This is a genomic window from Paenibacillus sp. LHD-117 (genome assembly GCF_030929555.1).
Taxonomy (GTDB): Bacteria; Bacillota; Bacilli; order Paenibacillales; family Paenibacillaceae; genus Pristimantibacillus.
In genome coordinates this window covers 57,672-115,342 of record NZ_JAVFVT010000009.1, presented here as the reverse complement: position 1 = coordinate 115,342, position 57,671 = coordinate 57,672, and the positions used below count along the sequence as shown (strand labels likewise).

The following is a 57,671-nucleotide window of genomic DNA, read 5'->3' as shown; positions in this document are numbered from 1 at the left end:
GCCTTATACGTATGGAGACACAATCGTATATTCCGGATTTACGCAAGACGAGGCTTACGACAATAACAGCAAGGTTAATAAAAAATGGACGAACACCAATATTAAAGCATTGGTCGACAGCGGCAAGCTTAGCGGCAAAAACGAGGCATGGTTTAATGACAACGGCACGTTCAACAACAAAATGTATCCAAACGCGATCGACTCCACGATGTTCTACGACAAAAGCGGCAAGCTGTGGATGACATACGGCTCGTGGTCCGGAGGCATCTTCCTGCTCGAAATCGATAAAGCGACAGGCAAAGCGATCTATCCAGGTGCGGACGGTCAAACCTCGGACGGCAGAATAATCGACCGTTACTTCGGCGTTAAAATCGCCGGCGGCTACTATGAATCGGGCGAAGGCCCGTACATTGTGTACGACAAAAACACAAAGTACTACTATTTGTATGTTACCTACGGCTGGCTGGGCGCAGACGGTGGTTACAACATGCGCCAATTCCGTTCAAAAAATCCGGACGGTCCGTACGTAGACGCCAAGGGGCAAAATGCGGTATTGCCAGCCGATACAATCAACGCTTCGTATGGCAACAAGCTGATCGGCAACTACTTGTTCGACCGCAAGGTCGGCGACGAAGGAACGGGCATCGGCGTCGGTTATGTGTCCCCGGGCCATAACTCGGTGTATATCGATCCGGCAACCGGCAAGCAATTCCTCGTATTCCACTCGCGGTTCCCGCAAACGGGCGAGTACCATGAGGTGCGCGTGCATCAGATGTTTATGAACAAAGACGGATGGCCGGTCGTCGCGCCATACCGTTACACCGGTGAAACGTTAAGCAAAGTACACAATCCGGATGTGGTCGGCGATTACAAGCTGATCAACCATGGCAAGCTGAATTCGGCAGATATCGAAAACTCGAAGTTTGTTACGTTGAACAGCAACCATACGATTACCGGCGACGCGACGGGCAGCTGGAAGAGGACAGCCCATAACACAGCCGAAATTACGCTTGACGGAGCAACCTATAAAGGCGTATTTGTACGCGGATGGGATCCGGTCTCGGAGAGCTATGTGATGACGTTCACGGCGCTGTCGGGTGAAGGCGTCTCCATCTGGGGCAGCAGGCAGTCCGACAAAACCGCTCAGCAGAGCGTCGATGATGTCGTAAATGCTCTGGATCTCGGCGACACGGCGAATGTCATCGACAATCTGGTTCTGCCGACATCGGGAACGCGCAATACGCAAATCTCGTGGCAAACCTCGGATGCTTCGGTCGTAACGGATACCGGCGTCATCGTTCGTCCTGCGGCTGGCGCGAGCAGCGTATCGGCAGTGTTGACGGCGACCATATCCAAAGACGGCGTAACAGCGACGAAAGCTTTCAATATTACGGTGCTTCCGCTTCAAACGGCAGGGCTGGCTGCACACTTTGCTTTTGAAAATGATTTGAACGACGCTTCCGGCCAGTTTGCAGCGGGCACGGCAACGGGCAGCCGAATCGATCAGGACGGCGGGAATATAACGTATGAAGAGGGCAAGAACGGCAAGGCTGCGTCATTCGACGGCGCCTCCGGCGTCCGTCTGCCGAACGGACTCATTTCCGGCGATTCGTATTCCGTGGCGCTGTGGCTGAAGCCGAATCTGCTTACCCCATTCACGACGACCTTCTTCGGCGCCAAGGACAACAGCAACTGGGTAAGCCTGGTGCCAAGCGGTCCGGTAGGCAACAATACGATGGTGTGGTCCGGCAGCGGCAGATGGTATGACGCGGTGTCCGGCTTGACGATTCCGGCCGGCGAATGGACGCATTTGGCATATACGGTCGACGGCGGAGACATTAGACTTTATGTTAACGGCGTCGAGAAATATGAGGGCACGAACTTCCCGAACATTTTCAACGTTGCAAACGCGATGTTCGCGCTTGGCGTCAACTGGTGGGATACTCCGTATCAAGGTCTGATGGACGAGCTTCGCGTATACCAAGGAGCGCTGACAGAGGCGGAAGTCGCAGGCTTGAATGCGGAAGGGAAATAAAGGAGAGGAGCGCACGAAGCCAGCGGGCTTCGTGCGTTTTTTTGCAGATCTCGCTGTCTGGACAACATCGGTCAGTCCGTTACAAGGTAGCGCAAAATTTCCGCTTGTCAACTTCGTGTCGCTCCCCTTATAATAGGCATTAAGTGAATGAAAGTTAAAACGCTTTAACTTTTGGTGAATGGCGACACTATTTTCGACTAGAATGCTGAACGCGAGATTATTGCTGTAACCGCATGATTACTGTCATGAGTTTACGATAATTGCCACGCTGGTTTCGTTATTTTTTTGTCAATAAAGTTAAAGCGCTTTAACTTTTGGGTACAAGTCATTTAAACAAAAAAAGGGGGCCCTCGAATGAGGTCATCAAAGGAAAGCCGCCGTCAGGGAAGGATGTTCTACTTTTTTGTCTCCCCATGGCTGCTTGGATTCATCGTACTTGCGTTATTCCCGATTCTGGCTTCCCTTTATTACAGCTTCACGGAGTACGACATTATCAATACGCCAGTGTTCATCGGGGCGGACAATTACCGAGAGCTGTTCCAGGACGAACAGTTCTGGAATTCGATCGGCGTCACGCTGAAGTATACGTTCATCAGCGTACCGCTCACGCTGCTCCTGTCGCTCTTCTTCGCGATGCTGATCAATCAGAAGATTCCGTTTCGCGGATTCTTCCGGACGGCGATGTATTTCCCGAGCATGATCTCCGGCGTGTCGATGGCGCTTCTCTGGTTCTGGGTGTTCAATCCGCAGGCCGGCCTGTTCAACTACGTGCTGTCCTGGTTCGGCGTCGACCCGTCATCAAATTCGCACAGGATGCTCCCGCTTCTTAAAGATGGGGAGGAATGTGCGTCAGGCGCTAGCCTGAATGATTTTTCAAATGTTCTTGACCTCCAATATATGCTATCATAAGTATAGAAAGGAGGCGAACGTATGATCGCAACAGTTACGGCAAAAATCAAGATTAAGCCGACGGATAGTCAAATGGAGGCGCTGCATCAAACCATGATTGCTTATCGGCGAGGCTGCAATCTGGTCTCTGACTGTGTGTTCGACTCGAGCGAATTAAAGCAGCCTGCTTTGCACCGAATGACCTATCAATTCCTCCGCGGCACGATTGGTCTGCGCTCCCAAATGGCTCAGTCGGTGATGAAAACCGTCATTGCCAGATACAAGACGATTCGGAGCAGCGGCCACGATTGGACGCGCGTGCAGTTTAAGAAGCCGGAATATGATCTAGTCTGGAATAGGGATTATTCGCTGAACGCGCAGCTGTTCTCCGTGAATACACTTCAGGGCCGCATCAAAGTCCCCTTCGAATCCAAGGGAATGGAAGCTTATTTCGACGGCACTTGGACATTCGGCACAGCAAAGCTTATCTGGAAAAAAAGCAAATGGTTTCTGCATATTCCTGTATCTAAGGAAATAGCAGCTCCTGGGCTGCAGGACATTGAACAAGTTGCTGGGATCGATCTAGGCATCAACTTTATTGCCACGGCGTACGGCACCGATGGCAAGACCGTCTTCTATCGGGGCAGGGCGCTGAAACGAAAACGAGCAAACTACAAACGGTTGCGTTCGGAGCTGCAGCGCAAACAAACGTCGTCATCCCGTCGCAGACTGAAGCAAATCGGAGAACGAGAAAACCGTTGGATGACCGACGTGAACCATCAGGTCAGCAAGGCACTCGTTACCCGGTATGGAGCAAAAACGTTGTTCGTGCTGGAGGATTTGACAGGTGTTCGCCGCGCAACGGAAAAGACCAAGCTAAAGGATCGCTATGTGACGGTATCATGGGCGTTCCACCAGCTTCGCAACATGCTTGAGTACAAGGCGCAGCTTGCGGGATCGATCACGATTGCGGTTGATCCGAGGCACACGTCGCAAGCGTGTCCGGTATGCGGCCACATCGCAAAAGAAAATCGGGATAAAGGGAAGCATCGTTTCCATTGCCGGGATTGCGGATATGCAAGCAATGATGACCGCATAGGCGCTATGAATCTCTGTCTGAAGGGAAAACAGTACCTTCTTCAAGGTGCAGGCGTAGCATGACTAGGCTTGCAGGGCAGCTGTCAATCTGCCCATCGATAGGCGTATGCTTATCGTGGATGTAACACCACGTTCTTCTGAACGCAAAGAGATCGGAGTCGTAGAGACGTTACCACGATTGGGTAGTTACAAGCTCCCTCATCAAAAAATAGCTAAGTGGGAGTCATTGACGGAGTACTACAACAAGGATATGCTGATGGATCTGACGCCTTATCTGGGCGACTTCAAAGCATCGGACTACAGCATCCCGGAAGAAGTGATGGACATCTACAAGGTAGACGGAAAATCGTACGGCATTCCGCTCAACAGCTACGTCACCGTCATGCTCTACAACAAAGACCTGTTCGACAAAGCGGGCCTGCCGTATCCGCCGACGGACTATGAGGACAAGAGCTGGACCTTCGACAAAATGGTCGAATACGCGAAGAAGCTGACGGTCGATTCCGAGGACCTGAACGTCGCGCAATACGGCGTGGACTTCGGCTTCGGCGAGCGCAACCAGCGTCCGCAATATTTTGGAGGCAATGTCTATTCGGACGATGTTTGGACGAACGGCGGCAAGCCTTCCGAGATTAACCTGACCAAGCCGGAAGTGGTCGAAGCGTACAAAAAAGTATACGGCCTCATCTATGACGAGAAGGTATCCCCGACGCCGGCGTTCATGAAGTCCGTGTCCGGTCAGTTCGGAGATCCGTTCCTCTCGGGCAAAGTGGCGATGTCCGTCGTCGGCTCGTGGAGCCTCGCGGCATCCAGCGAGTTCAACTTCAACGTCGGCGTAGCCGCCGTACCGCAAGGGCCGAACCCGGACGTGCGCAGCGTGCTCTACATCGATCCGCTCTTCGTGCTGAAGGATTCCAAACATCCGGAGGAAGCGCTCGAATGGATCAAGTTCCTGGTGACGAAGGAAATTCAGGAGAAATCGATTGAGCTGAGCGGCGGCAACCCGCCGGTGAACCAAGACGCGGCCGAAGCGTACTACAGCAACTTCGAAGGCATCGCGCCGGAGCAGCTGAAGCAAGTATTCGACGGCGCGTACAAATACGGCTTCGAATCCTACAACCACCTAATCGCGAACTACTCGCAAATCAACGAGCTTTTCATTAACGAGCTGGCGAACGTTGAGAATGGCGAGCAGAAGGTCGAAGACGCGCTGCCGGTCATCGAAGAGAAGCTGAAGGCGCTGCTGGAGCGGGTGAACAAGTTGCTTTTCGCGATTGAACTTTCGGCGGAAGTATGGTATTCGTTAAGAAATACGTTTTTAACCGGGAGCCAATGCGATGAAAGTCAGTATCTTTGATGTAGCCAGAAAATCGGGATTGTCGGTCGTGACCGTGTCGCGGGTGCTGAACAATTCGTCTTCGGTCCGCCAGAAGAACAGAGATAAAGTGTTGCAGGCGATGAAGGAGCTCGATTACCACCCGAATGCCGCCGCCAGAAGTTTGGCGAGGGGGAAGACGGGGATCATCGGCCTCACTTTGACGACGCTGCACGACTCGTTCTTCGATGCCGTCGTACATGAGATCAACGGCAGGCTGGCCGACCACGGATATTATTTGGCCTTGTCGGTCTCGAAGAGCTACGCGGATACGATTCATCGGCCTTTGTTCGAGGAGGATCGCGTGGACGGCGTTATTCTGCTGTCGCTTCCCCCTGCGGACGAGGGCAAATTTATCAACGATTTGACCAAGAAAAACATTCCGTTCATCATGATCGATAATTCGAACCGGAATCCGGCGGTGACCTCCATCATCGTCGATAACTTCAGGGGCGGCTATGAGGCGACCAAACATTTAATCGATCTAGGGCATACGGAGATCGCCCATATCGCCGGTCCCGCGGATTACCTCAGCAGCAGGGAGCGGGAGCGGGGTTATCGGAAGGCGCTGGAAGACGCGGGGCTGCAGCCTTACGCGGTGGAGAGAGGACCGTTCGAGATTCCTTTCGGCTACCAAGTCACGATGAACTGGATTGCTGCCGGCAAGCTGCCGCCGGCGATCTTCGCGGCGGACGACTACATCGCGATCGGCGTCATGGACGCCTGTATGAACGAAGGCATCCGCATCCCGCGCGACGTCTCCATCGTCGGCTTCGACGATCAGGTGCTGGCGTCGGAGTTCCGCCCGATGCTGACGACGATGCGGCAGCCCGCGGACCGCATCGCCGCGATGGGCGTCGACCTGCTGCTCGCGGCCATCAACGACGCTGACGCACGCAGAGTCACGGTTCAAGTGGAGCCGGAGCTGATCGTGCGGGAGTCCACGGCGGCGCGGAGGTAGGTCCGCAAACAGTTTTAACACTTCGAGGTCCTGGTACGTTGCTGCTGGGACCTTCTTTTCCTTATTAAGTTAAAGCGCTTAAATAAAATGAGTTGAGAGGCAGTGATCATCGCATATTCCTTGCTGATGGCCGATAAACAATGGGGAAGCGATGGATCGATCGATTACAGCGGCGAGGCCGTGAAAGTAATCAACGCGATTATGGAGAGCGAGGTTCATCCGGAGCATTTTCACCTTCAGCTTGGCGACTGGGTGTCCATCTCCAACAGCGAACCGAGCTTTAAGCCTGCAACGCGGCTGTCGGATATTATCAAAATTAACGAGAATACCCTCACTTCAAGTTTGGCTAAGTGGGGGGGATGAATCGTTCTTTTTTTGAACCAAAATAAGAACATATGTACTATAATAGGTCTATCCACTACTTGAGAGGATGTTGTGCGGCATGTTGGTCCATAAGGCGTATAAATATCGCATCTACCCCACGGAAGAACAGCAAACGCTCATCCGACAGATGTTTGGTTGTTGCAGGTTTGTCTTTAACCATTTCTTGGCGAAATGGAACGACACGTATGAGGCAACGGGCAAGGGGTTATCTTATCACGCCTGTGCCACTGGGCTGCCAGCACTGAAAGCTGCCTTTGAATGGCTCAAGGCTGTCGATAGCATTGCTCTTCAATCAGCCGTGCGCCAGGTAGCGGACAGCTTCGACCGGTTTTTCAAGAAGCAAAATCAAGCTCCGCGTTTCAAGAACCGTAAACATTCTGTTCAAAGTTATACGACAAGATTTACAAACGGCAACATTGCGATGAGCGGCAATGGGGTCAAGCTTCCCAAGCTTGGTTGGATTCGTTGTGCAAATTCGAGAGTCTGCGAAGGCCGCATTCTGTCAGCAACGGTGCGGCGGAATGCGGCAGGCAAATACTTTGTCGCTCTCGTTTGCGAGGTGGAGCAACAACCATTGCCGCCAGCTGACAAGCATATCGGTGTGGATCTTGGGCTCAAAACGTTTGCCGTATGCTCGGATGGCAGTCGTTTCGCGAGTCCTAAGGCATACCGCACATACGAAAAGAAGTTAGCTTTCTGGCAACGCCGCATGAGCCGGCGCGCCAAAGGCGGATCAAACTGGCATAAAGCCAAGCAAAAGGTGGCTCGCATTCACGAGAAAATAGCAAACACCCGTCAGAACTTCTTGCACCAGCTCACGACAAAGCTGATTCGCGAAAACCAAACTATCAGCATCGAAAGCTTGCAAGTGGCGAATATGCTTCAAAATCATAAGCTTGCCAAATCGATCGCGGATGCGTCTTGGGGCGAGTTCGAGCGTTTGCTCCGCTATAAAGCCGAATGGTATGGACGCACCTTAAAAGTGGCGGATACGTTCGCGCCAACGAGCCAAACCTGCCATGTCTGCGGCTTTGTAAATCCGGAAGTCAAAAGACTAACGGTGAGGCAGTGGAGCTGTCCTTCGTGCAATACCCTGCATGATCGAGACGAGAATGCAGCTAAAAATATAAAGAGAGTAGCTGTTTAGCTACTCACTATAGCTGTGGGAACCACAGTTTCGCTTGGTGTACAGCTCATCGCTGCACAATTCGAACCGATAGGATCGATTACCCAAGAATCCCCCACTTCAAGCATAGCTAAGTGGTGGGAGCGTTCAAGCTCCAGCACATGAAAGAATTTTACAAAGCGACCGACGACAAACGCTGGTTGAAGGTGATCGATACTACCTATACGATTATAGGCGATCTGCATGAAGGGTTTAGCGCGGAGACGGGCTTGCTCCCCGGACTTCGTCTACAGGGATGCCGAGGATGGCAAATATAAACCGGTGTCCAGCCACTGTTGGCTGCTGCCATCGATCATCGCGCTTACAAATGCATTCCCGTACGACCCGTGCATTCCTTCCCGGCTCAGCTATCTTAGGGAGGTGACAAGGCGCTTGATATAGCTTTCACGCCGCCAAAATGATATAGTGTTCACGAAATGGAGGTCGTGATTTTGCATAAAAACAAACCGAAACAATCGAAAGCAAGCCGTCCGAATATCAGCCAGTATACCGTCAAAGAGCCGACGGAGCTGCTGCTTTTTTTATTGCATAAACAAGCCAAGCTCGGTCGGAACTCCGTTAAAGCCATACTGGCCCGCGGACAAGTATCGGTTAACGATAAAGTCGTGAAGGAGTACAATTACCCCCTTCAGCCTGGACAAACGGTCATCATTCGAAAGGATCGGGTGGTCGAAGAAGCGCCGCTCATCGGTCTGACGATTCTGCACGAGGACGAGGATATCATCGTCATTCAGAAGAATGCGGGTTTGCTGTCGATCGCTTCGGCTCAAGAAACCGAAATGACGGCTTACCGGCAGCTGATGAGCCATGTTCGCGCAAAAGATCCCGGAAGCAGGGTTTTTGTCGTGCATCGTCTGGATCGGGATACTTCCGGCATCATGATGTTCGCCAAAAGCGAGAAGGTTCAACAGCTGCTTCAGAACGACTGGCAGGACGCCGTCAAGGAGCGTACATACGTAGCACTGGTTGAAGGCAAGGTGAAAAAACCGGAAGGCACGATTTCGTCATGGCTGAGAGAAAGCAGCACGCTCAAAATGTACTCCAGCCAGCGACCAAACGACGGCCAGCACGCCGTGACGCATTACAAAACCATTCAATCTAGTAGCAGCTTCACATTATTGGAAGTCCAGCTCGAAACCGGGCGAAAAAATCAAATACGCGTCCACATGGAAGACATCGGACATCCCATCGTAGGGGACAAGAAGTACGGATCGAAGTCCAAGGCGCTTAATCGTCTGGGTCTCCACGCACGCGTGTTGGCTTTTGTCCATCCGTCCACAGGCCAGCCCATGCGGTTCGAAACGGAGATTCCGAAGGCGTTTCTTGCTTTGATTCGATAATTGGAAGACCGAACATTGCCAGGAGGATCAAAATTGAATCAACATTTATGGTTGAACAGCATCTCCCCCTTTGTTCGAACAGGAAGAATTATGAAGTCCTATTCCTTAACTGGTGAGTGGATGGATCATGATCATGTCTATACGTATATCGAGCAAGGAGAAGCGGAATTTATTCTCAGCGGCGTAAAGTATGAAGTAGGCGAAGGAGATGTGATAATCATGCATCCGTTGATGTCTCATCTGATTCGATCTACCTCCGATCTTCCCCTTATTCAATATATTTTTCATTTTGATTTGTTTTATGACGAAAACAGGAGTCGATTGAAGAACACAAGCGCAGTTCATTTTCGAAGGGATGATATTCTAGCAAAGGAAATGAGCTTGGCCGATATACATCCGGTTGCTCATTTGAAGCTTGCAGATCGAATGGAGTGCAAGAAGCGATTTTTGCAATTGCAGCAAGAAATAACGATCCCGGTTCAGAAAAATATACTTCTAATCAAATCACTTTGTCTGGAGCTGTTGCATTTATTTTTCAAAAACCAGTCTGAGCATAACCAAAGTAAAGGAAAAATGACTAAAGGCTGGCCGACGATTGAGAGAGCCATCGAGTGTATGAATAAGCGTTATCATGATCCTCTGCTCAAAAATGAGGATGTGAGCAACTATGCGGGCGTAACGCCTAATCACTTGTCGTATTTGTTTAAAAATCAGCTTGGAATATCCATCTATAATTATTTGAAGCATGTCAGGATCGAACAGGCAAAGCTCAAAATTTTATTAGGCAATAAGACGATTACAGAGATTGCAGAAGAGGTGGGCTTCTCTAGCATTCACTTATTTAGTCGCTCCTTCAAGGAGCATGTTGGAATAACGCCAAGCAAGTATGCCGCAACACAGTCAACAAATATTCAGATCACATAGTAGGCTAGCAATACAATATTAGGTGTCTGTATCTTCCTTAGATTGAGGGGAGTACAGGCGCCTTTTTGTATGTAATGAAGTCTTTTGCATGGCGAATGAGGCAGTGGAGAGTATAGAAAGCCTTGAGAGCGAGATGCAGATTTATAGATAAATCAAACACATACAAAGTAACGCAACAGTACCGTAGTATCAACTGTAGAGCAGTATATATAATTGCAGGGCTTATCGATTGAAAATGAATCGATCGTAGTCATAGACAAAAAATCATTTTTACAGGTAAAGACATTCTGCGTGTCAGGCTTTACATTAATAGGGAATTGATGATGAGGAGTGATCGCTAATGATAAATAGAAAAATTATGTTTGTAAGTCCTTGGCAGGTAGAAACGGTAGAGGAACCATTCGAAGCAAGAAAACCAGGGAATGGTGAAGCTCTTGTTCAATTAATTTATTCATTAATCAGCCCCGGTACAGAGCTTGCGATGTTATCTGGTAATGAAGGCTGGGCGCCACATCCTGTATGTCCTGGCTATGCTAGCGTTAGCCGTATTATGGAGGTAGGAGAGAATGTAGCTGATTTCCAGAAGGGAGATTTTGTGTTCCATTATGGAAGTCATCAAGAATACCAATATGTGGGGACTAAAGATGTGTTTATTAAAGTTCCTGAGGGCCTCGATTTAAGATGGGTTCCATTTACCCGTATGGCAACAGTAGCCATGACCTCCGTGCGAGTTTCTAATATTGAGCTTGGTGATTATATTAGCGTATCTGGATTAGGCCTTGTTGGTAATTTAGCTGCACAGCTAGCTCGCTTGCAAGGAGCAACGGTTATCGGTGTTGATCTTGCTAAGGAACGATTGAAAACAGCTAGCGTATGCGGATTAGATTATCCGCTAAATGGGTCAGAAGAAAATGCCAGAGATAGAATTATGGAAATTACCGGTGGCAAAGGCGTCTCCACGCATATTGAGGCTACTGGCGTACCAAAGGTTGCTGTAGATAGCTTGAGCTACATCGGTTCCTTAGGGGAAATCGTATTTCTAGGCAGTCCGCGAGGAGAGTACAACACGGATGTCACGCATGTGTTGAACCATTGCCATTTGTACAACCTCGGCTGTATTACGTTCAAGGGTGCTCATGAGTGGCGGTATCCGACTGGGCCGAATCCGTTTGTTAAGCATTCCCTAGTAAGAAATTCACGTATTGTCTTTGATCTAATGAAGCAGAATCGATTGAAAATCGAACCATTAATTAGTCATGTTATTAAACCGGATCAAGCGCCAGTTGCTTATGAGGGATTGAGAAATAATAAAGATCAGTACAATGGCGTGCTATTCGACTGGACATAAGGAGGAGGGAGAAGATATGCTCAGAGGCTTAACTCGTGCGGGTGTGGGATCGATTGGAGCGGACGAGGCTTACATTCGCAAGGCTGCAAAGTATGGCTTTCAGTCTGTAGATCTTAACCCATTAGATTTGATTAGAGTACATGGTCAAGAAGGCGCTATTCAATTACTAGAAAGCAATGGAGTAATCATTGGGTCCTTTGATCTTCATGTGGAATGGCGTTCATCTGAGGAGCAATTTGTTGAAGGACTGCCTTCATTAATGGAAGCGGCGGCGGCGGCAGCTTCATTGCGCTGTTATACCTGCTGCACATACATTTTGCCTGCAACCGATGAGCCGGCGGCATCCTTTATTATTGCGGCAACAAGGAGGCTGCGAATCGTATCCGAAATTTTAGGAGCTTACGGAATATCATTAGGATTAGAGTTTGTAGGCAGTCATCACTTACGCACGCAATGGTCGAATCCAACGATCTGGAGCATGAAGGATACGCTTAGCTGGATTGAAGCGATTGGGTCTCAAAATGTGGGGTTATTGCTCGATTCCTATCATTGGCACACGAATGGATTAACTACTGAAGATTTATTGCAATTAAAGCCGCAGCAGATCGTTCATGCTCATATTAATGATGCGAAAGACTTGCCTATCGAACAGTTAATCGACAACGATCGTTTATACCCAGGAGAAGGCGTGATTGATTTGGCAGGCTTTATCTCTAGCCTGCAAAGCATTGGCTATCGGGGAATCGTTGCACAGGAGGTCATATCTTCATCCATAGAGCAAAGTTCAGATGTTTTACTTGCTAGATCTCAGGCAGGATTTGATAAGGTGTTTGGTGCAGGAGGCGTAATTTAGGATAAGGAGATATGTACGCCAAATAATGATAGAATAAGAAACGGTACTAAACTTTCCATAGGAGTATAGGATAATCGATATCAAACGGAGGATTAGACAGAATGTCACGATCAGAGGGGATCAAGCTAAAGGAATTGCTGAATGGGACTTCAATGGAAACCCTCCCTTTTTTACATAAAGCAATAGCTCTGACGAAATTAGTTCAATCGGTTCATCGGCGAAATACGATGATTGGCGATTTGAATCCAGCAGGCGTTCGAATCCAATCCGAGATGAATCTAGCTGTTCTGGCAGACCATAGTGAGATAGATTACGCCTATATAGCTCCCGAACAAACAGGCAAAATCAATCGTACGCCCGACAGGCGCTGCGACTTGTATGCACTAGGCGTGATGTTTTACGAGATGCTGGCGGGGAGTTTGCCGTTCCAGGCGCACAGTAAGGAAGAGTGGGTTCATGCTCACCTTGCAATGACAACGAAGCCTCTACGCGAGCTGCGTCCAGAGACGGAGGGGTCACTCGAAAATATCATCATGAAGCTGTTGTCGAAGTCGCCTGAGGAGCGCTATCAGAGTGCTTACGGGTTGTTAGCCGATTTGAAAAAGTGTTTTTCGTCTCTGGAGCAAAATGGAGAAATCATTCCTTTTGAAATTGCCTATACGGATGAGGCCAGCCAATTTCGGCTTCCGCGGTCTCTTTTCGGCCGAGAGGCGGAAAGTGAAACGCTGCGCGAAGCTTATGAACAGACTCGTACGGGAGCATCTCCGTTCGTATTCGTTAGCGGCAAAGCCGGCAGCGGTAAAACCGCCCTGATTCGAGAGCTTCAGACATCGGTCATAAGGGACGGGGGCCAGTTTGTAACGGGCAAATGCGATCTGATGAATCGGGATATTCCTTTTGAACCGATCATTCAGGCGCTGGGCAAATTGATCCGGCAAATGTGGAGCGAATCGTCTGAACGAAAGGCGAAGCTGAAGGCTCGATTAACGGAATCATTAGGCACGGGAGCGGGTGTCATTGCACAGTTGCTGCCGGAGGCTGTAACGCTTCTTGGTATCTTTCCTGCTGTAGAACCGCTGCCTCCTGCCGAAGCGACGATCCGGTTGCAACGACTGCTGCCTATTTTTATGAAGTGCTTTGCGAGTAAGGCGCATCCGCTGGTGCTGTTTCTGGACGATCTTCAATGGGCTGATCCGGCAACGCTGGACGTCCTCCGTACGTTGGCGCATGACCAAACGCTGCAAGGTTTATTCATAATAGGCGCATCTCGGGAAGAGTCGCCTCCACTGGCTGATACCCCTCTACAGATGAGGCATATCGCCCTCGAAGCGCTATCCTACATCGAAGTAAGACAGTTTGTATCGCATATGTTACATGAAAATACGTCGCGAGTTCGATCGTTTGCCGAGTCGCTTTACCATCGTACAGGGGGCAATCCGTTATACGTACATCGACTGCTCGACAGTCTGTATCGCGATAACAAGCTTTATTTTGATGAAGAACAAGCGATATGGACTTGGGAAACCGATGCGATAGATCAACTAGCAGAAGATCCTGACATCCTTCATTTGATTGGGAATCGCATTCGGATGCTGCCGGAGGAAACGATTGAGCTGCTGGCGATAGCGGCAGCCATCGGGCACCGCTTCCGCCTTGCCACAATAGCGCTTGTAAGCGGGCGTTCCATATCTGAAACGCTCGAGCTGTTACAATCCGTAGTGGAAGAAGGCTTACTACGACGGGACAACGACACGGATGAAGTGGAGACGGGGGGCGGCCATTATACCTTTTTGCATGACCGTGTGCAACAGGCCGCGTATCAAGCTGTTCCTGAATTGGAGAAAGCGGCTTTTCATCTGAGGATCGGACGAGCGATGAGAAGCGATGAGCCGGGCGAGCTGGAAGAGCCGGAAGAGTCGATCTTCGATGTGGTCTACCATTTGAATCGGGGCTGCGATGAGATTACGGATGAAGCGGAGAAAGAAGCGCTTGCTGCCTACAATCTTCAGGCCGGCTTGAAATCGAAGGCCTCTACGGCGTTTGCGGCTGCGTTGCATTTTCTGGAAACCGGCTTGCGTTTGGCAACGGACGATAAGCAGGGAACAGGCTCTGTTGCCTACCGGATTATGCTAGAGCTGCCCGAGTGCGAATACATGTGCGGTCGCGTAGACCGTGCGGAAGAGTTGCTTGACCAGTTGATGACCCGTACGACGGATACACTAGAGCGTTCCCGCATTTACCTCATCCGGATCGCGATGAATGCTTATTCGAAAAAAGACGATGCAGCATTAAATATTGGGCTTCAGGCGCTAGCGGAGTTTGGTTGGAATTTGCCTGTGAAGCCATCGAAAGCTGCAATGGCAAAAGAAGTGGCGTTGACACAATTCGCCCTGTATCGGACACGTGCCGAATTGCCGTGTTTGCCGGTTAACCGTGAGCCAGTTTATAGAGCCCTATCGGATTTAGTCATGACAATGTCGGCTTCGGTGTTTGTGTCAAGCCCCGAGCTGGCTGCCGTGTTGTATCCCAGATTCATCCGTTACGGTCTGAAACATGGGAACAACGAAGCGTTTATTTTTATGCTAGGCGCATACGGCATGATGCTTGACCTTGGATTTCCACGTAACAATGCAGGCGCACGATTAACGAAGCTCGCTTACGAGCTTTCGACATCCTTTGAAAGCGCGGTGCTTAGAGGTCGTCTTCATTTTGTCATGGGTCTCAGCGGGCAATACCGCAGTTCGCATGAAGCGGTGAAGCATTTTGAGAAGTCGGTAGACTATGGGCTGCAAGCAGGCGATATGACATTCGCTGCCTATTCAACGGTGTTGCGCATTATTAATCATACCGGCGACCTGTATGTGTTGTCTGCATTCATGTCTGATTGTGAACAATCATACGAGAAAGTGCTGGATGAAGTAACGCTGAAGCTATTTCGTATTACACGAATGTATATGAGGGAGCTGCAGGGTGAATCCGGCACTCTTGATGAGATCGATGTTCCGGTGCGAGGGGAACATCTTAACGTGAACCAAAAAAATCAGGCATTCTATTACTGCACATGCAAAATGGAAACGGCCTATTTGGCAAAAGGTTACCGAATGGCTCTGAAATGGGGGGAACGTGCCAGATTTAACGAGACTCGGCAAAATCCGCTCCTAACCTGCAAACAGCTTCTATATCAGTCGTTGTCTCTGGCCGCTCTTTATTGGGAAGATCAGACGGAAGGGTCCAAAGGCATTCGTGCCGCGTTGCATAAGCAACTGCGCTCCATGAAGCAACAATCCTACTATTCTTCAGGATCAATGTTGTCGGCTTATATGCTAGTCACTGCTGAATTGCGGTGGATAGAAGGAAATCGGGCAGCCGCAGCAAAAGGATATGAGGACGCAATCCAGGCAGCGCGAAGCGAAGGATACGGATTGCTGGAAGCGATCGCTTGCGAACGAGCTTCTATGTATTACAGAGAAACGGGGATGACAACGGCTGCGGATGCGCTCATGGCCGATGCCTGTACTGCGTATTCAAGGTGGGGCGCCACTGTTAAAGTAAGCAAGCTGAGAGAGGCATACCCCGAGCTGCCATTGTTTATGGTACAAGTGCAAGAGGACGGTAGGGCGGTCACTGAAAAAGCGGGGCGAGATGAAGCTGCTCGCGAAGCAATGCCATTTATCGTGGACGAAAAAGCGCTCATCCGGCAAATTTCGGGAAGGTCGAGTTCGAGAGACAATGAGGATGTTATGGTTCGTTTCCTTGATTCGGCACTCCACTATTCAGGCGCGGTGAAGGGGTATGTGCTGAGTAGTCGCGAGGAACAATTTTCCGTATTGGCGCGAGCAGGAGGCAGAGAACAACTCGCTGAAGCTCCTTCGTACGCGGAAGCTATCGTTCGTTATGTCGTCAACAGCAGCGAACCGGTCGTACTTGCGGATGCCTCAGACAGCCCTTTTGCAGCTGATCGTTATATCCGTCGCTGCAAGCCGAAATCGGTACTTTGTATGCCTGTTGTTTGGCCAGAAGAGTCGTTGCCGTCAGTACTTTATTTGGAAAATAATTTGATCTCCGGCGTGTTTAACGAGATGAAGCTGGAAGCGCTGGAGCTGATGATTAGCCGAATGGTTTACTTGAAGTCATTAGCGGAATCTCGCGAACAGATTAGCGTGGCGAGCTCCGCACCTCATGCGCAGCCGCTTGTCGAACGGCTGACAGACCGTGAAACGGAAATTTTGTATGCCTTGTCGGACGGCTTATCCAATAAGGAAATTGCCTTCCGTTTCGGGTTGACGGAAGCCACGGTCAAAACGCATCTTTCCAATCTGTATGGAAAGCTCGGCGTCAAACGGCGATTGCAAGCGATCGCGCAGGCAAGGGAACTGAGGTTGCTTGAGTAGTTTCTACAATTCAAACAAACATCCGCAATCGGAGCCAACAGGCTCCGATTTTTCGATGTTTTTCGACATATTTCTGCTTATCTCATACTTTTGGATGATACGTTTCTCGCGAAAAGAGGCTATATTTTATTAACTTGTACACGATGAAGGTGATCAGTGCTCGACATACATGATCATTCACCTGGTAACAGCATATTTGAAGGAGGAACTGGAATGAGTAAACTATTAAACAAAGGAATATCCATCATGCTCGTATTTGCGATGGTGATGGGAGGCATGTTCGGACTAATTGTGCCTGGGGGAGGCAAAGCTTATGCGAGTGTCGACCTGGTATGGGGAAATGTAGGCAATGCGGGCTTTTCGACGGGTGCGGCACGGTTCACGTCTTTGTTTGTAGATCATAGAGATGACAAAGACATTCCGTACGTGGCGTACACCGATGGGAATGGCAAAAAAGCCACAGTAAAGAAATATGACGGAACGGATTGGGTGCTTGTTGGCAGTGGCGCAGTTTCTACGGGTATAGCAGAATACACGTCCATGTTTGTAGATAACACTGGCATTCCGTACGTGGCGTATATCGATAAAGCGAATGGATCCAAAGCCACGGTGATGAAATATGACGGAACCAATTGGGTACCTGTTGGCGGAAGTGCTGTTTCGACGGGTGGTGCAAATTACACATCCTTGTCTGTAGATCACGCTGGAACGCCATATGTGGCTTATATGGATGCAGCGAATGGCAATAAAGCCACGGTGATGCGTTATAATGGGGCCGCTTGGGTACTTGTTGGCGGAAGTGCTGTTTCAACGGGCAGTGGAGAATTCACGTCCTTGTATGTTGATACCACTGAAACGCCATATGTGGCTTATTTGGATGGAGCGAACGGCTATAAAGCCACGGTGATGAAGCTTGACAATGGAAGTTGGGTTACCGTTGGCGATCCTGCTTTTTCGACAGGTATAGCATATAACCCGTCCTTGTATGTTGATAACACCGGAACGCCATATTTGGCTTACTTGGATGGCTTGGATAAATCGAATGGAACCGAAGCCACAGTTATGAAGTATGACGGAGACGGTTGGGTGCCTGTTGGCAGTGGTGCTGTTTCGTCGGGCAGTGCATCTTTCCCATCTATGTTTGTAGATGACAATGGAATTCCGTATGTAGCTTACACGGATGACACGAATGGTTACAAAGCTACGGTGAAGAAATTTGATGGAACCGATTGGCAGCTAGTTGCTAATAGTGCTGCTTCGCCAAATTCCGGAGCATACACGTCCTTGTATGTAAATGATGGCATTCCATATGTGGCCTATTCCGATGGGTCGAAAGGTACTAAATTGACGGTAAGAAGTCTCTTAATGAATCCGTCTGCACTATCAGCGGATACAATTTATAACGACGATGCACACGAGATTGAGATTACTTTTGAGGATAATGCTGCATATAGCAATAATATCAGAGCAGTGATGGATGGAACGACCATCATTCCAGAAGAGAATTATGTCGTCGCGAACGGTAAGATTACGATTGATGCAGGCGTTCTGTCTGTGGGTTACCATGATATCACGGTATTGGCAAACGGTTATGCAGAAGCAATAGTTGAGCAATTCATTAAGGTTGCCTATTCCGGCGAAGGAACGGGTACACAAGATGATCCTTATGAAATTGCAACCGCAACGCAATTGAATGAGGTCAGGGATCATTTAACGGAAGCAGAAGTAGGCGCTTATTTCATTCTAACAGCGGATATTGATTTGAGCAGCTATACAGCCGGCGAGGGCTGGGTGCCGATTGGTCAAAATAATAGACAATTTACAGGGAATATAGATGGCAATGGGTTCAAAATTAGGAATCTAACCATTGATCGAGCAAGCGGTAGAGAGCAAGGATTATTCGGTTATACCGGTAATGCAAGTGTTATTATCAATATGCAACTGGAAAATGTAAATGTTAGCGGCAATAGAAATGTAGGTGCTCTTGTTGGTATGAACAACGGGGCAATCAGCAACAGCTACGCCAAAGGAACCGTGAATGGAGCATATTTTGATGAAAGATCGAGTTATGCTGTAGGCGGCTTGGTCGGCGAAAATAATGCAACCATCAGCGACAGCTACGCATCTGTAAATGTGAGCGGAGATCAATCCTCAAACTTAGGCGGCTTGGTCGGCGAAAATAATGCAACCATCAGCGATAGCTACGCAACAGGAAGTGTAACAGGAACAGGTAATAATTACGGCGGCTTAGTTGGCCTCAATTATGGGGACATTGACAGCAGCTACGCATTAGGAACTGTGAATGGAACAGGAACGAATATGGGCGGATTAGTCGGCTTAAATGATGAGGGAACTATTAGTGATGACAGCTACTATAGAATCGTTACAAGTGTAAGTGTAAGTCCGGAAACAGCGAATGTCGCTCAAGGAGCAACGAAGCAACTGACAGCTACGGTCACAGAGGTGGGCGGAGCGGCACAAACCGTCACATGGACAAGCAGCAACCCTAAAGTAACCGTTAGTGCGAGTGGATTAGTGACGGTAGCTGCAGACACAGCGATAGGCAGCTATATGATCACAGCAACATCAACGTTTGATACGACTAAATCGGGGACTGCGACGATTACAGTAACGGCTGCAACAGTCACACCTGCACCAACACCAACCCCATCACCGAGTGGTGATTCTACAACTCCAGTTACCTCCACAAACGGGTCAATAACGGTACCTGTAGGCAGCACTGGCGAGGTTAGCTTGGGTGATAAGATCACGGTCACTATTCCGGCAGGTGCTAGCAACCAAGAGTTGAAGATAACGATTGAAGAACTTACGAGCACTCAAAATCTTCTTACAGAAGAGGAAGTTCTAGCCAGCCCAGTTTATGAAATTCTGAAAAACTTCTCGGAAAACTTCATTAAGCCGATCACGCTGACGTTTACATTCGATTCGTCCAAATTGAGTGGCGATCAAACGGTAGCCGTATTCTATTTTGACGAAGTGAAGAAGGAATGGGTGGAAGTTCCGGGCGGCACAGTAAACGAGGATAAAATCACAATAACTGTAAACCATCTTACGAAGTACGCCGTATTCGCTGTAGGTAAAGGGACAACCGTACCAACACCGGACACGAAACCAACGATTAACCTCAGCGACATCGCAGGACACTGGGCTGAGGCTAACATCAAGCAAGCAGTAAGCAGCGGCATTGTCGGCGGGTATCCGAACGGTACGTTTAAGCCTCAGAAAAAGGTGACTCGTGCGGAATTTGCCGTCATGCTGATGAACGCGTTGAAGTTGCAAGGCGAAGGAGCGGCGCTGACTTTCACCGATACAGCGAGTATCGGAGTATGGGCGCAGAAATCGGTCGCGGAGGCTGTGCGAGGAGGCATTATACAAGGCTATAAGGATGGAACATTCCGTCCGAATGCCGAAATTACGCGCGCAGAGATGACTGCGATGATCGCCAGTGCGCTTAAACTGTCTATCCAAGAGAATGCCGCAACCGGGTTCGCGGATGACAAGAGCATTCCATTATGGGCAAAAGGGGCAGTCGCTGAGCTGAAGAACCTTGACATCGTCGGAGGCAAAGGCGAGAACACATTTGATCCAAGCGGTAATGCGACAAGAGCAGAAGCGGTTACGGTTCTGGTGAAGATGCTGGCGCAAATGAACAAATAAAGTAACAAAAAAGCGGGTTATCCTGCAGGCGGTTGAACCAACTGCTTGAGGATAACCCTTGTTTTTTTAGGTGCCCTGAAATTAGTATATATTTGTGTGTGGACTCTAACTACACCACATATGTGGAGCGCTGCGTGTCATTCACGAGGAATTAGGAGGCGGGCATGTCCTGGAGTAAATTGAAACAGCAACTGGAAAGCTTTCTGTACCCTGCGTTAGTAGGAACGGTCGAATATCGAGCGACGAGCTACCGTTATTTGCCGGGCAAAGCGGGACAGTGTTATCTTACGGTAGACAAAAAGAACATCCTCAACATGATGGATGCGACGACGTCGATCAGATGGTACGAGACGGAACAAGAAATCAAGAACGATCCAACCATCCAGGTTTTCATCAGCGAGGAAGAGATAGCGGCGATTAGACAAAGCGCGGCGGGAACCATTCCGGAGGAACGGCTGCAGGTGATCGCGAGAAGCCGGAAGTCATCGGAGCTCGCCAAGCGGCTGATGACGGCGCAGTCCGAGTTGAGCAAATCCGATTTTGTCGCCACGGCCACCCGGTTTCTTGCTTCATCCATCGATCAGAGCTTGGAGAGCGACGACATCTTATTGAACATCCTCGCGCTGGTGGATAGACGTGTGGGGAAGAAGCGGCTGTTGAACATGCGAGGGATCATGAAGCAGAAGCATCCGAGCGTGCAATATTTTTATGAGCTGCGGCTCGGCAAATAAAGGAGGGGCGTCCCTTCGTCATCGTTGACGATAAGGATGCCCCTTTGGTGCTTCATTGCATTAGCCGAATCGCCAGTCGACTTTTTGAACAGCCATTTTCACATTGAACTGCACGGTTTTATCGAACGCGATATTCTTAATCTCGCCTACGACGTCATCGATGAAATCGCCCGTATTCTCGTCGTAAAGCTCGAGGTAGTAGGTGCCGTCGAACTTGCCGCTGGCATTCAGCTCGCCGTCAATGATCATCGAGACCTCGCGAATCTTTCCGTTGACGCGGAAGAAACCCATATGCTGCGCTACGATACCGATGCGCTTCGCGTCCATCAGATTCGTCCATTTGGACGTCATGACCAGTTCTTCGCCATCTTGAACACTCCCGACACCTAAGAGGTGGGGGATTCTTGGGTTGATGCTCCTCTTGGAGCAAAGTTGTGTCGATATTTTCTTTTGAAAAATCGCACGCCAAGCGATCCCTGTGGTTCCCACAGTTCCTCATACTTCGTTACAACGCCATGGCCTTTATATTTTGTGCTGCATTCATGTCTCGGTCATGTACCGTTTGACAGAATGAACACTTCCATATACGAATGCTCAAATCTTTCACTTCTGCATGCTTGTTTCCGCAGACGTGACAGGTTTGGCTCGTAGGGGCAAAAGCCGGTGTCTCTTTTATCGTTCGGCCATACCACTTGGCTTTGTAATGCAGTTGTCGACTCATTTCACCCCAGGAAGCATCCGCAATATGTTTGGCGAGGTGTCGGTTCTTCATCATGTTGGCAATGCGCAAGTCCTCGATACTGATCGTTTGGTTTTCACGTATCCATCTCGTAGTCTGCTTATGCATCGTATCCAAGCGGCTATTTCCAATCCTCTCATGGATTTGGGCTACTTTTCTTCTCGCTTTGTTCCAGTTGCCCCCTCCTCGCTGCCTTCTCGCCAGGATGCGTTGCCACTTCGCAAGCAAGCGTTCATACCGCAGCGTATATCTTGGATTATGTATGGCAAGACCTTCCGATGTCACTGCAAGCTGCTTAATGCCCACGTCAATGCCGAGAATACCTTCTGTTAAGGGAAGGGGCTGGATGTCGACCTCACTTATCACCGATACAAACCATTTTCCGCTTGGGGCAAGGCGCACCGTTGCCGATAGAATCCGGCCTTCAACTTCTCTTGACGTGGCATAGCGCACCCACCCTAACTTGGGAAGCTGCAAACGGTCTCCCTTCAAGGTAATGTTCCCATTCGTATACCGGGTCGTGTAGCTTTGTACGGGATGCTTGCGACTTTTGAAGCAAGGTGGATCATTCTGCCTCTTAAAGAAACGCTGAAATCCGTCAGCCAAGTTGCGCACAGCCGACTGTAGGGCAATGCTGTCCACCTCTTTCAGCCAAGGCCACTTACGCTTCATAGCTGGAAGCTGCGATGCACAGGTGTTATAGGATAAGCCCTTGCCTGTCTCCTGATAGACCTGATTCCATTTCTCGAGAAGATGGTTAAACACAAATCGGCTGCAACCCAATGTTTTGCGCAACTGCACGATTTGTTCATGATTTGGATAGATACGAAATTTGAATGCTTTATGATGGAGCATCGTTTGATTCATCACCTCGCTGCAAGAGGGATAGATGTAAAATCAACTTCATATTAGCACATATGTTCGTATTTATCCACTAACAAAATTCCTGATTCATTCACTGCTTACACTCTCACTTCGTGAGCAAGGTAGCTTAGAGGCAGGAGTATTCTAGGTGTTTCTGATAAATCGCGTTAAGTTTGGCATCGAATTGTGCTTCAGTGAAACATTGTCATTGATCTGGCTGTAGGTCGTTCCGTTTGCCATTCAATACGTGACGTCGACCTCCTGGCTTTCGTTGTTCCAGTCGACTTGGGCGCCTAGCGATTGGGTCAGGAACCGCAGTGGCACCATGATGCGGCCGCCTACGATTTTGGCGGGAACATCCAGCTTCACGCTTTTGTTGTCGACGGTTGCCGTCTTGCCGTTGACCGGAATGACGACCGTCTTTTTCTTAAAAGCGCTCTTGTATTGCGCGGTAACCCGCTTGGACTTTTGATCCCAAGTGACGCTGATTTCCATGCTCTCGGCGATTTGGCGGAACGGAACAAGCACTCTGCCATTCGTGAAGATTGGCGTTTGGTCGAACTCGACCTCCAAGCCTTGCACGTACACTTTGACGGGCTTTTGCGCCGCCGCGGACGTCAGCTGCGGGAACATGGACGCGACAAGCAGCATGATTACAATAATGGTTAGACTTTTCATTTTCATTCTCATTTGAATTCACCCCAGAAACATTCTACAGGGTGGCGAAAAAAGTTCATTATGAAAAGGATGGTATGTCTCTCGACGATTGAATGCATAGCACAATAAAGATATTATATGGTTAATAAATGACTGCTACTAAGGGATATGCCTTAGAACGGCGAAGGGGGTTCGTACTTATGGACAATAAAGCATTCTTCCAGCGGGAGAAGATGCTGGAGCTGCGAACTGGATATGTATTTGGAGGGTATTATCAATGAGGGGGGGCGGCGTAAATGATTCGGCAAAATTGTCCATGTTGCGGATATCCCACGTTATTTGAAAGACGGGCGTGGGAAATTTGTAGTTTATGTAATTGGGAAGATGATGGACAAGACGATCCCCATGCAGATAAAGTTTGGGGCGGTCCAAATCGAGACTATTCCCTTACAGAGGCGCGGGAGAACTTCAATAAACATTACATTATGTATAGAGATGGACTAGAACAAACGGACAAAGAAATTCAAACTAAGAAAAGTTTAATTCTTGCTTTTGAACAACTTAAAACGGCCAATGATGAATCGGTTCAACGATTATGGCAGGAAATCGACTCTCTTGAAGAGATATTAGATGAAATTGTTCGGGAACAAGTGGAGCAGTTTAGCAAGAACGCAGAAAATCAAAATGGATGATACCGATACGGTAAGTCTCATGAATTCGGAACTAAGAACTTGGTTTATGCAGAAACGTGGTAAGACTCATGTCATCGCTATTAGGAAGTCTAATTACTTTTTCATTGTATAACTGTAAACGGGATTCGAACTCATCTCGGTTCTTCTCAAATTCTCTTGTCCATCTATACATCATTTTTAACATATTAAGATCAGGTTTATAGCTGCATTTTTCAATTCCAAGGTTTTGTTTGAGGAATCGAGTAAGTATTCTTAAACGTCGCTTCCTCAAAGGTGTATCTAGAAAAATGATCGTGTCCGACATTTCAAATAAACAACGATAGGATGGCCGGTCTGTACCTTCAAAAATCCATGCTCCATTCAGATCTATATTCTTAATAACTTCAATCTGTTCTTCCTCAGTACGTTTAAACCTTCCAGTTTCGGTTTGATGATGTACAATATTATCCAACTCATAGCAAGGAATATTTAGAATTTCAGAAAGTCTTCTGGCTATTGTTGTTTTGCCGCTAGCTACGATTCCGACGATAAAAATCTTTTTCAAACAATCTCCCCTAATCTGGAATTGGACAATAAGTTGAAATAGAATAAGTAAGCATACAGAAAAAAACGACAATCTAGGAGGCATAGAATGGCCCCCGAATTTTTATGGAAGTCTTTAATGAAAAACGGATCGATCGTTCTGTTTTGGAGTCAAAGCCGATTGGAGAAAAACGTCGAACGGATTAAGGAAGAAAAATTCGACGTGTATCTCTTTGATTGCGCGTCATGGGATAGTGAAAAATGCCTCTTAGAAGTGGGCGAGACATTGAATTTCCCCGATTATTACGGCAAAAACCTGGATGCGCTTCATGACTGTCTTTCTGATATCGTACCTCAAAATGAAGGCTTTGTCCTCGTATTCAAGAACTTCGACAGTTTCTATAAGATAGACAAAGAAACCGCGTATCACCTCTTAGATATAATTCAGATTAACGCCTGGCGGCTTCTACTCGAAGAACAAAAGAAGCTGATGGCTTTCGTGCAATCTAACGATCCCGACTTGCACATAAAAGACGTCGGGGCTTTCTCTGTGGATTGGAACTCGGAAGAATGGTTAAAGAGCAGCAGAAGGTAAGCCGAATTACTCCCCCATCCGCCTCCGAGTCGCTTCCAAGATACTCTCCTTCAGTTCCCCAATCTCCGCTGCCAACACAGCGAGCCGATCCGCATACCGCTCCCGCAGCGCCTCATCCTTCAACGCTTCCAAGTTGATCTCGATGGTGAGCAAGGCCGATTGCGCGGACGCCTCGAACAAAATAGCTCCGATGCCCAAATCGGAGATGACGTTCTTGTTGGCCGATGCCGCGATGCTTTGCGTGCACGCGAGACCTGCCTTGACTGTTTCCTTATTTTAAGTCAATAATTCCGACCAGATAAGGAGGGATTACATGCTCGATGTCGAACTATTCAAAGGAATAATACGAATACGACTACAAGGCACAAGGATGAAGACGATCATGCTCAAAGAGAAAATCTTGAATCGCCAAGCCGGAATCATCACTTACGGAATGACGCCGCCCAAGTCGAGCCATCCGGCCGAGAAGCTGGCGGAAATTACGGAGAAGCAATACGAACGGTTGAAGGATCTGGACCTTGACGGCCTGATCTTGTACGACGTGCAGGACGAAGCCGAGCGGACGGACGAGGAACGGCCATTTCCCTATTTGAAGGCGCTTGATCCAACCTTGTACAGCAAGAGCTATTTGGATCATTGGAAGGTACCGAAAATCATTTACCGGGTCATCGGCAATCATACGAAGCAAGAATTAGGCGATTGGCTGCGGCTGGACGCGGCAGATGACAGGTTCTCCGTTTTTGTCGGCACGTCCTCCAGCCAGCAGCAGATCACGATGAGGCTGCCGGAAGCCTACGAACTTAGCGGGAAGCTGAACGACCGGTTAATGCTGGGCGGCGTGGTGATTCCGGAGCGGCACATGAAGAAGAATGACGAGCATCTTCGGATCAAGGAGAAGGTGGACGGGGGCTGCAAATTTTTTGTATCGCAGGCGACGTTCAACGTGGAAGCGTCCAAGAACATGCTCTCCGACTACTACTATCACTGTCGGGAGAATGGCATCGAGACGGTTCCGATTCTGTTCAACCTGGCTCCTTGCGGCTCGCAAAAAACGCTGGCGTTTATGAAGTGGCTCGGCATCAGCGTGCCGAAATGGCTGGAGAACGACCTGCTTCATTCCGCTGATATATTGGACAAGTCCGTTACGTTGTCGCTGAAAATCTTCGAAGAGCTGTTTGCGTTCGGGCTGGAGAAGGGCATTCCGATCGGCTGCAGCATCGAGAGCGTATCGACGCGTAAGGTGGAGATCGAAGCTTCCGTACAGCTGGTGAAGGATATCCAAAGTTTGATCGACCGCAAGCTGAACGTTCATGTAACCGTGTAGCCCTGCAATCGCCAGCCAGGGCAAACGCCCTCATAGCCGCCGTTCCCGCCGGAGCTTGCAAGACCGCGCGCGAACGGCGCTTTTTCGCATCCCGCAAAACGCATGACAACTTAACATTGTAGGGGTAAGAACTTTAATTCGTTCAATGCTATGTACGCGCTTTCATACTATAATTTTCCTTGGAAAGGAGGAAGGCCCAAGACGCAAAGCGGTAAAACGGCACGAAAGCAAAAAAGCAAGCGACGACATCCAGAACCTACCGACGACTGGAAACCGAATGACATTAGGAAGTAGACACACCATCTATTCAAATTGCTGAGGAGGCAGATCATGTTCAAGAAAAAAATGATGACGGCAATTCTCGCAGCTTCCATGACTTTCAGTGTGTTCGCGGTGACGGCAAGCGCAAATACGTATTGGCAGAACTGGACGGACGGCGGGGGCACGGTCAACGCCACGAACGGCTCCGGCGGCAATTACAGCGTGAATTGGTCGAATACGGGCAATTTCGTCGTCGGCAAAGGATGGGGAACTGGAACGGCCAACCGGACGATCAACTACAACGCGGGAGTCTGGTCGCCGTCCGGCAACGCGTATTTGACGCTTTACGGATGGACAAGAAATTCGCTTATCGAATATTACGTCGTGGACAGCTGGGGCACGTACAGGCCGACGGGCACGCACAAAGGCACCGTGTCCAGCGACGGCGGCACGTACGACATCTATACGACGATGCGCTACAACGCGCCTTCCATCGATGGCACGCAGACGTTCCAGCAGTTCTGGAGCGTCAGGCAGTCGAAGCGGCCGACCGGAAGCAACGTCGCGATTACGTTCGGCAACCATGTCAACGCGTGGCAGAGCAAAGGCATGAATCTCGGAACCAACTGGTCTTACCAGGTACTGGCGACGGAAGGCTACCAAAGCAGCGGAAGCTCCAACGTGACGGTCTGGTAACGCGCTCGACAAAGGAAGGGCTGCCGGCTTCAACTCCGGCGGCCTTGCCTCATTCCATGTCCGATCCATGCAAAGGAGAACTCTCATGAGAAAGCCGCTGCGCTTCCTTGCCATCGCCCTCTTGCTTGTCGCCGGCGCCTGTTCGCAAGATCAATCCTTGCCCCGGGAGCGCGCAAAAGCGCCAGAGGCGTCCGAAGCGCCGAAGGCGACGCAAGCGATTGCCGTGCCCGAAGCGAACGATGCTCTCGTCTTCGTCGAAGGCGGAACGATGAGGAACGAAAAGTCCAATTACGATGGGAAAGCCGTCACGATCCCCGATTTTTATATCGGCAAATACGAGGTCACGCAGCAAGAATGGACGGCGATCATGGGCGGCAATCCGTCGGCCTTCCCAGGCGACCGGCTGCCGGTCGAGATGGTCAGCTGGTACGACGCCGTGGAGTACTGCAACCAACGAAGTCTAAAGGAAGGCCTGGAGCCTTATTACCATATATATAAGACCAAAATCGACAAAGCCAACACGAGCGAATTCGATCCCGTCAAATGGACCGTCGAAATGAACGAAGGAGCGAACGGCTACCGGCTGCCGACCGAAGCGGAGTGGGAATACGCGGCTGGCGGGGGGCGGATGAGCGAAAGCTATACGTTCAGCGGGAGCAACGAAGCGGACGAGGTGGCTTGGTACTGGAGAAACGCGGGCAACGAATATTTGTCGGGCGACTGGACCTGGGCCAGCATCGAGTCGAACAAGAATACGACGAAGCAAGTCGGACTGCGGAAGCCGAACGAGCTGGGGCTGTACGATATGTCAGGCAACGTGAGGGAATGGTGCTGGGACCGGTACGGCGAAGGAGACTTGAGTCTCGTCCACGAAGGGGCTTACCGGGTCGTCAAAGGCGGGGGCTGGATTGGCGATGTCGGCAATAGCCATATTTCGTTTCGCGGCAAATTCGAGGCGAGCGGTTATGGTCCCGACCAGGGCTTCCGCGTCGTTCGCCAAGGGTAAACAAGAGGGGCAAGGCGGGGCAACCGTTTTGCCCCTCCTCTTTGCGTTTACCCCTGCGATCGCTTCACTTGAATGCCGACGTTGCTCTCCTGTCCCTTCGCGCGCGCCTTTGACTTCCCCGCCATGTTCGTGCCGATTACTCCCGCGACGATAAGGACGGTACCGGCGAAATGATAGACGGTCAACGTCTCGCCAAGCCAGAACGCGCCGGCCGCGATGGAGATGACGGTGGACAGGTTGGTGAAGACACTGATCTTGGAAGCCTCGAGCTTGGAGAGCGCGTAGATGGACGAGAAGGCGGACACGATCGATGCGAGAATGCCGAGATATACCATCGACCAGACAAATTCCGCATGCGCCAGCGGAGCGAACAGCCGGTTCAAGGTTCCGTCGGCCGCGTGGCTCCAGAGCGACGCGAGCCAGAAGGCGACGAAGCCGATCGACATCATGGAGATGGTCACTTCGGAGGGCGTGAACGTACGCAGTAGATAACGCGACAGCACGGCATAACCCGCGGAGGCGAGGCAGGACAGGAAGAGCAGCAGGATGCCCGACAAGCTCGACACTTCGATGCCAGTGCCCTGCATGGCGAAGATCATGACCACGCCGGATACGGACAGCAGGATGGAGAGCTTTTGCCGAAGCGACGTGGACTCCTTCAGGAACAGGCTCGCAAGGAACGACGTTAGGATCGGGGTCGTGGCGAAAATAATGCCGCCTTCGGCGGACGACGCATGCTGCAGCCCGAACGCTTGCAAGGTGAAGAACCCGAGCGGATAGAAGAGGGCGAGCAGCAGCAGCCTCGGCCAAGGCTTGCCCTTAAGCGATAATTTGAATACGCCCGTGGCAACCAATACGACGATCGCCGCGAACGAGAAGGCGAACCGGAACGCAAGCGTATCGAGCGGGCTCACGTAGGCGAGAGCGACTTTCGTGTACATAAACGACAATCCGATGACGGACGCGTAGACCAGAACAGCGATATAAGCAAGGGTGCGTTCGCGTTTCGAAGGGGATGGCATGATGGAATCTCTCCTCTTTTTTTGTCTCGTGCGGTGAAGCTCGTAAGGCAATGGTAAGACTTTCTTGATCGAGCAACAACGCGAAAAAAGCACAACTGTTCCGGTACAGTTTAGGAGAGAAGGAATGGTGGCAGGGGACGTCTTCCGGTTGACCATCAGGGAAGGACCGGCGGTGGTTCGCCGAATCTAGCCATAGGTTTTGATTATTGCCGCGGTCCATGACACAATGGAAGAAGCGCATGCAGCGAAAATAATCGTGAAGGATGTGTGAGACCTTGGAATTCGAAAACGTGATGCAGGAGCTCGAGACGCTCGGCAAGGAACGGTTGAAGAAGATGTATATGACGAACGGGGCGCTTGAACCGGTCTACGGCGTGGCGACGGGCGAGATGAAGCCCATGGCCCGCAAAATCAAGAAGGATCAAGCGCTCGCCGAGGAGCTCTTCGCGACGGGCAATTACGACGCGATGTATTTCGCCGGCGTCATCGCGGATCCGGCCGCCATGTCGGAAGCGGATTTCGACCGGTGGATGGACGGTGCGTATTTCTATATGCTGTCGGACTTCGTGGTGTCGGTGACGCTCGCGGAGGCGGCCATCGCGCAGGAAGTCGCGGACAAGTGGATTGCCAGCCGGGATGAGCTGCGCATGTCGGCGGGCTGGAGCTGTTACTGCTGGCTGCTCGGCAACCGGCCGGATAGCGAATTCTCGAAGGACAAGCTGGCGGGCATGCTGAAGCAGGCGGTGGAGACGATCCACGATGCGCCCAAACGCGCCAAATTGTCGATAGGCAATTTCATTTATACGCTGGCCGTCTCGTACGTACCGCTACATGATGAGGCAGTCGAAGCCGCGAACGCGATGGGGCAGGTGGAGATCGGCATGGACAAGGGCAAGCCGAAGTATCTTTCGACGGTGGGCAACATCCAGAAGGCGATCGATAAGGGGCAGATCGGCTTTAAGCGCAAGCATGTAAGATGCTGATTGCAGCGGGCGGTCCGGGCATGGAGCGGTAGAGGCGATATGGCGTGCAGCGAGGCAATCATGCGGATAGAAGAAACGGCTCGGGATGAATCCTGTGCCGTTTATTTTTTTTTTACCCCGAACCGAATTCGGGCGCTCGCTGCGAATCTTATGAGAGAGTTTAATTTGGATACACGATAGGCGCGGAAAGGAATGAGCTAGGATGGACAAATCGGATCGCCACTATATATCGGAAGAAGAAATGATCCTCGAAATGGAGGAATTCGCGCGCGTATTTCCGATCCTTATGCACGAGATCGATTATATAGAAAGCTTGCGAGGCAAACTGAACGATTTTCAATTGATGCTCGCGGTGTCCCGGGCGAAGGATTCCATGTCGATCGTGGGCTGGGAGAGACGGCAGACCATCAACGCGATACTAGAGAAATATGCGTACTTGTACCGGGAGTATAGCAGGGAAGACGCGAACGAGTGGGTGAGTGACACGTTCGGTTTCGTGTGGGAACGGAATTACGCGTGGGTGCCTTCGCCCGGAGAAGAACCGGATTCGGAGGCCGTTACGGCGCAAGCGTTGGAGGAAGGGGCGAAGACGCAAGCGGAGGTTGCTTCGGCGTCTCTGGCGACCGACGCGGAGGACGAGGCGGCACGAGAGGCTGCGGCAATGGAGGTAGCCGAGCGAGCGGCGGCCGAGCGTGCCAACCGCCGCATGCATGAGCTATCTAGCCTGATTACGGTGAAGGAGTCCGAGTTGCTGCAGCTGTACCGGGAATTGTATCGATTGTCGGGGCTGCAGGTGAAGTCGGACTTGTAGCGGGCGGGTGCGCCCTGTGACCCATCTGCTTGACGGGCATCCTAGAACGCCCAATTGCCCTTGCGGAACACCGGCTCTATTTGGCCGTCCTTCGTGATGCCGTCGATATCCATGTCTGCCGAGCCGATCATGAAGTCGACATGGTGCTTCCGTTCTCTAGTTGTTCACAAGCGAATATGCGATATTGCAGGCGATCACTTCCTTGACTTTAAGCAGCCAAATGCTGTAGCTGAGCTTGCCGAACGGGTCCATTGAGGTCAACAGCTTTGTACTCCCGCTGTTTTGTCCCAAGCATATGAAGAACTCGGATGAGTTTTCCATATAAGGTGATGAGCGACTGTTTTTTCTTAAGTGGATTGTGACTGCGTGTCGTGAAATACCGATGTAGCGCTTGAAACTCTTTGTTCGCAGCTATCATGGGCATGATTGCTCGGAACAACAGCGCACATAAGCGTGATCGTCCTCACTTTTTTTTGCCCGTCTGGCCTTTGCGTATTCCGGAGCTGTTTTCTATAAGGTTCAGCCTGGTCAGACGAGACGGTTGTTTATATATTTTATAGGCTCATTCTTATATACAGTGCTGGTCTGGGGAAAAAAATAAATAAAAATTAACACATTTTAATAGAAAGGTTCTATATCTATACCAATATAATATCCATTAACAACATCTAAATTGTACTTTCTAGACTTTCCTTCTAGAATAATTTCTTTACTCGTTTCGTCACTCGCTTTTCCGATAGTTAGCCTAATGACATTGTTGGACTCTGTTTTATAATTAAGCTGTATAAAAGGTGAACTAAAAGGAGATATTCCTTGATACCAGCTATACCCCTTATCGGATGTAGTTACACTTGCTAGACCAATAGCGTCTGCATCATTTAACTTATAAAGAAATAGTGTTTCCTCGTCTACTGAAAGTCTCCGTATTTCAAAAGCTCCCATATCTAGTAAGCCATGATGAATAGCATCATCAACAGTATCATACCAAATTCTATCAGGTTCATTAGTGCAACTGGATAAATTAAATGAAATAAAAAACGCTATCAGTACAAGAAGAATTTTTTTCATTCCAATCACTCCATTTGTTGAAAAATTTGTAAATCTAAACTACTATGTATTCGGGGATGGAAAAAAATATGATAGGAGAGTGTAATGTGAAAAAAATCGGAACACTGTTGTTTACAATTTTACTCATGTTTACTTTGAGCAGTGTAGTCAATGCAGCTGGACCTATTTCTTTTAAGGAGGATAGCTATCGCGATCCATTAACGGGAGAAGTAGTTTTAGCAGTATATGAACTTGGTCTTAATGGAGAGCTAGTAGAAGTCCCTATTGAAGTTTACAAGGCTGAAATGGAACGATCCGCAATAGAGAAATCTAAGTTGGATAAGGTGATTAAACAAGAAGAGTCTCTTAATAAGATATTTGACCATTCAAATCCCTTATCACTTACCAACATTACAACTTCCCCAGAAGCAACTGCAGGTGTAATTAATCATAAATATTACAAGTTTGTAAGTCAACATTCTTTTGAACATCATTCTACCAATGCTGTAAAGGTTAGTAATGCAATCTATTGCAACAGTACAACTGAATGCCCTATTACAACAGGATGGACTGAGAGTATCTCACATAGCTTTTCTGCTACCGTAGGAACAGGTGAAAAAATACAAGCAGTACAAGCCGGAGCTGGGTATAACTATACTTATGCGAGTTCAAAATTGATAGAATATGAGCTACCTGTTCCTGTAGGTAAAACTGCGTATGTTGGGTTTAGACCAAAACTTAAGTCAAATTATGGCGTGTTACAATACTGGCATCATTATATAAATACCCATACTCTACTCAGTTCGGAACAAGCATCTGTTACTTATCCATTAAAAAATGCAGATGGGTCAGCAAATGGATACTATCTACTGATTGACAACAATACAGGACAGCCCTTATAAGGTGGAGCAGGAGGCTAGCCCAATATGTACTGAGTCATCAGCTAACTGATTTTAAAAAAAGAAAAGCAAGCACGAAATTCGGTCATTTTAGGCCGTAATAGGTGATTATCTTTCCGTGGAACAATTAAATAAAACGGCCTTGTTCGCATCCCCAGCGACAAGGCCATTTTTTTGTGTTTTCTTAGCTTTGCTCGAAATCTCTACCCGGGATTCAACCAACAATTTAACGAAAATATACGCTAAGAGCTTGGAGGTATTTAAAAAGCGGATTTTTCCTACTCTAAGCCCTTGTCCACTATGTTAGCGTTCATATACCGATGAAAAACGGCTTTCTACGTCCGCTAAGGTCGGTAGCGGCAGGAATGCACATCGGCTAATGGTTAGCGGATAAAAACGTCAAATTGATGGCGATACCCTAACTGAAATACGAAACGCAAGGGGATTGAGTATAATGCAACTTACTATTGTCGATTAAAACAAATGGGTATTTATGACAAAGTAGTGCGGCTTGCGGAGAAAAATGCAATACTGGACGAGCAAAAAGATATGGTAGTAGAGGCGAAAGAATTTTCGAAGGTGTATCCTATATTGATAAATGAGATTGACCATATCGAAAGCGTACGGGGAAAGCTTAACGACTTTCAGCTCATGTTGGCGGTTTCGCGCGCCAAAGATTCGATGGGGGTTCTGGGCTGGGAGCGCCGGCAAACCGTCAATTCCATTTTGGAACGATACTCGCATATCTACCGGGAATACGGACGCGAACATGCGGATGACTGGGTAGAAGTCACGTTCGGGTTGATCGTGGAAAGGAGCTACGCGGCAGAGTCCGATGAGGCTGAGGAAATCACGGCGTCTCCGGATCCGGAGATCGCCGCGTCGGCATCCGAAGAAGAGGACGAGGTGTCCGCGCAAGTCAGCCTTCGAATGCAAGAAATCTCCAGTCTGATCGTGGTGAAGGAGTCCGAGCTGCTGCAGCTTTACCGGGAATTTTATATGTTGTCCCAGCAAGATTCTTGATCGCCGCTGGCGGGCAAAGGGCACTTAGAACGCCCAATTGCCCTTGCGGAATACCGGCTCTATTTGGCCGTCCTTCGTGATGCCGTCGATATCCATGTCTGCCGAGCCGATCATGAAGTCGACATGCAGGATGCTTTGGTTCAGTCCGGCTTGCTCCAGCTCCTCGCGGGACATGGATGCTCCGCCTTCGATGCAGGTTGGATAAGCGTTGCCCAAGGCCAGATGGTTGGACGCATTCTCGTCGAACAGCGTATTGAAGAAAATGATGTTCGAAGCCGAAATCGGAGACTGGTGCGGAACGAGAGCCGCTTCTCCGAGATAACGCGAGTGGTTGTCCAAATCCAGCATCGTCTTCAAGGAATCGTAGCCCTTCTCGGCTTCGAAGTCCACGACCCTGCCGTTCTCGAACGTCAGGCTGAAGTTCTCGATCAGGTTGCCTTGATAGCTCAGCGGCTTGGTGCTTCGTACGACGCCGTTCGTGCCTTCTTTGCGAGGAGCCGTGTAGACCTCTTCGGTAGGCATGTTCGGGTTGAACGTATTGCCGCGTTCGTTTTTGGAGATGCCTCCGTTCCAGAGATGATGGTCGGGCAGCTCGATGACGAGGTCCGTTCCGGGAGCCCGGTAGTGAAGCTTCTTGTACTGCTTGCCTGCCAAATAAGCGCGTTTGGCGAGCAGCGCGTTATTGTGCGCCTCCCATGCCCCGACGGGATCCGCTTCGCTCACGCGGACGATTCGGAAGATCGCTTCCCATAACGCTTCGACGGCCGCTTGCGTTTCCAGCTTAGGGAAGACGAGCTTGGCCCAGCCGTCCGAAGGAGCCGCAACGATGGACCAAGTCATTCTTTTGGAAGACATGTATGTTCTAAAAGTGGCGAGCGCGGCCGAAGAGACTCGCGAGTAGCCCGCGATCCGCTTGGGATCGATTTCCTTCAGCAGCTCGGGGTCTTCGGAATGGATGAGCAGATAGGCGCCGGCTTGCTCTGCTAATTCCGTCATGGCTTGAGCTCGCCACGCCGGGTATTGCTCGAACGCTTCGTCGGGCGCAAGTCCGTAAGTCAGCTTCGTAATCGCCTCGTCCCGCCATTCCACGTGGACCTGCTTCGCTCCCTCTTCGTAAGCCCGCTTAACAATCAACCGGACGAGCTCCGGGACGTGAATGGGCGCGTTGATCCACAACACCTGTCCCCGCTGAATATGGACCGCCGTTCTGATGATCAGATCGGCATATTTTTCTAAATCCGCAATGGTTGGCATATCGTATTCCTCCTGTTCTAAAAAAAGTGTACCACAACCAATCGCCATTATGGATCTCTACGCTGGCGATAAGCGCGAGGAGAAACGCCATATCGATGCTTAAACAATTTGGAGAAATGGAATTCGTCGTAAAATTGCAGGGCAGCGGCGATTTCCTTGACGGACGCGCCCGTCGTCTCCAGCGTCGTCTTGGCGGAGGCCAGCTTGAGCTCTTGCATATAGCGGCTGGGAGACATGCCGGTCCTCGAGCGGAACCGGCTGAAGAAAACGGTGCGCGACAATCCGCTCTGCCGGACCCATTCTTCGACCGGGATCGTCTGACCGATGTTTTTGTGCATGTGGTACAGAATGGCGTCCAGCTCGGGATGGCGGCCGGCGTTACCGGCGAGCCGCTCTCTCGCGAAGAGCAGCAGCAGCTCCTGGATCGCGACATGGGCGGTGTATTCGTAACCGATCGGTTTGACGATGAGGCTGTCGATAAGCCGCTCGCTTAGGCGGGCGGCTTCCGCTATTTTGGCGGACGAAATCGGTTCTCCGACCGGTATGTCCAATTGAAGCGCCATATCCAGCGTGTCGAAGTCGGCAAAATAAAACTTCCAGTCCCCGCCAAGGCATCGGTAGGCGCTTGGCACATGCGGCGGGACGATCATATAGGTTCCAGCCTCCAGCTCATGCTTCCTGTCGCCCAGAGAGATTATGCCTCTCCCTTCATAAGTAACGAAAACTCCCGGGGCTTCAAAGCCGTTCGGTTTGGCGACTTGATAAGCATCATTCGCTTGTACTTTCCAGATCGACTTGAAGCGGCACTGGGGAATGGAGAGCTGCTCTTCCAGCTCGTAAGGGATATCCATATAGGACATGGATGCTCGCAACCTTTTTTGTGAGTTTAGTACGATTATACATGTTTTCGAGAACGGCTTCCATGGCGGGGAGAAGCGGCGGCTTATACAATGAAGCTATTACCGGATAAGGGAGTGCTGTTCATATGCTGCTCAAAGTAGGAAACCGCGAATTGGAACTCGGAGGACCGCATTTAACGGAATTAAGGGATTCGAACGATATTTTGCATGATTACGACGCCTTGAGGAATCGGATTGCTGAGGACGGCTACTTGCTGCTCCGCGGGTTCCATGACCGTGAGCAAGTGCTTAAGGCGCGCCGCAGTATTCTGGAGAAGATGGATCAGATGGGCAAGCTGGAGAGGGACACGCTGCTCGAGGACGGCGTTATGGCCGACGGCAGCCGAACGATCTTCATGGGAGGCACGAACGAAGATCTGCCCGAGCTGCTTGGCGTACTAAACGGAGATCATATTATGGGTTTCTTCGACCAGCTGCTCGGCGAGCAATCGCTGACGTATCATTACAAGTGGCTTCGCGCGGTCGGGAAGGGCGATTTCACCGGGGCTCATTACGACATCGTATATATGGGGCGCGGAACGCATAACCTCTTTACCGTTTGGTCTCCGATCGGCGATATCAATTATGCGATGGGCGGTCTCGCGATCTGTCTCGATTCGCATAACTTCGAGGAATTGAAGCGGTCGTACGGCACGAAAGACTCGGACCGCGACGACATCGGCGTCGGCCACTATACGGACGATCCGCTCGTCATTACGGAGAAGTTCGGCGGCAAGTGGGCGACGACCGAATTCCAAGCGGGAGACGTGCTTATTTTCGGCATGTTCCTGATGCACTGCTCGCTTGAGAATACGACGAACCAATACCGGCTAAGCGTGGACACGAGATACCAATCAAGTCTGGAGAAGGTCGATGAGCGCTGGACCGGCAAGAAGCCTCGCGGCCATCATAAGTAAGGGAAAAAATGAATAAATTTTACCAATACGAGTCGAATTCTGACACAATAGGAATCGGACATGGTACAATGGATGCATTCATCTGTCGGACGACTTAAGCCGTCTATATTAACGCAATCTAATAAGCTGTTCATGAACGACTTAGATTAAGCCCATAACAGGGCTTTTCTTTTTTTCGAAGGGAGTCGCGAGCATGAATCCGGACTATCGGGAACGAATCGACAAAGTTATCGCCTATATAAAAGAAAACTGCGAACGGAAGCTGACGCTCGATCAACTCGCGGACGTCGCCGGGTTTTCGAAATATCATTTCGCCAGAATTTTTGCGGCCGCGGTAGGCGTGACGCCGGCGGCTTACGCGAACAGGGAGAGGTTAAAAAAAGCCGTCGGCCTGCTAAGCGAATCCAATCGAACGATCCTCGACATTTCGGATAGATGCGGGTTCGATTCGGTGTCCGCCTTTAACGCGCAGTTTAAGAAACACTATGGCCAAACTCCGAGCGAAGTTCGGAGCGGCTTGAGGCATCATCGCAATTTCCCGCAGCAGGTCCGCAATAATCAGGCAGAGCCGAAGTCCAAGGAAGTTTACAATCATGAAGAGAACAAGCTTCTGAAGAGGGCGTGGGATACCTTGATAAACATCGTAGACATACCGGAACGCGAAGCGGCTTGCGTGAGGCATGTGGGGAGTTACATCGATACGCATACCGCATGGGAGAAGCTGGTGGAATGGGCTGGCCGGCAGGGACTGACTCCGGACCATGCTTCGTTTATCGGCATTTCGCTTGACGACGGGAACTTGGTGGACGAGCTTGCTTGTCGCTACGATGCATGCGTCACACTCCCGGAAGGTTTCGAGAAGCGAGGCCACCCCTCGCACATCGCATTCCGGACGTTAGCGGGCGGGCTGTACGCGGTTTATCCCTATTACGACACCGTCGAACGATTTGTGCTTGCCTATCAGACCGTATTCGGCTTATGGCTGCCGAACAGCGGATATGAAGCCGACGATCGTCCCTGTCTGGAGTGGACCAAAAACGATCCGGCGACGGATCCGGAAGGAAAATGCAAGGTCCATCTCTATGTCCCGATCAAGAAAAAAGAATAAAACGGTTTAAACGAAAGGAAGTGCCGAATTGGACAACCTGATCGAAAACGTAAAATGGACGGAAAAAACGGAGAAGCTGGATGAACTCATCCGGCAAGGCGTATCCCTGCATGCCATGAATCAAGGCTTCGAAGCGGAGGTCGTGAAGGTAAGCTCGGCCGCGGGAGAGCATTTTGTCTTGAAAAGATGGAACAAAAGCTCGAGGCCTGACGTCGGATTCCAGTTCCGGCTGCTGAACGCGCTTCTCGAACGGGGAGTATCCGTCGCGAGGCCGCTCGGTTGGGGGTTCGATGAGAGCGGCGCCCAAGCGATGCTCACTTCATTCGACGGGGCGCCCGTCGGCCGGCTGAACAAGCGGAAAGTGATCGATATCGCGAAGCTTTTGTCCAGCCTGCACCGTATTCCGATGGACGAGCTGGCGCATCTGCCTCTCCCTGCATACGATTTCGCGGACTACTTTTTCCCTGGCGTCAAGGAAAAGGAACACGAGGACATTCGCGAGGCCGTGCATGCTCTTGTTCGACAGGTCGAGATCAAACAGGATCGCGTCATTCACGGCGATTTTCATTTGGCCAATTTATTGGAGGAGGAAGACGGCCGGTTGACCGTTATCGACTGGACGAATGGGCAAGCAGGCGATGCTAGTTACGATTTTGCGTGGTCGTATATCCTGATGAGCATCTATGTTTCGGAAGGTCATGCGGATACGTTTCGAACCGCCTATTTATCGTCGAATAACGACATCCGGCAGCACGAGCTTGACGTTTTTGAAGCGTTGGCTTGTCTGAGATGGATGCTCCTGCAACGGAATGGCGGCGTCCCATTAGGCCCTGATACAATGGCAAAGGTAAACCGTTTGGCAACAAACAATCCACACTTGCATGCGTTGGAATTGGCGAAATAGGCCAAAAATCGCCAATCCGTTTGCAAAATGTACATGAAGTTTCAAATTGAATATTTAAACCCCCTGTCCGATTCATGCTACTATAGAAATTGTACATTGGATAATGCGGCAAGGGGGAAGCAGCTTGAATTGGGGAAGGGGAAACTTTACGCGAAGCGTGGCGTTTCGGTGGATTGTGTCGTACGCCGTGATTCTGTTCATACCCGTTATTGTTAGCGTAATTATTTACAGCCAGACCCGGGAAATCGTCAAATACGAGATCGAGCGCGCGAGCAGAGCGATGCTTCAGCAAGTGAGATATATCGTAGACGGCGAGCTGCATCAGACGGAGAGTCTGGCCGCGCAGCTGTCGATTCATCCGGATGTCCGGAAGTTTCTGTCTTCGCCGTCGGAAGAAAGCGCTTACCATATTTATCGGACGAAACAGGAACTAAATAAGCAGCTGGCCACGAATGATTTTATCAAAGAGATTTATTTGCATTCGAATTCGCTGCATTCGGTGCTTTCGGGCGAAACGTACGTGCAGGACCGAATGTTTTACGATATGAAACACCATACAGACACGTTCGCTTACGAGGACTGGGTCAAGTTGGTGACGGAGTCCCAGCCGGGGCGATATATTCTGCTCCCTGTCGAGAACCAGGGCAGGATCGAAATGACGCCTTCCTACATTCGGTCGCTGCCGATGCAAGCGGGCGCCGATCCGGCGGGCACGCTGCTTATTCCGCTTAATGCCGAGAAGATCAAGACGATGCTCGAAAACATCGATTGGGTGGAGCAAGGACAAGTGTTCATCATGGATGCAAACGATCAAATTCTGTTCCAGAACGGCGGAGACGCGGAGAATATGCCGACTGACTCGATGATTACGATCGAGTCGTCCGACACGACGGGATGGAAATACGTCAGCGTATTTCCGACCGACGTATTCTGGGAGCGGGCCCGGGCCATCCAGACGATGAACCTGTTCGGACTGCTGCTTTGTTTTGCGATCGGCGGCGCCGTCATTTATTATTTTTCCCGCAAAAACTACGATCCCGTCAAACAATTGGTCAGCGTCTTCTCTAGAGGGCAGTCGCAAGGAACGGGGGCCGACACGGACGAATACTCGTTCATCCGGAGAAGCGTGCTCGAGACGATTCGCGAACGGGACGACATGAACAATAAACAAGTTCAACAGCTCCGAGTGCTGCGAAACTATTATTTGGCGAGGCTGCTGAAAGGCCAGGCGGATCGGAACGTCCCGCTCGCCGAGCTGTCGAAGGCCCATCATCTGTCCTGGGCATCCGACCGGTTCGCGGTTCTGCTGTTCTATATTGATAGCGAAGAAAGCGACGATCGCATTCTCGACATGTCGCCGTTTATCGTATCCAATATTCTCGCGGATTCCGTCGGCGATCGGCTGACGATCCATTTCGCGGATGTGGACGGCACCCTTGCCGCGGTCGTCAACATAGCTCCGGATCGCGAGGAGCAGTGGAAGGACGACATGGAGGACGCTTTGGCGCAGGCGTACGAATTTATTGAGGCCCGTTATAAGCTTCGCTTCACGGCGGCGGGAAGCGAGCTGCAGACCGGATTGGACGGCGTGCATCAGGCTTTCCTGCAAGCGCTGGAAGCACAGGAGTACCGTATGGTGCTAGGGGAAGGCATGTTGATCTGGTACGGGGACGTGAAGCCGACCGAGAGCAGCTATTTCTTCACGGTGAACGACCAGATGATTCTGATCAATCTGATGAAAGCCGACGAATTCGAGAAGGCGAAGCTAATGATCGGAAACGTCGTGGATCAGGCGTTCAAGCGGCAATCGTCGCTGGAAATCGCAAAATGCGTGTTGCTTGACGTCGCGACGACGCTCATCAAGACGATTCCCGACCAGGAGCAGGCCAGCATCGCATGGGATGATCGGCGCCCGCTCAAACGGCTGTTGTCGTGCTCGACGAAGGCGGAGTTCCGCCAAGAGCTGCTGGACGTTTGGGAGCTTGTAAGCGAGGTGCTTCGAAGCAAGCAAGGCGCGCAGACGAACGCGGGACTCGGCGAGAAAGTGATCCAGTTCGTGCAAGAGCATTACGGCGATAAAAATTTGAGCGTGGCGATGATCGGCGATCGCTTCCGCTTGTCACCGCAATACGTGTCTCGATTATTTCGCGAGCAGACGGGCCAAGGATTACACGATTTTATTAGCCAGACCCGCGTGGAAGCCGCCAAGACGCTGCTGCAGGACGGGGCGAGCATCGACGAGACGGCGGCCGGAGTCGGCTTCGCGAGCGGCCACGCCTTTATCCGCGTATTCAAGAAATATGAGGGAATTACGCCCGGGAAGTACAAGACGATACAGTGACGGCCGTGCAATCGGATGCGGAAACAAAGGAGGCACCTTGCCATGGAGGCGCATATGCTTGGTTTATGGAAGAAAGGATGGATCGTCATGATCGCCTTTGCCTTAATCGCGTCCGGATGTTTCGGAGGAGGCGGAGGGGAAAAGCGCGAGGCAACGAATACGCCGAAGGAAACCGGCGGGGCGGAATCGGCCGAGAACGGGGAGCCGTTCGAATATCCGATGGAAGGATTGCCGAAGCTGACACTGATGACGGAATTTCCCGATATGGGCATGCCGAACCGGGGGGCGATCGACCAAGAATACGAGAAACGAACGGGAATCGCGATTCGGCATCTCGGCGGCGTTCCGATGCGGGACAATAAATTTAATTACCTCCTCGCCTCCGGCAATTTGCCGGACATCTTCTTGAATAACTGGCTTGAGTATCCCGGAGGTCCCGAGAAGGCGATCGAGCAAGGTTATATTTTGCCGCTGAACGACGTCATCGATCGTTATGCGCCGAACTTCAAACGTGTACTGGAGGAAAATCCGGAGATCGATAAAATGGTGAAGACGGACAGCGGCGTTTATTATGCGTTTCCGTTCATTCGTTCGGAGCTCGACAGGGTGTACGGCGGACCGATCGTTCGCCAGGATTGGCTGGACGAGCTGGGACTGGCCGTCCCGACGACGATCGAAGAGTGGCATACGATGCTGAAGGCGTTTAAGGACAAGAAAGGCGCCACAGCGCCTCTGACGTTGCGAACCTTATTCATGGGCGAACGAACGGCCGGATTCGCGGGAGCGTTCGGCGTCATGGGCAATTTCTACGTCGAGGACGGGAAAGTGACGTACGGTTATCTGGAACCCGGGTATCGGAATTATTTGGCGACGATGAGCCAGTGGTATCGGGAAGGGTTGATCGATAAGGATTTTGCGGTGCTGGACTTGGAGACCGTGGACAAAAAGCTGACGTCCGGGGTTAGCGGCGCTACGATCGGCTGGCATTCCTATATCGAGAAATACAATCTTGCGGCGCAAGCCGGCGACTCCGCGGGACGTTATGCGGCCGCGCCCTACCCGACGCTTATCGAAGGGGAGGTTCCCAAATTCGGACAGCTGGACAACGCGTACGCAGGCACAAGCTCGGCCGCGATCAAAGCGACGACGAAACAATTGGAAGCGGCGGTCCGCTGGCTGGATTACGCTTATTCGGAAGAAGGCAGCATGCTCAATACGTTCGGCATCGAGGGCGTGACATATACGATGGAGAACGGAGTACCGAAATATACGGAGTTGGTCGTGGCGAATCCGGATGGCCTATCGAGCGATCAAGTTATGCTGAAATACGCGCACCAAACGAATTTTCCGATGATCCAACGCGATTCGCGGCTGGAATGGAAGTTCGAAGAGACGAACCAAGCCCTTGAAATTTGGAAACAAACGAAACACGAGGACTACTTGCTGCCCCCGATTACGCCGACGCCGGAAGAGGCGAGCGAATTGTCCACATTGATGGGCGCGATAAGTGATTACGTGAAGGATGCGGAGCTTCGGATCATTCTGGGCGTAGATCCCATCGAAGCCTACGACGATATGGTGAAGCAGCTCGAGCTGATGGGGGTCGATCGGGTATTGGAAATTAAGCAAGCGGCCTATGAGCGGTATGTAAATCGATGACTTCCGAACACTCGGAGGTCATTTTTTTTTGTTTTGGCGCCCAATTCGGGAATTTGAGCCTTGATTTCAAGATGTCACCTGCGATTTCTTGCGTTTCGTACATCATTTTCGATATTGAACATTGAGGGAGCGGACCGCCTTCGGTACATTGATGGGGCAGGACCGAATCGCGGCTAGGGCAAATTTACGCAAGGATGTGATACAGGCATGGCAGCTTATACGCAAGATCGGATTGCAGACGCAAGCCCGCTTTGGAAGCATGTCAGGAAGGAATGGAAGCTGTATTCGTTTCTGATCCTTCCGCTCATCTATTTCATTATTTTCAAGTACGCGCCGATGCTCGGCAATATTATCGCCTTCCGCAAATACCGGGGCGGACCGAATATATTCGGTTCCGAATGGGTCGGGCTCCAGTACTTCGAGATGTTCATGAAGGATCCGACGTTCTGGAGGGCGTTCTTCAACGATCTCACCTTAAGCGTCAGTTATCTCGCCGTCAAATTCCCGCTGACGTTAATCTTCGCGCTGCTGCTTCACGAAATCCGCTGGATGAGATGGAAGAAGTTCGTGCAGACCGTATCGTACCTTCCCCACTTTATCTCGATGGTCATCGTCGCGGGAATGGTGAAGGAGATGGTTTCCTTAACCGGACCGATTAACGCCTTGCTTGCCAAGCTCGGGCTCGAGCCGCTCGCGTTCATCTCCTTGCCGGAATGGTTCCCGACGCTCTACGTCACCTCCGGCATCTGGCAAAGCTTAGGCTGGGGAACGATTCTGTATTTGGCCGCGATGACCGCGATCAACACGGAGCTGTACGAAGCGGCGAAAATCGACGGAGCGACCCGGTTCAGACAAGCCCTTCACGTCACGATCCCAGGCATCCTGCCGACGGTTATGGTGCTCTTGATTCTGGATATCGGCAGCATTCTCGGCTCCAACTTCGAGAAGATCCTGCTTCTATATAACCCGCTGACTTACGAAACGGCGGATGTCATCTCCACTTACGTGTACCGGATGGGTATTACCGGAGGCAACTTCAGCTTCGCGACCGCGGTCGGCTTGTTCGAAGGAATCATCGGTCTCATCTTGGTTACGATTGCGAACGAAATATCCAAACGGACGACCAAATCCAGCCTGTGGTAGAAAGGAGAATAGGCATGAAGCAAACCCTGAACTTCAACGGTTTCAATATTGTAAACGGATTCATCATGATCGTGGTCGTCCTGTTCACGCTCTATCCGTTCATCTATCTCGTGGCGCAGTCCTTCAGCTCGGAGGCTGCCATCTATGCGGGCGAAGTCAGCTTCTTTCCGGTCGACTTCACGACCAAAACCTATGAGGTCATTCTGAGCAAGCCCGATTTCTTCCGTTACTACGGCAACACGATTCTTTATTCCGTGCTAGGCACGCTGATCGCGGTAGCTTCGACGGCCGTCATGTCTTATCCGCTTTCCAAAGCTAAGCTGCGGCTGAACAAAGTGTTTATCCCGTTCGTGCTGTTCACGATGTATTTCGGCGGTGGCCTCATCCCGAACTACATTCTGGTCGCGAAGGCGCTTGGCATGAGGGATACGATCTGGGCTATCGTCATACCGGGGGCGATCAGCGCGTTTAACGTCATCTTGATGAAAACGTTTTTTGCGGGCATTCCGAACGAGCTGGAGGAAGCGGGCCGCGTGGACGGGCTGGATGTGTTCGGCATTTTTACGAAAATCATTTTGCCGCTGTCGAAGCCGATTCTAGCCACGATTACGTTGTTCGTTATCGTCGGCATGTGGAACAACTGGTTCGGGCCATCACTTTACCTGCAGTCCAAGGAAAAATGGCCGATCGCGCTGTATCTCAAACAAATTATCGATAACGCGGTCAGTCCGACCGAAATCGGGGCTGCATCGGAAGAAACGACCCAAATCGCGGCAACCGTCAAATCGACGGCGATGATGCTCACTTCTCTCCCGATTATCTGCATCTATCCGTTCGTGCAGAGGTATTTCGTGCAAGGCATGATGATTGGAGCCGTCAAGGGCTAATCGATATAACCGGCAGGGCTTTTTGAACAACCTCTAAGCCTGATCCGTTATATAAAAAAAGTTTCAAAGCTTTAACCATTAAAGGGAGGCAAAGCGATGAAAAGAATGAGAAAAGCATCCGTAACGGCCGTACTGGCACTCTTGCTCGCGTTTATGGCGGCATGCAGCTCGAACGGGAACAACAATGCCGGAGGCACCGAAACTGCCGCTCCGTCGGAAGGCGCCGGCGCGAACAACGGCGAGGCGGCGGATTACGCCTTCGGTGAAGATCAGACATTCCGCTCGAACGAACCCGTGACCTACTCCATGATGTACAGTGACCACGAGAATTACCCGTACAAAGAAGACTGGAGACTGTGGAGCGCGATCAAAGAAAAAACGAACGTGAGCTTCGACTTGTCCATCACGGCAAGAACGGAATACGAAAATCAAAAATCATTGCTTGTGAACAGCGGAGATGCGCCTTATATTATTCCTAAAACTTACGATGAATCCGCTTTCGTCGCTTCCGGTCAAATCGTGCCCGTCAGCGACTGGGTGCAATACATGCCGAACTACATGAAAGCCGTCAAGGATTGGGGCATGGAAGAGGATCTGAAAGCGAAGCTGAAGGAGGACGGCAAATATTACGTGCTGCCGGGCATGTGGGAAGTAGCCGGCGGCGGTTATTCCTACATTATTCGTAAAGACGTGTTCGAAGCGGCCGGGGTGGACGTGCTCGGTCAAGAAGCCAACTGGACGTACGAACTATTTTACGAAGCCATGAAGAAGGTTAAGGAGCATACGGGAGCCAAATACGTGTTATCCGACCAGTTCCAAGGCAATGCCACGCTCAACATCGCCGCCGTCCAATACGGCGTAACGGGAGGATGGGGCGTATCGAACGGTCTCGTATTCGACCACGACAAACAAGAATTCGTATTTGCCGACACATCGGATGATTTCAAATCCTATCTGCAATACTTCAATAAACTCGTAAGCGAAGGCATCTTGGATCCGGAATCGTTCACGCAGGAAGACGACGCCGCGCGCGCAAAATTTTTTAAAGGCGACACTTACGTCGTTAGCGGCAATTATCAGCTTCTGTCCGATTTCAAATCCAAGATGCAGGTGGATGGTGATCTGTACATGATCGTTCAGCCGGGCGGCCCTAAAGGCAAGCTGCAGGTCGAAACGTCGAGACTCGAAAACGGCGTCATGATCAGCCAGCGCGCGCTCGACGAGCTTGGCGAAGAAGATTTCATCAAGATGCTTCGCTTCATCGACTGGTTCTGGTATTCGAACGAAGGACAGACGCTCAGCCTGTGGGGCGTGGAAGGCGAGACGTACACCAAAGACGCGGAAGGCAATATCGCGCTGAATTCGGACATCTATTACAACGGCATGAACGAAGGCGCCGCGAAACAGCTAAACGTCGATTTCGGCTTTGCGGGCGGGATGTTCGCGTACGGCGGCAGCGCCAAGCTGAAGACTTCCAAAATGACCGAAGGGGAAAAAGATTATTTCAACCGCATCCTGTCCACCCGCGAGGAGCGGAAGCTGGCTCCGCCGATTATGGCAACCGCGGAAGAAACCGAGCAAATGAACCTGATCATGACGCCGCTTATCGATTATATCAAGACGATGACGCTGAAGTTCATTACCGGACAGGAAAGCTTCGACAAGTGGGAGCAATACAAGGCGCAAGCCGAGGCGAACGGAAGCGCCCGCTACACGCAAATGGCGAATGACGTTTTCCAAAAAACAAAAAGCAAGCTAGGGTATTAAAAGTGCGTGTTCAAAAAGGTTGAATATGGGGCTGGGCGCGGGGTCCTTGACGGACGGCGTCCGGCCCTTTCTTCAAAATATAAGAAAGTATAAGTTTTCACTATACTGGGCTTATATTTCTCGGAATGAAACGCGCCGCGCCGCAAAGGACGGCGACAGCCGTTTCACCTTGAGGAATGGAGGGGCATTCATATGGGAACGAACGCAAGGGTTGGATACGAAGCATGGCTTCGTTATGAGGCAATGGAGGAAGGCGACCTCAGGGAGGCGTATGGCCAGCGTTGTTCGTCAATCATGGCTTCGGGATCAAGCAAGGTTTTGTCGACGGCTGCCCGGGAATTGGCGATTGCGGTCCGGTCTTTGACCGGTCGGACGCCGGTCATCGCGTCTGCGCCTGATCAACGTGGCGCGGGCATCGTAATCGGCGTCCGGGGGAAGCTGGATCCCGAGACGGAACGAGCGGTCGCGTCCGATCTGGATGGGCTGGGCGACGAAGGGTACGTGCTTCGGACGCTGCCTGGCGGCGCGGGAGAGACTGGCCGCATCGCGATCGTGGGAGGCACGGAAGCCGGGGCGCTGTACGGCGTCTTTCATTTCATTCGGCTAATGCAGACAAGAGAGCCTATCGACAACTTGCATCTGGTCGAGCAGCCCGCGAACGGGCTGCGCATGATCAATCAGTGGGATAACATGGACGGATCGATCGAGCGCGGCTACGCGGGCAAGTCGATCTTTTACCGGAACGACGGTTTTGTAGAGGACTTCGCCCGCATTCGGGACTATGCGCGGCTGCTGGCCTCAACCGGGATCAATGCCATCTCGATCAACAACGTGAACGTGCATCGTGAAGAAACAAAGCTGATCACGCCAGAGTACCAGCAGACGTTGTCCGAGGCGGCGGAAGTGTTCGGGGCGTACGGCATCAAGCTGTATCTCAGCATCAATTTCGCCAGCCCGATCGCGGTCGGCGGTCTGGCTACGGCCGATCCGCTGGAGCCGTCGGTGAGGGAATGGTGGGCGGAGCGGGCGGCCGATCTTTACCGGTCGATCCCCGACTTCGGCGGGTTTCTGGTGAAGGCAGACTCCGAATTCCGTCCCGGCCCGTTCACGTACGGCCGTGACCATGCGGACGGCGCGAATATGCTGGCAGAAGCGCTTGAGCCGCATGGCGGAGTCGTCATCTGGCGCTGCTTCGTCTACAACTGTCTGCAGGATTGGCGGGACCGCTCGACGGATCGGGCCAAGGCGGCTTACGATCATTTCATGCCGCTGGATGGCCGATTCGCGGACAACGTCATTTTGCAGATCAAGAACGGGCCGATGGATTTCCAGGTTCGCGAGCCGGTATCGCCGTTGTTCGGGGGCCTGAGCAAGACCAATCAAATGCTCGAGCTGCAAATTACGCAGGAATATACGGGCCAGCAGAAGCATGTCTGCTACCTCGTGCCGCTCTGGAAAGAGGTGCTGGACTTCGATACCCATGCGGCCGGCAAAGGCTCGACCGTCGCCAAGATCGCGAGCGGCGCTCTGCATAACCGCCCTTTCGGAGGCATTGCGGCTGTATCGAACATCGGAGACGACGACTGTTGGACCGGGCATCCTCTCGCCCAAGCGAATCTGTACGGGTACGGCCGATTGACTTGGAATCCGTCCCTGCCCGTCGATCGCATTACGCGGGATTGGATCCGCCAAAGCTTAGGGTGCGACCCGCAGGTAGAACAGGCGGTCACGGACATTCTGCACCGGTCGTGGGGCATTTACGAGAGCTATACTTCGCCGCTCGGCGTAGGCTGGATGGTTAATCCGAACCATCATTACGGGCCGAACGTGGACGGCTACGAATATTCGAAGTGGGGCACGTACCATTTTGCGGATCGCAGCGGCATCGGCGTCGACCGGACGATCGGGACGGGAACCGGCTACGCGGGTCAATATCATCAGCCCTGGCGCGAGACGTACAATTCGGAGGAGCTTTGTCCCGACGAGCTGCTGTTATTTTTCCACCATGTCCCTTACACGCATATCTTGAAGAGCGGCAAAACGGTCATTCAGCATATCTACGACACGCATTTCGAAGGCGCGGAGGAAGCGGCGGAGCTGCTGGGGGCGTGGAGAACGCTGGAGGGCAAAGTCGAAGAAGGTTATTTCGCCCTCGTCTCCTCACGTTTAGCCGAACAGCGCGAGCACGCCAAGGAATGGCGTGACGTCATCAATACGTATTTCTATCGAAAATCGGGAATAGCCGACCGTCAGGGCCGACTGATTTATTAAACGGGGAGCGTGACGACCATGAATGCGAAGACATTATTTAACGACGGCTGGGAATTTGCCAAGAGCGGCCTGGATGCGGCGGACTGCGAAGGCCTCAGCTTCGAACCTGTGGATCTGCCTCATGACTGGCTGATTTATAATACGTTGGCGCTCTATGAGAACAGTATCGGCTGGTACCGCAAAAAGTTTGTATATACGAAAGGGTCGGGCAAAGGCGCGGTGAGGCTCTTCTTATATTTCGACGGGGTGTATATGGATTCGTCCGTTTATGTGAACGGGAGCTTCGTCGGCGAATGGAAATACGGCTACTCCTCCTTCGAGCATGATATGACGGACGCGCTTGCGGACGGCGAGAACGAGATCCTCGTCAAAGTCGTCCACCAAAGCCCGAACAGCCGCTGGTATTCGGGAGCCGGCATTTACCGGAACGTATGGCTTCGGACTATAGGCGCGGACTATATCGAAACGGACGGTATATACGTCTCCACGAGGCAAGAGGGTGACGCTTGGACCGTGGAGATCGAGACGAAAGCGCATATGGAGCAGGATGCGATTGTCGAGCACCGCATCTTCTATCGCGGGCAGCTGATCTCGGAATGCTCGGAGCGGGCAGCCGCGGGCGGCACGGTTCGGCACAATCGCCAAACGTTGTCCGTCGATCGGCCGTTGCTGTGGAGTCCTGACGAGCCGAATCTGTATAAGCTGGTTACGAGCTTGCGGAGAGCGGCCGGTCCGGAGCAGCCGGGAGAGGAGCTAGAGACGATCGCGCGCCATCTTGGCTTCCGCTCCATCGAGATGGATCCCGAGCGGGGGCTTCGGGTGAACGGGGAACGGCTGAAGCTGAACGGCGTCTGCGAGCATCACGATCTTGGCGCTCTCGGCGCGGCGTTCAATAAACAAGCGCTGCGCAGACGGTTCGTTATTTTGAAGGAGATGGGCGTTAACGCGGTTCGTACGGCACACAACATGCCCGCGCCGGAGCTGATGGATTTGGCGGACGAGATGGGGCTGTTCGTCGTCTCGGAAGCGTTCGACATGTGGGAGCGGCCGAAAACGCCTTACGATTACGCCCGATTTTTCGGCGAATGGGCTTGTCGCGACGTCAAGAGCTGGGTGCTGCGGGACCGCAACCATCCAAGCCTGCTCATGTGGAGCATCGGGAACGAGATTTACGATACGCATGCGGACGAAAGAGGGCAGGAAGTGACCCGCATGCTGATGGATTACGTGCTGGAGTTCGATCCGAAGCAAAACGCCAAGGTCACGATCGGCTCGAACTATATGCCATGGGAAAACGCGCGGAAATGCGCGGATATCGTTAAGCTCGCCGGCTATAATTACGCGGAGAAATATTATGACAAGCATCACGAGGAGCATCCGGATTGGATCATCTACGGCAGTGAGACGGCTTCGGTCGTGCAGAGCCGCGGCATCTACCGTTTCCCGTTCGACAAGTCCATACTGGCTGACGACGACGAGCAATGCTCGGCTCTCGGGAACAGCTCGACGAGCTGGGGGGCGAAGTCGGCCGAAGCCTGCATTATAGCGGAGAGGGACACGCCGTTCTCCTTGGGACAATTCTTGTGGACCGGCTTCGACTATATAGGGGAACCGACCCCGTACCATACAAAAAACAGTTATTTCGGACAGATCGACACGGCCACGTTCAAAAAGGATTCCTATTACGTCTACCAGGCGGCCTGGACCGATTACCGCACGCATCCGATGGTGCACGTGTTCCCTTACTGGGATTTCAACGACGGGCAAACGATCGACGTCCGCGTCTGCTCGAACGCTCCGAGAATCGAGCTGTTGCTCGGCGGCGTCAGCGTTGGGATAATGGATATCGATCATGAACGGGGCAAGCAGCTCGTCGGATGGTGGAAGCTGCCTTACGCGCCCGGAGAAATCCAGGCGATCGCCTACGACGAAGCGGGCAACGCGATCGCGACGGGTGCTCGAAGCTCGTTCGGAGATGCGGCCGCGATTCGTCTTGAGGCGGACAAAGCAATGCTGGCGGCCGATGGCGAGGATCTGATCTTCCTGGAGATCGGCATGCTGGACGTGGACGGCCATCCGGTCGACAACGCGAACAACCGGGTCCGCGTGGAGGTGACGGGCGAAGGCCGACTGCTCGGTCTCGACAACGGAGACAGCACGGATTTCGACCCTTACAAGGGAACGAGCAGAAGGCTGTTCAGCGGCAAGCTGATGGCCATTATCGGCTCTACGCTTCAGCCGGGGCGGGTTAAAGTGATCGTGCATTCGGAGGGCATGCAATCCGAAACGGTCGAGTTTGTTTCCGGCGCGGTAGAAAGCGGCGCGTCGTCTAGCGTGTCCGCGGCTTCAAGGAACAAGGATCTGCCTTGCATAACCGGCGCGTCGAATGAAATTCCGCTGCGCAAAATCGAAATCATCAGCGACGAAGGACAACGCTTCGACGAGAACAAACAAGAGATGGCCGTTCGCGCCCGGCTATGGCCGGCGAATACGTCCTATCCCGACGTGGAATGGCGCGTCGTTACGGACGAAGGCATCGATTCGAATATCGCCAAGGTCGAAGCGGACGGGCTAACCGCCAAGGTCACCGCCATCGGAGACGGTTCGTTCCGCCTCCGATGCACGAGCAGGAACGGAACGGACAAAACGAAGCTCATCTCGCAGCTTGAATTTACGTCAACGGGACTGGGGACGGCTTATAAAGATCCGTACGGATTTATATCGGCGGGGCTGTACGATTACGGCAAAGGCGAGGTCGGCAACGGCAACGAAAGAGGCGTGGCGACGAGCAGGGACGGCGAGACGCAAGTAGGCTTCCGCGACATCGACTTCGGTCCGTACGGCTCGGATTCGATCACGATTCCGATCTTCGCCCTGTCAAGCGAGTCGTACGAGCTGCAAATCTGGGAAGGCATGCCGGACGAAGAGGGCAGCGAAATGGTTGCCGACGTCGTGTACCAGAAGCCGTCCCGCTGGAATGTGTATCAGGAGGAGACGTATCGGCTGTCCAAGCGATTAAAGGGCATCGCGTCGATTTGTTTCGTCTTGCGCCAGAAAGTGCACATCAAAGGCTTTTCGTTCGAGCGGCAGAGCAGGGCGTTCGAACGGAACGCCGCCGCGTCAAGCGACCGCATTTACGGCGATGCGTTCACCGTGGCGGGAACCAGCGTGGAGGGCATCGGGAACAACGTCTCGCTCGAGTTCGCGCAAATGGACTTTACGGCGGAAGGAACGGCGAAGCTAATCGTGAACGGCAGATCGCCGATCGATAAAAACACGATCCATATCCGGTTCGCCGGCGAAAGCGGGGAAAGCAGCCAGCTGGTGGAATTCGGGTATACCGAAGGCTACGAGGAACGGGAGTTCGAGCTGGAGCGGGTGTCGGGCAAGCAGAACGTGACCTTCATCTTCCTGCCGGGAAGCCGATTCGACTTCGGCTGGTTCCGGTTCGAGCGGGGATAAACAAACTCTCATTGAGGTGATCAGGATGTCGACTGGCATGATGAATGCGGCAATTTTGGATGAACCGATGTCCATTGCCGTTAGACGGGTGGAAATTCCCGTTCCCAAAGATAACGAAGCGCTCGTGAAGGTATACTGCATCGGGATATGCGGTTCCGACGTCCATTATTACGAGCATGGCCGGATCGGCCGTTATGTGGTGAAGGAGCCGATCGTTCTCGGTCACGAGCTGGCCGGCGAGGTCGTTAGCGTAGGCAAGGACGTGTCGAACGTGTCGGTCGGCGACCGGGTGGCGGTGGAGCCAGGAGTCGCATGCGGGCACTGCGATTATTGCAGATCGGGGCGTTACAATCTGTGTCCCGACGTTGTTTTCCTCGCGACGCCTCCGGTGAACGGCGCCTGGGCGGAATATATCGCTATGCCGAGCGACTATCTGTTCAAGCTGCCGGATACGATGAGTTATGAGCAAGGCGCGTTGCTCGAGCCGCTGTCGGTCGGCTTCCATGCCATGCTGCGCGGCAAAGTCAAGCCGTTCGACCGGCTGCTGATCACGGGCCTCGGCCCGATCGGACTGCTCGCGGGACAAGCGGCGAAGCTGTTCGGGGTTTCCGAAATTTACGGAACGGATGTCGTGCCGTTTCGTCGGAAGCTGGCCCTTGAATTGGGTTTTACGGAGGTGCTCGATCCTTCGAGCGAGAATGTCGGGGAGAGGCTGTCCGAGCTGACCGGCGGAGCTGGCGTTACGCTTGTTGTGGAGTCGTCGGGCAACGCCGGGGCGATTGCCGACACGATCAAGCTGGTCCGCCGCGGCGGAAGAATCGTTTTCGTCGGAATGCCCGCGGCAGAAGCCGTGCCGATGGATATCGGACGGCTTATCGACGGCGAGATCGAAGCTTACGGCGTATTCCGATACGCGAATACGTATCCCGCGGCGATTGGGTCGCTGCAACGTTCTTCCGTCGACATCGAGAAAATCATTACGCACCGTTACGCGCTCACGGACATCAAGGAGGCGGTGGAAACGGCGCGTACGCAGAAAGATACAAGCATCAAGGTCATGATTTATCCGAATAGGCCATACTAGGGAGATAGCCATTTATAAGAGGAGTGACCATGACATGGAGCAGCAACAATACATCTACATGCTGCGATTAATGCCTGTTTTTCAGAATAGCACTCATGCAAAATGATCCAGCCGTGGTTGGCGGAGTAATGAAGGCGGAGTTGCATCCGTTCCGCGTTGCTTTGTCGGCTTCGGGGAGCTAGCGGATGTCAAATGGCTTGCATCTTCCAGGGCAACCGGCAGGGACTTTATCCCTGCCAAGCCCCGAAGATGAGGTCCAAGGATCCAGTCCTCGAGAACCCGCCGCTGGCGGGTTTTTTTGCGCTTCTGCTACGAGTGGATTATTTTGCTAAGAGCGGTGCGGAAAATAAAGGATTCTTGCCGAATCGTGGCGAATCCTGTGTGCCGCATAGAATCTGGCAGAAGGTGTGATTATCGTTGAGCAGGCAGTTGAAGTGGGTCGTTAGTCTGATTACATGTTTCTTATTACTAGCAGTTAATCCTGGTTTATCAAGCGCTACAGGGGGGCAAGAAGAAACTTCGATCAGCATTTATTACGGCGTGAAGGCGGGGGATACGTTATACGGGATTTCGAAGAGGCATTATTTGACCGGCGATTTCGAGCGGGTGGCGAGATTGAACGGCTTGGATCCGAAAGCGAAGCTGCAGGCGGGGGTTCGGCTGAAGCTGAGCAACCCGCTTGTCCTAGACCATTACACGGTTAAGCAGGGCGATACGCTGTTCGCGATTGCAAGCAAATATTTTAGCCGGAGCAATTACATAAGCATTATGATGCAATACAATAAGATGTCGTCCACGCAGGATTTGAAGGCGGGCATGACGCTTCGCATTCCGCTCCCGGCAGGGGAAAGCAGGCATCAGGTGCAGGCGGGCGAGACGTTGTTCAGCATCTCGTCCAAATACTACAAGCTGGCGGACTATCAAGGGGCGATCGCGAGGTCCAACGGAATAGAGAGCGCCGCCGGAGCGATCAAAGCCGGGCAAGCACTGCAAATCCCGAATCCGTTCTTTACGAGCGAGATCGTGCCGGCTGGCAACGCTTCAAGCGGTTCATCCGGCGGCGTGCGGTCCATCGAGATCGACATCGCGAAGAATAAGCTGTACGTCAAGTCCGGCGGCAAGATCGAGAAAAGCTTCGACATCGCAAGCGGCAAGCAAAAGGGTCAGACGCCGACCGGAACGTTCGAGATTATGACGAAGCTCAATAATCCTTGGTACTCGTCCAAAGGCATTCCCGGAGGCGATCCGAAAAATCCGCTCGGCAGCCGCTGGCTGGGGCTTAGCGTGGCGAATACGCAAGGAACGAAATACGGCATCCACGGCACGAACGCGCCCGAGTCGATCGGGACGAACGCAAGCGCCGGATGCATCCGGATGCTGAACGCGGACGTCGAGTGGCTGTTCAGCAAAATCCCGACGGGCACCAAAGTCGTTATCCACGCTTGAGGAAGCGAGCAGGCTGGCGCGCGGCTGGCAAAGCCGAGCGGCAAGCATGCCGCTGCAAACCGAGAGGGCATTGCGAAGAGGGGCGTTGATGCCCCTCTTTTTTCTGCGCGCTACGCCAGAGCCGCAACCTTCCTCGCCATGATCGTAGCCATCGCGTGTTGATGCGGAATGCCCGACGAGTTGCAGTCGAACACGATCTCCGAGCTATCGCGGATGAACCAGTCGCGGTAATGGGCGAGCAGCTCGCCGGAATGCCACTTGTACGCGTACGGTTCTTTCTCCGGCGGCGGAGCGATGAACGGCTTGTTCACGAAGACGTTAAAGACGTGCATGCCGTCCGCGTTTGTGAACCGTTTGTAATTGTCGAAAATTTCGGCGCGGAAATCCGGCTTGACATAATGAAGGACGCCGCTCGAATAAAGGATGTCATAGTGAGCGTCCAATCGATAATCCAGGATGTCCGCCTTAAACACGTTCACGTGAACGCCGGCTTGCGCCGCGAGCCGCTTCGTTTTGTCGATCCCCGCGTCCGTCACGTCGAACGCCGATACGTCATAACCGTTCCGGGCGAAAAACACCGCGTCCTTCCCCTCGCCGCAGCCGATATCGAGAAGCTTCAACCGACGCATGGGCGGCATCGCCTTCAGTACCTCGTAACAAGCCGCATTCGGCTCCGTGCCCCAATAATAGTCTCCGGTTTTGTATTCTTCCTCGTAAATCGTAATCGCTTTGTCCTGCGACGCGTAACCCAGCAGCTTGTCGATGCTGACCTGCAGCGTTCGCGACAGCTCGGGCAGCAGCGACAAATCCGGCATGGACTGCGCGGTTTCCCACTTGGACACCGCCTGGAACGACAGGCCGAGCTTGCGCGCCAGCTCCTCTTGGGTGAGTCCCCTCTCTTTGCGGTAGATGCTAATATTTCGCGCCAGTGTCTCCTTCATCTTCGTCACTCCTCTTCTAGCCCCTATTGTAGGGGAGTTGCCCGACCCGAACAATAACCCGCGAATTGAGCTTTGCGGAAACTCAACCGACGGTTGAGCGCAGCCGCTGGCAACAACAAGCCGCCCAGAGATTGAGGGTAGAGCATAGTCGTCCTAAAGTGATATGATAGAGCTGGGTGATGCAGACGATGTCCAAAGAGACGACTGAGCCGGAAATTACCGCTTCCGGCGCGAACAATCAAACGACCGATAACAGCAATGAAAAAATGGTGGACTTGCTCAAAGCCGTTTATCACAATTGCATGACGGCATTAAAGATGTTTTTTGACGATGTATCTGGGCAAGTGCTCAATCAAGAAAGATACGGACCGATTTTTGTGTTTCAAGTGAAAGATGCCTCGTCTTCCAACGTGTACGCATGCGGATTTTTCCTGAAAGAGCTGGTCGCGAGATTCCAATCGGGCAAGGATCCGGCGCAATGGTTGTCTTCGTTTTACTTCGAGCTGATGAAAACCGAAGGCGGCAAGCCGCTTCCGAATCCGCCCGCGGGCGAGGAGGAGACGAAAGCGCTTATCGACAAAACACTTGTGCCGCATTGCATCGAGGCCGTGCGAGGCGAGTTCGCTCCCGAGCAGGTTCATGCAGGCCTCGGTTTTGTTCCGGAGAACGGTCCCGTATTCGAAGCGGGCTTCCCCGCGATCCGGGACGGCAACAACGTATGCGCGGTTCCGCTTCATATTTTGATCACGCATCATCTCTTGAACCGGGATCCGGCTGACATTCTCATCGAAGGCATGTACAACATTCGCGAGCAGCACGGCTTGGACTAGGACAAGATCGTCCCCTTGGATGGCCACGCTAGGGCGTTCCTCCTGTAGGATCAAACAAGACTCCATTGCGGAGTCTTGTTTGGCTTGAAGGGATTTCGCATAACTCGGCTAACGGACTGATCAAATCATATTCCTATTTCCAACATTTTCTTCGTTACTTCCTCGACCCTGTCATCCATATCCGTCCCGTCATACTTTGGAAGCTTCAGCTCGCTTGCGATTTTTCCATCGCGCATAAACATTATGCGCTCCGTCCGCGCCGCAACCTTCGCGTCGTGAGTGACAAGCATAACCGCAGTACCGTCCTCGTTGATTTCCGAAAATATATTCATAATCTCCAGCGCAGATTTTGAGTTGAGCGCACCCGTCGGCTCGTCGCCGAAAATGATTTTCGGGTTGTTCATAAGCGCGCGGCATATTCCCGC

At 51.7% G+C, this 57,671-nt stretch carries 46 protein-coding genes and 3 pseudogenes (2 of these 49 cut by a window edge); 36 read left to right on the top strand and 13 right to left on the bottom strand.

The features are described from left to right. The 14 genes from RB620_RS09175 to RB620_RS09110 form a co-directional block, all read left to right on the top strand. Window positions 1–2,035 carry the 3' portion of a LamG-like jellyroll fold domain-containing protein gene (locus RB620_RS09175; protein WP_308093676.1) on the top strand. Its footprint begins 482 nt before the window's first position, so 2,035 of the gene's 2,517 nt are visible here — the last part of the coding sequence; its start codon lies off the left edge, out of view; the stop codon is at window positions 2,033–2,035. Between the two features lie 354 nt (window positions 2,036–2,389). Then, window positions 2,390–2,944: a carbohydrate ABC transporter permease gene (locus RB620_RS09170; protein WP_308093674.1), complete on the top strand. Its 555-nt coding sequence runs from the start codon at window positions 2,390–2,392 to the stop codon at window positions 2,942–2,944. Between the two features lie 21 nt (window positions 2,945–2,965). Next, on the top strand, window positions 2,966–4,084 hold the full coding sequence (locus RB620_RS09165; RefSeq protein WP_308093672.1) for an RNA-guided endonuclease InsQ/TnpB family protein: 1,119 nt from the start codon (window positions 2,966–2,968) through the stop codon (window positions 4,082–4,084). Between the two features lie 163 nt (window positions 4,085–4,247). Then, on the top strand, window positions 4,248–5,378 hold the full coding sequence (locus RB620_RS09160) for an ABC transporter substrate-binding protein (RefSeq protein ID WP_308093670.1): 1,131 nt from the start codon (window positions 4,248–4,250) through the stop codon (window positions 5,376–5,378). Next, on the top strand, window positions 5,359–6,357 hold the full coding sequence (locus RB620_RS09155) for a LacI family DNA-binding transcriptional regulator (RefSeq protein WP_308093668.1): 999 nt from the start codon (window positions 5,359–5,361) through the stop codon (window positions 6,355–6,357). The genes RB620_RS09160 and RB620_RS09155 overlap by 20 nt, the downstream gene beginning before the upstream one ends. Window positions 6,358–6,459: 102 nt before the next feature. Continuing rightward, window positions 6,460–6,720: a hypothetical protein gene (locus RB620_RS09150; protein ID WP_308093667.1), complete on the top strand. Its 261-nt coding sequence runs from the start codon at window positions 6,460–6,462 to the stop codon at window positions 6,718–6,720. A gap of 79 nt (window positions 6,721–6,799) precedes the next feature. After that, complete coding sequence (gene tnpB / locus RB620_RS09145; protein ID WP_308093666.1) at window positions 6,800–7,888, top strand: IS200/IS605 family element RNA-guided endonuclease TnpB; 1,089 nt, start codon at window positions 6,800–6,802, stop codon at window positions 7,886–7,888. Window positions 7,889–8,358: 470 nt separating this feature from the next. Next, a complete protein-coding gene (locus tag RB620_RS09140) occupies window positions 8,359–9,267 on the top strand; it encodes an RluA family pseudouridine synthase (RefSeq protein WP_308093665.1) in 909 nt (302 codons plus the stop codon). Between the two features lie 33 nt (window positions 9,268–9,300). Then, window positions 9,301–10,191, top strand: a complete 891-nt coding sequence (locus RB620_RS09135; RefSeq protein WP_308093664.1) for a helix-turn-helix transcriptional regulator — start codon at window positions 9,301–9,303, stop codon at window positions 10,189–10,191. 340 nt (window positions 10,192–10,531) lie between these two features. Further along, complete coding sequence (locus RB620_RS09130; RefSeq protein WP_308093663.1) at window positions 10,532–11,539, top strand: zinc-dependent alcohol dehydrogenase; 1,008 nt, start codon at window positions 10,532–10,534, stop codon at window positions 11,537–11,539. 16 nt (window positions 11,540–11,555) lie between these two features. Next, on the top strand, window positions 11,556–12,392 hold the full coding sequence (locus RB620_RS09125) for a sugar phosphate isomerase/epimerase family protein (RefSeq protein ID WP_308093662.1): 837 nt from the start codon (window positions 11,556–11,558) through the stop codon (window positions 12,390–12,392). A gap of 227 nt (window positions 12,393–12,619) precedes the next feature. Further along, on the top strand, window positions 12,620–16,783 hold the full coding sequence (locus RB620_RS09120) for an AAA family ATPase (RefSeq protein ID WP_308093660.1): 4,164 nt from the start codon (window positions 12,620–12,622) through the stop codon (window positions 16,781–16,783). Between the two features lie 213 nt (window positions 16,784–16,996). Continuing rightward, window positions 16,997–20,461 (top strand): S-layer homology domain-containing protein, encoded by a 3,465-nt coding sequence (locus RB620_RS09115; protein ID WP_308093657.1) that lies wholly within the window; start codon window positions 16,997–16,999, stop codon window positions 20,459–20,461. Window positions 20,462–20,625: 164 nt separating this feature from the next. Next, window positions 20,626–21,192, top strand: a complete 567-nt coding sequence (locus RB620_RS09110; protein ID WP_308093655.1) for an SF0329 family protein — start codon at window positions 20,626–20,628, stop codon at window positions 21,190–21,192. A 60-nt stretch (window positions 21,193–21,252) separates the two neighbouring features. Here RB620_RS09110 and RB620_RS09105 read toward each other — a convergent pair whose 3' ends face one another. From RB620_RS09105 to RB620_RS09095, 3 genes are all read right to left on the bottom strand, one after another. Beyond that, window positions 21,253–21,543, bottom strand: a complete 291-nt coding sequence (locus tag RB620_RS09105; protein ID WP_308093654.1) for an RNA-binding protein — start codon at window positions 21,541–21,543, stop codon at window positions 21,253–21,255. Window positions 21,544–21,697: 154 nt separating this feature from the next. Continuing rightward, on the bottom strand, window positions 21,698–22,786 hold the full coding sequence (gene tnpB / locus RB620_RS09100; protein WP_308093776.1) for an IS200/IS605 family element RNA-guided endonuclease TnpB: 1,089 nt from the start codon (window positions 22,784–22,786) through the stop codon (window positions 21,698–21,700). A 249-nt stretch (window positions 22,787–23,035) separates the two neighbouring features. Further along, the gene (locus RB620_RS09095) at window positions 23,036–23,485 is read right to left on the bottom strand and encodes a copper amine oxidase N-terminal domain-containing protein (RefSeq protein ID WP_308093652.1); all 450 of its coding nucleotides are present in this window, start codon (window positions 23,483–23,485) and stop codon (window positions 23,036–23,038) included. Between the two features lie 263 nt (window positions 23,486–23,748). On the opposite strand from RB620_RS09095, the gene RB620_RS09090 reads away from it, so the two are divergent. Continuing rightward, entirely contained in the window at window positions 23,749–24,144 is a 396-nt protein-coding gene (locus RB620_RS09090; RefSeq protein ID WP_308093651.1) for a CPCC family cysteine-rich protein, read from the top strand. 31 nt (window positions 24,145–24,175) lie between these two features. On the opposite strand, the gene RB620_RS09085 is transcribed toward RB620_RS09090, so the two are convergent. Continuing rightward, entirely contained in the window at window positions 24,176–24,688 is a 513-nt protein-coding gene (locus RB620_RS09085; RefSeq protein WP_308093649.1) for a P-loop NTPase family protein, read from the bottom strand. Window positions 24,689–24,775: 87 nt separating this feature from the next. Between RB620_RS09085 and RB620_RS09080 the strand changes: the two genes are divergently transcribed. After that, complete coding sequence (locus RB620_RS09080) at window positions 24,776–25,261, top strand: barstar family protein (RefSeq protein WP_308093648.1); 486 nt, start codon at window positions 24,776–24,778, stop codon at window positions 25,259–25,261. 6 nt (window positions 25,262–25,267) lie between these two features. On the opposite strand, the pseudogene RB620_RS09075 reads toward RB620_RS09080, so the two are convergent. Next, a pseudogene (locus tag RB620_RS09075) lies at window positions 25,268–25,516 on the bottom strand (cyclodeaminase/cyclohydrolase family protein); the annotation flags it as partial. Window positions 25,517–25,643: 127 nt separating this feature from the next. Here RB620_RS09075 and RB620_RS09070 point away from each other — a divergent pair. The 3 genes from RB620_RS09070 (at window position 25,644) to RB620_RS09060 (ending at window position 28,548) form a co-directional block, all read left to right on the top strand. Continuing rightward, on the top strand, window positions 25,644–26,585 hold the full coding sequence (locus RB620_RS09070; protein ID WP_308093646.1) for a methylenetetrahydrofolate reductase: 942 nt from the start codon (window positions 25,644–25,646) through the stop codon (window positions 26,583–26,585). A 330-nt stretch (window positions 26,586–26,915) separates the two neighbouring features. Beyond that, a complete protein-coding gene (locus RB620_RS09065; RefSeq protein ID WP_308093645.1) occupies window positions 26,916–27,542 on the top strand; it encodes a glycoside hydrolase family 11 protein in 627 nt (208 codons plus the stop codon). Window positions 27,543–27,627: 85 nt separating this feature from the next. Beyond that, window positions 27,628–28,548 carry a formylglycine-generating enzyme family protein gene (locus RB620_RS09060; protein ID WP_308093643.1) on the top strand — a complete coding sequence of 307 codons (921 nt, stop codon included), beginning with the start codon at window positions 27,628–27,630 and terminating at the stop codon, window positions 28,546–28,548. A 47-nt stretch (window positions 28,549–28,595) separates the two neighbouring features. On the opposite strand, the gene RB620_RS09055 is transcribed toward RB620_RS09060, so the two are convergent. Continuing rightward, a complete protein-coding gene (locus tag RB620_RS09055) occupies window positions 28,596–29,570 on the bottom strand; it encodes a DMT family transporter (protein WP_308093641.1) in 975 nt (324 codons plus the stop codon). A 275-nt stretch (window positions 29,571–29,845) separates the two neighbouring features. On the opposite strand from RB620_RS09055, the gene RB620_RS09050 reads away from it, so the two are divergent. Next, window positions 29,846–30,553, top strand: coding sequence for a DNA alkylation repair protein (locus tag RB620_RS09050; RefSeq protein WP_308093640.1), 708 nt, complete (start codon window positions 29,846–29,848; stop codon window positions 30,551–30,553). Between the two features lie 202 nt (window positions 30,554–30,755). Then, window positions 30,756–31,364 (top strand): hypothetical protein, encoded by a 609-nt coding sequence (locus RB620_RS09045; protein WP_308093638.1) that lies wholly within the window; start codon window positions 30,756–30,758, stop codon window positions 31,362–31,364. Between the two features lie 41 nt (window positions 31,365–31,405). Here the strand turns inward: RB620_RS09045 and RB620_RS09040 are convergent. The 3 genes and pseudogenes from RB620_RS09040 to RB620_RS09035 all read right to left on the bottom strand — a co-directional run. Further along, window positions 31,406–31,507, bottom strand: a pseudogene (locus RB620_RS09040) (aminopeptidase); the annotation flags it as partial. A gap of 65 nt (window positions 31,508–31,572) precedes the next feature. After that, window positions 31,573–31,911, bottom strand: a pseudogene (locus RB620_RS30520) (IS110 family transposase); the annotation flags it as partial. Between the two features lie 71 nt (window positions 31,912–31,982). Next, on the bottom strand, window positions 31,983–32,432 hold the full coding sequence (locus RB620_RS09035) for a hypothetical protein (RefSeq protein WP_308093637.1): 450 nt from the start codon (window positions 32,430–32,432) through the stop codon (window positions 31,983–31,985). An 86-nt stretch (window positions 32,433–32,518) separates the two neighbouring features. Between RB620_RS09035 and RB620_RS09030 the strand changes: the two genes are divergently transcribed. Then, a complete protein-coding gene (locus RB620_RS09030; protein ID WP_308093635.1) occupies window positions 32,519–33,313 on the top strand; it encodes a DUF6060 domain-containing protein in 795 nt (264 codons plus the stop codon). A gap of 588 nt (window positions 33,314–33,901) precedes the next feature. Beyond that, window positions 33,902–34,333 (top strand): hypothetical protein, encoded by a 432-nt coding sequence (locus tag RB620_RS09025; protein WP_308093633.1) that lies wholly within the window; start codon window positions 33,902–33,904, stop codon window positions 34,331–34,333. A gap of 24 nt (window positions 34,334–34,357) precedes the next feature. Here the strand turns inward: RB620_RS09025 and RB620_RS09020 are convergent, their stop codons facing one another. Then, complete coding sequence (locus tag RB620_RS09020) at window positions 34,358–35,587, bottom strand: aminopeptidase (RefSeq protein WP_308093632.1); 1,230 nt, start codon at window positions 35,585–35,587, stop codon at window positions 34,358–34,360. A 47-nt stretch (window positions 35,588–35,634) separates the two neighbouring features. Next, window positions 35,635–36,447, bottom strand: a complete 813-nt coding sequence (locus tag RB620_RS09015) for a helix-turn-helix domain-containing protein (protein ID WP_308093630.1) — start codon at window positions 36,445–36,447, stop codon at window positions 35,635–35,637. Between the two features lie 125 nt (window positions 36,448–36,572). On the opposite strand from RB620_RS09015, the gene RB620_RS09010 reads away from it, so the two are divergent. The 12 genes from RB620_RS09010 (at window position 36,573) to RB620_RS08955 (ending at window position 55,475) form a co-directional block, all read left to right on the top strand. Continuing rightward, a complete protein-coding gene (locus RB620_RS09010) occupies window positions 36,573–37,403 on the top strand; it encodes a phytanoyl-CoA dioxygenase family protein (RefSeq protein ID WP_308093629.1) in 831 nt (276 codons plus the stop codon). Between the two features lie 193 nt (window positions 37,404–37,596). Then, entirely contained in the window at window positions 37,597–38,511 is a 915-nt protein-coding gene (locus RB620_RS09005) for an AraC family transcriptional regulator (protein ID WP_308093627.1), read from the top strand. 28 nt (window positions 38,512–38,539) lie between these two features. Next, a complete protein-coding gene (locus RB620_RS09000) occupies window positions 38,540–39,415 on the top strand; it encodes a phosphotransferase family protein (RefSeq protein WP_308093626.1) in 876 nt (291 codons plus the stop codon). A gap of 124 nt (window positions 39,416–39,539) precedes the next feature. After that, window positions 39,540–41,756: an AraC family transcriptional regulator gene (locus tag RB620_RS08995; RefSeq protein WP_308093624.1), complete on the top strand. Its 2,217-nt coding sequence runs from the start codon at window positions 39,540–39,542 to the stop codon at window positions 41,754–41,756. Window positions 41,757–41,798: 42 nt separating this feature from the next. Beyond that, window positions 41,799–43,415: an extracellular solute-binding protein gene (locus tag RB620_RS08990; RefSeq protein ID WP_308093623.1), complete on the top strand. Its 1,617-nt coding sequence runs from the start codon at window positions 41,799–41,801 to the stop codon at window positions 43,413–43,415. 207 nt (window positions 43,416–43,622) lie between these two features. Next, window positions 43,623–44,558 (top strand): ABC transporter permease, encoded by a 936-nt coding sequence (locus RB620_RS08985; protein ID WP_308093621.1) that lies wholly within the window; start codon window positions 43,623–43,625, stop codon window positions 44,556–44,558. Window positions 44,559–44,572: 14 nt separating this feature from the next. Continuing rightward, window positions 44,573–45,445, top strand: a complete 873-nt coding sequence (locus tag RB620_RS08980) for a carbohydrate ABC transporter permease (RefSeq protein WP_308093619.1) — start codon at window positions 44,573–44,575, stop codon at window positions 45,443–45,445. Between the two features lie 96 nt (window positions 45,446–45,541). Beyond that, entirely contained in the window at window positions 45,542–47,212 is a 1,671-nt protein-coding gene (locus tag RB620_RS08975; RefSeq protein ID WP_308093618.1) for an ABC transporter substrate-binding protein, read from the top strand. A gap of 192 nt (window positions 47,213–47,404) precedes the next feature. Then, window positions 47,405–49,483: an alpha-glucuronidase family glycosyl hydrolase gene (locus RB620_RS08970; RefSeq protein WP_308093616.1), complete on the top strand. Its 2,079-nt coding sequence runs from the start codon at window positions 47,405–47,407 to the stop codon at window positions 49,481–49,483. 18 nt (window positions 49,484–49,501) lie between these two features. Continuing rightward, window positions 49,502–52,945, top strand: coding sequence for a glycoside hydrolase family 2 TIM barrel-domain containing protein (locus tag RB620_RS08965; protein ID WP_308093615.1), 3,444 nt, complete (start codon window positions 49,502–49,504; stop codon window positions 52,943–52,945). A gap of 37 nt (window positions 52,946–52,982) precedes the next feature. Next, window positions 52,983–54,029 carry an NAD(P)-dependent alcohol dehydrogenase gene (locus tag RB620_RS08960; protein WP_308093613.1) on the top strand — a complete coding sequence of 349 codons (1,047 nt, stop codon included), beginning with the start codon at window positions 52,983–52,985 and terminating at the stop codon, window positions 54,027–54,029. A gap of 417 nt (window positions 54,030–54,446) precedes the next feature. Next, the gene (locus RB620_RS08955; RefSeq protein WP_308093611.1) at window positions 54,447–55,475 is read left to right on the top strand and encodes a LysM peptidoglycan-binding domain-containing protein; all 1,029 of its coding nucleotides are present in this window, start codon (window positions 54,447–54,449) and stop codon (window positions 55,473–55,475) included. 110 nt (window positions 55,476–55,585) lie between these two features. Here RB620_RS08955 and RB620_RS08950 read toward each other — a convergent pair whose 3' ends face one another. After that, window positions 55,586–56,416, bottom strand: a complete 831-nt coding sequence (locus RB620_RS08950) for a helix-turn-helix domain-containing protein (protein WP_308093609.1) — start codon at window positions 56,414–56,416, stop codon at window positions 55,586–55,588. A 188-nt stretch (window positions 56,417–56,604) separates the two neighbouring features. Here RB620_RS08950 and RB620_RS08945 point away from each other — a divergent pair, with 188 nt between their 5' ends. Next, complete coding sequence (locus RB620_RS08945; RefSeq protein WP_308093606.1) at window positions 56,605–57,246, top strand: hypothetical protein; 642 nt, start codon at window positions 56,605–56,607, stop codon at window positions 57,244–57,246. A gap of 125 nt (window positions 57,247–57,371) precedes the next feature. Here RB620_RS08945 and RB620_RS08940 read toward each other — a convergent pair whose 3' ends face one another. Beyond that, a protein-coding gene (locus RB620_RS08940; RefSeq protein ID WP_308093604.1) for an ABC transporter ATP-binding protein crosses the window boundary here: on the bottom strand, window positions 57,372–57,671 show its 3' end. Its footprint extends 459 nt past the window's final position; the window shows 300 of its 759 coding nt (coding positions 460–759); the start codon falls outside the window, past its right edge — the gene reads right to left on this strand; its stop codon occupies window positions 57,372–57,374.

Bases quoted from the DNA above. Each gene is read 5' to 3' on its own strand.
- RB620_RS08965 (WP_308093615.1), top strand. From the start codon at position 49,502: ATGAATGCGAAGACATTATTTAACGACGGCTGGGAATTTGCCAAGAGC.
- RB620_RS09055 (WP_308093641.1), bottom strand. From the start codon at position 29,570: ATGCCATCCCCTTCGAAACGCGAACGCACCCTTGCTTATATCGCTGTT.
- RB620_RS09010 (WP_308093629.1), top strand. From the start codon at position 36,573: ATGCTGCTCAAAGTAGGAAACCGCGAATTGGAACTCGGAGGACCGCAT.
- tnpB (WP_308093666.1), top strand. From the start codon at position 6,800: ATGTTGGTCCATAAGGCGTATAAATATCGCATCTACCCCACGGAAGAA.
- RB620_RS09020 (WP_308093632.1), bottom strand. From the start codon at position 35,587: ATGCCAACCATTGCGGATTTAGAAAAATATGCCGATCTGATCATCAGA.
- RB620_RS09130 (WP_308093663.1), top strand. From the start codon at position 10,532: ATGATAAATAGAAAAATTATGTTTGTAAGTCCTTGGCAGGTAGAAACG.
- RB620_RS08990 (WP_308093623.1), top strand. From the start codon at position 41,799: ATGGAGGCGCATATGCTTGGTTTATGGAAGAAAGGATGGATCGTCATG.
- RB620_RS09070 (WP_308093646.1), top strand. From the start codon at position 25,644: ATGCTCAAAGAGAAAATCTTGAATCGCCAAGCCGGAATCATCACTTAC.
- RB620_RS08950 (WP_308093609.1), bottom strand. From the start codon at position 56,416: ATGAAGGAGACACTGGCGCGAAATATTAGCATCTACCGCAAAGAGAGG.
- RB620_RS08960 (WP_308093613.1), top strand. From the start codon at position 52,983: ATGATGAATGCGGCAATTTTGGATGAACCGATGTCCATTGCCGTTAGA.
- tnpB (WP_308093776.1), bottom strand. From the start codon at position 22,786: ATGCTCCATCATAAAGCATTCAAATTTCGTATCTATCCAAATCATGAA.
- RB620_RS09095 (WP_308093652.1), bottom strand. From the start codon at position 23,485: ATGAGAATGAAAATGAAAAGTCTAACCATTATTGTAATCATGCTGCTT.
- RB620_RS09125 (WP_308093662.1), top strand. From the start codon at position 11,556: ATGCTCAGAGGCTTAACTCGTGCGGGTGTGGGATCGATTGGAGCGGAC.
- RB620_RS09115 (WP_308093657.1), top strand. From the start codon at position 16,997: ATGAGTAAACTATTAAACAAAGGAATATCCATCATGCTCGTATTTGCG.
- RB620_RS09090 (WP_308093651.1), top strand. From the start codon at position 23,749: ATGATTCGGCAAAATTGTCCATGTTGCGGATATCCCACGTTATTTGAA.
- RB620_RS09005 (WP_308093627.1), top strand. From the start codon at position 37,597: ATGAATCCGGACTATCGGGAACGAATCGACAAAGTTATCGCCTATATA.
- RB620_RS09060 (WP_308093643.1), top strand. From the start codon at position 27,628: ATGAGAAAGCCGCTGCGCTTCCTTGCCATCGCCCTCTTGCTTGTCGCC.
- RB620_RS09080 (WP_308093648.1), top strand. From the start codon at position 24,776: ATGGCCCCCGAATTTTTATGGAAGTCTTTAATGAAAAACGGATCGATC.
- RB620_RS09110 (WP_308093655.1), top strand. From the start codon at position 20,626: ATGTCCTGGAGTAAATTGAAACAGCAACTGGAAAGCTTTCTGTACCCT.
- RB620_RS08945 (WP_308093606.1), top strand. From the start codon at position 56,605: ATGTCCAAAGAGACGACTGAGCCGGAAATTACCGCTTCCGGCGCGAAC.
- RB620_RS09170 (WP_308093674.1), top strand. From the start codon at position 2,390: ATGAGGTCATCAAAGGAAAGCCGCCGTCAGGGAAGGATGTTCTACTTT.
- RB620_RS08975 (WP_308093618.1), top strand. From the start codon at position 45,542: ATGAAAAGAATGAGAAAAGCATCCGTAACGGCCGTACTGGCACTCTTG.
- RB620_RS09165 (WP_308093672.1), top strand. From the start codon at position 2,966: ATGATCGCAACAGTTACGGCAAAAATCAAGATTAAGCCGACGGATAGT.
- RB620_RS09105 (WP_308093654.1), bottom strand. From the start codon at position 21,543: ATGACGTCCAAATGGACGAATCTGATGGACGCGAAGCGCATCGGTATC.
- RB620_RS09120 (WP_308093660.1), top strand. From the start codon at position 12,620: ATGATTGGCGATTTGAATCCAGCAGGCGTTCGAATCCAATCCGAGATG.
- RB620_RS08980 (WP_308093619.1), top strand. From the start codon at position 44,573: ATGAAGCAAACCCTGAACTTCAACGGTTTCAATATTGTAAACGGATTC.
- RB620_RS09155 (WP_308093668.1), top strand. From the start codon at position 5,359: ATGAAAGTCAGTATCTTTGATGTAGCCAGAAAATCGGGATTGTCGGTC.
- RB620_RS09035 (WP_308093637.1), bottom strand. From the start codon at position 32,432: ATGAAAAAAATTCTTCTTGTACTGATAGCGTTTTTTATTTCATTTAAT.
- RB620_RS08985 (WP_308093621.1), top strand. From the start codon at position 43,623: ATGGCAGCTTATACGCAAGATCGGATTGCAGACGCAAGCCCGCTTTGG.
- RB620_RS08970 (WP_308093616.1), top strand. From the start codon at position 47,405: ATGGGAACGAACGCAAGGGTTGGATACGAAGCATGGCTTCGTTATGAG.
- RB620_RS09065 (WP_308093645.1), top strand. From the start codon at position 26,916: ATGTTCAAGAAAAAAATGATGACGGCAATTCTCGCAGCTTCCATGACT.
- RB620_RS09045 (WP_308093638.1), top strand. From the start codon at position 30,756: ATGGACAAATCGGATCGCCACTATATATCGGAAGAAGAAATGATCCTC.
- RB620_RS09015 (WP_308093630.1), bottom strand. From the start codon at position 36,447: ATGTCCTATATGGATATCCCTTACGAGCTGGAAGAGCAGCTCTCCATT.